The 57671-nt window shown below is 43.1% G+C and carries 48 protein-coding genes and 1 pseudogene (1 of these 49 running past the window's edge); 27 read left to right on the top strand and 22 right to left on the bottom strand.

Translation table 11 applies throughout. The features are described from left to right. From ACT3QR_RS11620 to ACT3QR_RS11610, 3 genes are all read left to right on the top strand, one after another. On the top strand, positions 1–603 hold the 3' portion of the coding sequence (locus tag ACT3QR_RS11620) for an alpha-hydroxy acid oxidase (RefSeq protein WP_444521488.1). 597 nt of this gene lie to the left of the window's left edge; 603 of the gene's 1200 nt are visible here — the last part of the coding sequence; its start codon lies beyond the left edge, outside the window; it ends in the stop codon at positions 601–603. A 167-nt stretch (positions 604–770) separates the two neighbouring features. Beyond that, positions 771–1820 carry a rhomboid family intramembrane serine protease gene (locus ACT3QR_RS11615; RefSeq protein ID WP_444521487.1) on the top strand — a complete coding sequence of 350 codons (1050 nt, stop codon included), beginning with the start codon at positions 771–773 and terminating at the stop codon, positions 1818–1820. 147 nt (positions 1821–1967) lie between these two features. Then, the gene (locus ACT3QR_RS11610) at positions 1968–2780 is read left to right on the top strand and encodes a MipA/OmpV family protein (protein ID WP_444521486.1); all 813 of its coding nucleotides are present in this window, start codon (positions 1968–1970) and stop codon (positions 2778–2780) included. Positions 2781–2973: 193 nt separating this feature from the next. Here ACT3QR_RS11610 and ACT3QR_RS11605 read toward each other — a convergent pair whose 3' ends face one another. From ACT3QR_RS11605 to fumC, 3 genes are all read right to left on the bottom strand, one after another. Continuing rightward, positions 2974–4050, bottom strand: a complete 1077-nt coding sequence (locus ACT3QR_RS11605; RefSeq protein ID WP_444521485.1) for a DUF6602 domain-containing protein — start codon at positions 4048–4050, stop codon at positions 2974–2976. Between the two features lie 250 nt (positions 4051–4300). Further along, on the bottom strand, positions 4301–4828 hold the full coding sequence (locus tag ACT3QR_RS11600; protein WP_192518204.1) for a peroxiredoxin: 528 nt from the start codon (positions 4826–4828) through the stop codon (positions 4301–4303). 310 nt (positions 4829–5138) lie between these two features. After that, complete coding sequence (gene fumC / locus ACT3QR_RS11595; RefSeq protein ID WP_444521484.1) at positions 5139–6542, bottom strand: class II fumarate hydratase; 1404 nt, start codon at positions 6540–6542, stop codon at positions 5139–5141. A gap of 158 nt (positions 6543–6700) precedes the next feature. Here fumC and ACT3QR_RS11590 point away from each other — a divergent pair, with 158 nt between their 5' ends. Further along, complete coding sequence (locus ACT3QR_RS11590; RefSeq protein WP_444521483.1) at positions 6701–7465, top strand: 5-formyltetrahydrofolate cyclo-ligase; 765 nt, start codon at positions 6701–6703, stop codon at positions 7463–7465. Further along, on the top strand, positions 7465–7725 hold the full coding sequence (locus ACT3QR_RS11585; protein ID WP_444521482.1) for a hypothetical protein: 261 nt from the start codon (positions 7465–7467) through the stop codon (positions 7723–7725). Before ACT3QR_RS11590 ends, ACT3QR_RS11585 begins: the two co-directional genes overlap by 1 nt. 638 nt (positions 7726–8363) lie before the next feature. Here the strand turns inward: ACT3QR_RS11585 and ACT3QR_RS11580 are convergent. Then, positions 8364–9725: a Na+/H+ antiporter family protein gene (locus tag ACT3QR_RS11580; protein WP_444521481.1), complete on the bottom strand. Its 1362-nt coding sequence runs from the start codon at positions 9723–9725 to the stop codon at positions 8364–8366. A gap of 589 nt (positions 9726–10314) precedes the next feature. Here ACT3QR_RS11580 and lon point away from each other — a divergent pair. Continuing rightward, entirely contained in the window at positions 10315–12714 is a 2400-nt protein-coding gene (lon, locus tag ACT3QR_RS11575) for an endopeptidase La (RefSeq protein WP_444521495.1), read from the top strand. A gap of 360 nt (positions 12715–13074) precedes the next feature. Further along, complete coding sequence (locus ACT3QR_RS11570; RefSeq protein ID WP_444521480.1) at positions 13075–13632, top strand: superoxide dismutase family protein; 558 nt, start codon at positions 13075–13077, stop codon at positions 13630–13632. Between the two features lie 131 nt (positions 13633–13763). Here the strand turns inward: ACT3QR_RS11570 and topA are convergent, their stop codons facing one another. Together topA and ACT3QR_RS11560 are read right to left on the bottom strand one after the other, a co-directional pair. After that, positions 13764–16418: a type I DNA topoisomerase gene (topA, locus tag ACT3QR_RS11565; protein ID WP_444521479.1), complete on the bottom strand. Its 2655-nt coding sequence runs from the start codon at positions 16416–16418 to the stop codon at positions 13764–13766. Positions 16419–16707: 289 nt separating this feature from the next. After that, entirely contained in the window at positions 16708–17298 is a 591-nt protein-coding gene (locus tag ACT3QR_RS11560; protein ID WP_444521478.1) for a hypothetical protein, read from the bottom strand. A 356-nt stretch (positions 17299–17654) separates the two neighbouring features. Here ACT3QR_RS11560 and ACT3QR_RS11555 point away from each other — a divergent pair, with 356 nt between their 5' ends. Then, a complete protein-coding gene (locus tag ACT3QR_RS11555; protein ID WP_444521477.1) occupies positions 17655–18194 on the top strand; it encodes a DUF2799 domain-containing protein in 540 nt (179 codons plus the stop codon). Positions 18195–18395: 201 nt separating this feature from the next. On the opposite strand, the gene ACT3QR_RS11550 is transcribed toward ACT3QR_RS11555, so the two are convergent. The 3 genes from ACT3QR_RS11550 to ACT3QR_RS11540 form a co-directional block, all read right to left on the bottom strand. After that, positions 18396–18797 carry an ExbD/TolR family protein gene (locus ACT3QR_RS11550; protein WP_444521476.1) on the bottom strand — a complete coding sequence of 134 codons (402 nt, stop codon included), beginning with the start codon at positions 18795–18797 and terminating at the stop codon, positions 18396–18398. A gap of 115 nt (positions 18798–18912) precedes the next feature. After that, the gene (locus tag ACT3QR_RS11545; RefSeq protein WP_444521475.1) at positions 18913–19602 is read right to left on the bottom strand and encodes a MotA/TolQ/ExbB proton channel family protein; all 690 of its coding nucleotides are present in this window, start codon (positions 19600–19602) and stop codon (positions 18913–18915) included. 108 nt (positions 19603–19710) lie between these two features. After that, the gene (locus tag ACT3QR_RS11540) at positions 19711–20649 is read right to left on the bottom strand and encodes an energy transducer TonB (protein ID WP_444521474.1); all 939 of its coding nucleotides are present in this window, start codon (positions 20647–20649) and stop codon (positions 19711–19713) included. A gap of 485 nt (positions 20650–21134) precedes the next feature. Between ACT3QR_RS11540 and ACT3QR_RS11535 the strand changes: the two genes are divergently transcribed. The 4 genes from ACT3QR_RS11535 to ACT3QR_RS11520 all read left to right on the top strand — a co-directional run bounded on the left by ACT3QR_RS11535 (position 21135) and on the right by ACT3QR_RS11520 (position 25339). After that, positions 21135–22187, top strand: a complete 1053-nt coding sequence (locus tag ACT3QR_RS11535) for a siderophore ABC transporter substrate-binding protein (protein WP_444521473.1) — start codon at positions 21135–21137, stop codon at positions 22185–22187. Positions 22188–22268: 81 nt separating this feature from the next. After that, complete coding sequence (locus tag ACT3QR_RS11530) at positions 22269–23324, top strand: ABC transporter permease (RefSeq protein WP_444521472.1); 1056 nt, start codon at positions 22269–22271, stop codon at positions 23322–23324. A 94-nt stretch (positions 23325–23418) separates the two neighbouring features. Beyond that, the gene (locus tag ACT3QR_RS11525; RefSeq protein WP_444521471.1) at positions 23419–24504 is read left to right on the top strand and encodes an iron chelate uptake ABC transporter family permease subunit; all 1086 of its coding nucleotides are present in this window, start codon (positions 23419–23421) and stop codon (positions 24502–24504) included. Between the two features lie 76 nt (positions 24505–24580). Beyond that, the gene (locus ACT3QR_RS11520) at positions 24581–25339 is read left to right on the top strand and encodes an iron ABC transporter ATP-binding protein (protein ID WP_444521470.1); all 759 of its coding nucleotides are present in this window, start codon (positions 24581–24583) and stop codon (positions 25337–25339) included. Positions 25340–25458: 119 nt separating this feature from the next. On the opposite strand, the gene ACT3QR_RS11515 is transcribed toward ACT3QR_RS11520, so the two are convergent. From ACT3QR_RS11515 to ACT3QR_RS11505, 3 genes are all read right to left on the bottom strand, one after another. Then, complete coding sequence (locus ACT3QR_RS11515; RefSeq protein WP_444521469.1) at positions 25459–26781, bottom strand: PepSY-associated TM helix domain-containing protein; 1323 nt, start codon at positions 26779–26781, stop codon at positions 25459–25461. A gap of 180 nt (positions 26782–26961) precedes the next feature. Then, positions 26962–29259 (bottom strand): FepA family TonB-dependent siderophore receptor, encoded by a 2298-nt coding sequence (locus tag ACT3QR_RS11510; protein ID WP_444521468.1) that lies wholly within the window; start codon positions 29257–29259, stop codon positions 26962–26964. Positions 29260–29966: 707 nt separating this feature from the next. Continuing rightward, a complete protein-coding gene (locus tag ACT3QR_RS11505) occupies positions 29967–32018 on the bottom strand; it encodes a TonB-dependent receptor domain-containing protein (RefSeq protein WP_444521467.1) in 2052 nt (683 codons plus the stop codon). Between the two features lie 479 nt (positions 32019–32497). Here ACT3QR_RS11505 and ACT3QR_RS11500 point away from each other — a divergent pair, with 479 nt between their 5' ends. The 5 genes from ACT3QR_RS11500 to ACT3QR_RS11480 all read left to right on the top strand — a co-directional run bounded on the left by ACT3QR_RS11500 (position 32498) and on the right by ACT3QR_RS11480 (position 37002). After that, positions 32498–32773: a Trp family transcriptional regulator gene (locus tag ACT3QR_RS11500; RefSeq protein WP_444521466.1), complete on the top strand. Its 276-nt coding sequence runs from the start codon at positions 32498–32500 to the stop codon at positions 32771–32773. Positions 32774–32851: 78 nt separating this feature from the next. Beyond that, positions 32852–34270, top strand: a complete 1419-nt coding sequence (locus tag ACT3QR_RS11495) for an anthranilate synthase component I family protein (RefSeq protein ID WP_444521465.1) — start codon at positions 32852–32854, stop codon at positions 34268–34270. 72 nt (positions 34271–34342) lie between these two features. Next, the gene (locus ACT3QR_RS11490) at positions 34343–34990 is read left to right on the top strand and encodes an anthranilate synthase component II (protein WP_444521464.1); all 648 of its coding nucleotides are present in this window, start codon (positions 34343–34345) and stop codon (positions 34988–34990) included. A gap of 6 nt (positions 34991–34996) precedes the next feature. Then, positions 34997–35743 carry a lysozyme inhibitor LprI family protein gene (locus tag ACT3QR_RS11485; protein ID WP_444521463.1) on the top strand — a complete coding sequence of 249 codons (747 nt, stop codon included), beginning with the start codon at positions 34997–34999 and terminating at the stop codon, positions 35741–35743. A gap of 308 nt (positions 35744–36051) precedes the next feature. Beyond that, positions 36052–37002, top strand: a complete 951-nt coding sequence (locus tag ACT3QR_RS11480; RefSeq protein ID WP_444521462.1) for a DMT family transporter — start codon at positions 36052–36054, stop codon at positions 37000–37002. A gap of 114 nt (positions 37003–37116) precedes the next feature. Here the strand turns inward: ACT3QR_RS11480 and ACT3QR_RS11475 are convergent, their stop codons facing one another. From ACT3QR_RS11475 to ACT3QR_RS11460, 4 genes are all read right to left on the bottom strand, one after another. Then, positions 37117–37860: an amino acid ABC transporter ATP-binding protein gene (locus ACT3QR_RS11475; RefSeq protein WP_444521461.1), complete on the bottom strand. Its 744-nt coding sequence runs from the start codon at positions 37858–37860 to the stop codon at positions 37117–37119. A 111-nt stretch (positions 37861–37971) separates the two neighbouring features. Continuing rightward, the gene (locus ACT3QR_RS11470; RefSeq protein ID WP_444521460.1) at positions 37972–38715 is read right to left on the bottom strand and encodes an amino acid ABC transporter permease; all 744 of its coding nucleotides are present in this window, start codon (positions 38713–38715) and stop codon (positions 37972–37974) included. Between the two features lie 14 nt (positions 38716–38729). Further along, entirely contained in the window at positions 38730–39566 is an 837-nt protein-coding gene (locus tag ACT3QR_RS11465) for a transporter substrate-binding domain-containing protein (protein ID WP_444521459.1), read from the bottom strand. Between the two features lie 378 nt (positions 39567–39944). Next, positions 39945–40700 (bottom strand): UTRA domain-containing protein, encoded by a 756-nt coding sequence (locus tag ACT3QR_RS11460; RefSeq protein WP_444521458.1) that lies wholly within the window; start codon positions 40698–40700, stop codon positions 39945–39947. A gap of 315 nt (positions 40701–41015) precedes the next feature. Here ACT3QR_RS11460 and hutU point away from each other — a divergent pair, with 315 nt between their 5' ends. The 5 genes from hutU to hutI all read left to right on the top strand — a co-directional run bounded on the left by hutU (position 41016) and on the right by hutI (position 48313). Next, positions 41016–42734 carry a urocanate hydratase gene (gene hutU, locus ACT3QR_RS11455; protein WP_444521457.1) on the top strand — a complete coding sequence of 573 codons (1719 nt, stop codon included), beginning with the start codon at positions 41016–41018 and terminating at the stop codon, positions 42732–42734. Positions 42735–42804: 70 nt separating this feature from the next. Further along, positions 42805–44169 (top strand): YjiH family protein, encoded by a 1365-nt coding sequence (locus ACT3QR_RS11450; RefSeq protein ID WP_444521456.1) that lies wholly within the window; start codon positions 42805–42807, stop codon positions 44167–44169. Between the two features lie 111 nt (positions 44170–44280). After that, the gene (gene hutH, locus ACT3QR_RS11445; RefSeq protein WP_444521455.1) at positions 44281–45843 is read left to right on the top strand and encodes a histidine ammonia-lyase; all 1563 of its coding nucleotides are present in this window, start codon (positions 44281–44283) and stop codon (positions 45841–45843) included. A gap of 23 nt (positions 45844–45866) precedes the next feature. After that, positions 45867–46925 carry a formimidoylglutamase gene (hutG, locus tag ACT3QR_RS11440; RefSeq protein ID WP_444521454.1) on the top strand — a complete coding sequence of 353 codons (1059 nt, stop codon included), beginning with the start codon at positions 45867–45869 and terminating at the stop codon, positions 46923–46925. A gap of 47 nt (positions 46926–46972) precedes the next feature. After that, on the top strand, positions 46973–48313 hold the full coding sequence (gene hutI, locus ACT3QR_RS11435) for an imidazolonepropionase (protein ID WP_444521453.1): 1341 nt from the start codon (positions 46973–46975) through the stop codon (positions 48311–48313). An 87-nt stretch (positions 48314–48400) separates the two neighbouring features. Here hutI and ACT3QR_RS11430 read toward each other — a convergent pair whose 3' ends face one another. Both ACT3QR_RS11430 and gdhA read right to left on the bottom strand, forming a co-directional pair. Next, a complete protein-coding gene (locus ACT3QR_RS11430; RefSeq protein WP_444521452.1) occupies positions 48401–48982 on the bottom strand; it encodes a PepSY domain-containing protein in 582 nt (193 codons plus the stop codon). A gap of 311 nt (positions 48983–49293) precedes the next feature. Then, on the bottom strand, positions 49294–50640 hold the full coding sequence (gene gdhA / locus ACT3QR_RS11425; protein WP_444521451.1) for an NADP-specific glutamate dehydrogenase: 1347 nt from the start codon (positions 50638–50640) through the stop codon (positions 49294–49296). A 632-nt stretch (positions 50641–51272) separates the two neighbouring features. On the opposite strand from gdhA, the gene ACT3QR_RS11420 reads away from it, so the two are divergent. From ACT3QR_RS11420 to ACT3QR_RS11400, 5 genes are all read left to right on the top strand, one after another. Beyond that, positions 51273–51635 carry a roadblock/LC7 domain-containing protein gene (locus ACT3QR_RS11420; protein WP_010201036.1) on the top strand — a complete coding sequence of 121 codons (363 nt, stop codon included), beginning with the start codon at positions 51273–51275 and terminating at the stop codon, positions 51633–51635. Positions 51636–51747: 112 nt separating this feature from the next. Beyond that, positions 51748–52242 (top strand): PAS domain-containing protein, encoded by a 495-nt coding sequence (locus tag ACT3QR_RS11415; protein WP_444521450.1) that lies wholly within the window; start codon positions 51748–51750, stop codon positions 52240–52242. A 3-nt stretch (positions 52243–52245) separates the two neighbouring features. Further along, positions 52246–52995, top strand: coding sequence for a PhnD/SsuA/transferrin family substrate-binding protein (locus ACT3QR_RS11410; RefSeq protein ID WP_444521449.1), 750 nt, complete (start codon positions 52246–52248; stop codon positions 52993–52995). A 124-nt stretch (positions 52996–53119) separates the two neighbouring features. Further along, on the top strand, positions 53120–53749 hold the full coding sequence (locus ACT3QR_RS11405; RefSeq protein ID WP_444521448.1) for a hypothetical protein: 630 nt from the start codon (positions 53120–53122) through the stop codon (positions 53747–53749). A 63-nt stretch (positions 53750–53812) separates the two neighbouring features. Then, positions 53813–54427, top strand: a complete 615-nt coding sequence (locus tag ACT3QR_RS11400) for a hypothetical protein (protein WP_444521447.1) — start codon at positions 53813–53815, stop codon at positions 54425–54427. A gap of 180 nt (positions 54428–54607) precedes the next feature. On the opposite strand, the gene ACT3QR_RS11395 is transcribed toward ACT3QR_RS11400, so the two are convergent. The 4 genes and pseudogenes from ACT3QR_RS11395 to ACT3QR_RS11380 form a co-directional block, all read right to left on the bottom strand. Continuing rightward, positions 54608–55174, bottom strand: coding sequence for a GNAT family N-acetyltransferase (locus ACT3QR_RS11395; protein ID WP_444521446.1), 567 nt, complete (start codon positions 55172–55174; stop codon positions 54608–54610). 72 nt (positions 55175–55246) lie between these two features. Next, a complete protein-coding gene (locus tag ACT3QR_RS11390; protein ID WP_444521445.1) occupies positions 55247–55969 on the bottom strand; it encodes a nucleotidyltransferase family protein in 723 nt (240 codons plus the stop codon). Then, positions 55966–57303: an XdhC family protein gene (locus tag ACT3QR_RS11385; protein ID WP_444521444.1), complete on the bottom strand. Its 1338-nt coding sequence runs from the start codon at positions 57301–57303 to the stop codon at positions 55966–55968. The genes ACT3QR_RS11390 and ACT3QR_RS11385 overlap by 4 nt, the downstream gene beginning before the upstream one ends. Positions 57304–57410: 107 nt before the next feature. After that, positions 57411–57671: pseudogene (locus ACT3QR_RS11380) on the bottom strand (xanthine dehydrogenase family protein molybdopterin-binding subunit); the annotation flags it as partial.

Genomic DNA, 57671 nt, shown 5'->3' with positions numbered 1-57671 from the left:
TGGTGTATGAACATGCTAGGCACCAAACGCCATACCTTTGGCAATATCGTAGGTCATGCGAAAGGTGTTGATGACTTGTCCTCTCTAACTGCTTGGACAGAAGAGCAGTTTGATCCGCGTTTGAGCTGGGATGACGTAGCCCGTATCAAAGACATGTGGGGCGGCAAACTCATCATCAAAGGTATCATGGAACCTGAAGATGCCATTATGGCTACTCGTAGCGGTGCCGATGCGCTGGTCGTCTCAAACCATGGTGGTCGTCAATTGGATGGCGCATTGTCTTCTATTGCTGCGCTGTCCGATATTGTACAAGCTGTCCATGCTGAAGATAGCGATATCGAGGTGTGGCTAGACAGTGGCATTCGCTCTGGTCAAGATGTGCTAAAAGCTATTTCATTGGGCGCGAAAGGCACGATGATTGGGCGCGCTTTCCTCTATGGATTGGGCGCTTACGGTGAAGATGGTGTACGCCGCGCGCTTGAAATTATCTATAAAGAGTGTGATCTATCAATGGCGTTCTGCGGTCATACCGACATCAATAAAGTCACGGATGATATCTTGGTCAAAGGTACTTATGAGAACCTTAAAATTGGTAGGTTTTAGAACTAGCCGTTTTTAAGAACTTTCGATTTCTAAGAGCTAGCTAGCTTTAAAAGCTATCAGTCATCAAGGCTATCAGAACTTGTACCATGATGACCTGCGGATACATAACATTATCTGATCATACCCTTTATACTATATATACAACATTTTGATGATATCTCGCTTTTATGACCATTCAACAATTACTAAAAACCGCACCTGTCACTACGCTGTTATTAGCCAGTTTTATCGGGCTATTTATTATGCAGATATTGACAGGTGTCGATGCCAATAACCCCTCTACAGAGGCACTGCTCAAATGGGGTGCCAATGCATTACCTTTTACCATGAATGATGATCCATGGCGATTAGTCAGTAGTGCGTTTTTGCACATTGGTCTGATGCATTTGTTGTTTAATGGGTTTGCCATGTACTTCTTTGGGCAGATTGCCGAGCCGATGTTTGGCTCAGCCAAGTTTTTGGCTTTATTTTTACTGGCGGCAGTCGGTGGTAATTTACTCAACAGCTATGTCACATGGCAAAGTATTTTGGATGGTACAGGACAGCCTGGCCTATCAGCTGGCGCCTCGGGCGGTATCATGGGTATTGGTGCGGCATTACTGATCGCGGCATTATTTAAAATATCGATCAATGGCATGATACTCAACCTCAAAAGTCTCATATTTATTATGGGCATCAACCTCATCTATGGGTTTGCCGTACCAGGTATTGATAATGCAGGACATATCGGTGGCGCAATCACAGGACTGGTGATCGCGTTGGCTTTTGCCATTAGCTATCGTCAGCGCTTGGCTATCGATATACAAAATGCAGCTACTCAGCAAGCTCAACGTGTCCACGCTTATCAAACCACCTATCACTACGGTAACCAAGACGGCAATCAATACAAGAGTCAGTATAATGACCCACTCAATCACTCAGACCGTTATGGCAGTAGCTCCATCGATCAAGATGTCATTAATCAAAGTGCTGAGTTAGATAATTATGATACGGCTATGCCAAATGTACGCGGCAATGTAGACAACAGCACTGCTACCTATTCAGCATCGGATAATAGCGCAACTCATCGCATCGCCGAGCCCAAAGAACCTGTAAAACCCTCATTTATCTGGCAGCTGTTACCATGGTTTACGATGCTACTTATTAGCATTGGTTTTGTCTGGTGGTGGCAAGATATTCATCATCAATTGCTGCAAGTACTAAAAGCCATTGAGTAAATGCTCATACTTATCTATTATTGCTATATAGTTCCCAAAAACAGCATACTGACTAATATTACGGATTCGTTTTATTAACTGTCCTTTTGAATACGCATCGCCTAATCGCACCACTCAGTTATCTATACTCACTCATGAGACCCAATTATGTTAAAACTTGCAGCGCTACCTAATATCTCTACACGTACTATGTTTAGCGCGTTCACCGCTACTGCACTATTTAGTGTGGCTAGCATGTCTAACGCCGCACTTTTTAATGATAACTTGCCGACTGACAAAGACGCTGTCCTTAGCGTTGGGGTTAATGTCATGGCGGTCAACTCAGCCTATGATCTCGAAGACAATACTGAAGTGCGCGTGCTACCAGGTGCATTTTATGACAACAATAGAGTCTATGTACGCGGTGCACAAGCTGGTACGTATCTGATCAATGACGGCGTTAATCAGTTGTCGGCTTATGCAAAGCTTGCAGGTTCTGAGTTTGAACCTGATGATGCCAATGATGCACTTCAAGGTTTGGATAAGCGTAAACCCTCAGCAGAAGCAGGTCTAAGCTATCAACGTCGTATCGCTATCGGCGGCATCCGCGCGCAGTTCGGTACTGATGTGTTGGATCGTAGTGATGGTAATACAGCTCGCTTGACCTACCTTACGAGATTTAGCAAAAACAAGCTGACCGTCTATCCAAGCATTGGTTTTGAATATCATGATGCCGACTACAACGAATACTACTATGGCGTGAGTGATGAAGAGTCAGCAGAAACAGGCGTTGCTGCTTATAAGTCTAACTCTAGCTTGAACCCGTATATCAACATTAGCGCCAACTATGACTTCAATGAGCGCTTTGCAGGATTTGCCAATCAAAGCCTGAGCTATGTACCAAATGAGCAATACGATAGCCCAATGGTTGACTCACGTACGGAGTCAACAACGACGCTTGGTTTGCTATATAAGTTCTAATTAAGCCTAAATTGTCATAAAAAAAGACCTTACCGCGTAATGTGGTAAGGTCTTTTTTATTGAATAGCTCTAGATGCAAGGCGCGCCCAGAAAATATCTCATTTTTTTAATTTTCAATTGGTTTGTGAGTTTTCTGGCTAATTGCAGATATTCTTTTAAATAGAAATTTATGTAATGGATTCTATTTACAGTCTCAACTACCTTTGTTTCTATTGACTGTGAACACCATTCTATTAAAGTCACTACTACTTTCAAATTTAAAGGTTGCTCTATCAGTATCATATTTCAAGCCATCCTCATCAAAATCGTGAGCACTTAAATTTCCCCACATGTCTTCATAGCAAATGGAAAACACTTTATAGTCAAGCTCTTTACCACTGAGTAAATAATCTCCAAAGCTTTTCTGAGAAAGAGTATTAGATATTCCTGAAAAAAGAGATAGCATTACATCGTTATCACTAGTGGACTCAATACCATACCATCTATGAACTATAAATTTAATCTCACTATATTTAACTCCATTGATCGTAAGTTCGTTCTTATCTAGATTGTTTATATTATTATCCATCTGAATAAAGTTTTTAATGAAGGCAGCGAACTCTGCTCTACTCATTCTTGATAAAAGTTCATTGTTTGTAACCGATTCACGAAAAGCATCAAAGGCATCTTGAAGTGTGGAACCGTCTGATTTGTCCAATAGCTTAACAAAGTCGCTATTACTCATCTGATCTTTAAGATAATGTTCTGACTTATGTTTAAAGTAATAGCACTTGTCAGCAACACATAAAGCTATTAAGTTCGGTTTAGTATAAAAAGCACTTTCGTTTTTTTTATAGCGTACTAGTTCACTACCTTTAATATCGCTAGAGAATGAAAACAATACAGTAGGTGAAGTACCTCCAATTGATGCAAATCTTTCAAACTTATCAATAGTTGTTTTAAGTTCTTTAGAGTTCAACGTACTCTTAACTTCGAAAATATACTTCACAGCTTCTATAGGGACAAAAGTTAAATCCTCTTTTATATATGGAGGAAGTATTTCATCATTGTATATTAGAATATCACTTTCATTTGATTGATCACCTTTGGAATTTTCTGTAACGCCTTTAGTAAGCTTAAACTTCTGAGGAATTACATCTTTTATTAGTAATAATATGCCATTTTCATTCAATCCACCCTTTATTCCTTGATGTCTGACATTCTTATTTACCTCAAACTCACCTTTTAGGTTGTTTATTTTATTATTAAATGACTTAGAGATAATGCTCATACTGAAAGACCTTGAAAATGGATAATGCTGATGATTATTCTATAATATCACTGTTGATAATTATAATCTCCATTTACAATGCAGACATAAATACTAACTCTTCGTAACAAGACTTTTTAACTCTAATTAAAGATGTATCCTGCTAGTTTATATGAGCAAAAATTAGAATTAAGTCTAAGAATGTAATCAAAAAAAGACCTTGCCATATTACATGACAAGGTCTTTTTTATTTCTAACTTCTCAATGGAATCTAAGCATTACTTTTTAAATACGCTAACATAGTGTCCGCATCTGATACTTCAAATGGATCTATTGGACAGTTATCGCCAAAATCAGCTTCTTTAAAGACTTTTTTAACTTCTTTATTGTCGACAACCATCGAATAACGCCATGAGCGCATACCAAAGCCAACATTGCTTTTATCAACAAGCATGCCCATTTTACGAGTGAACTCACCATTACCATCAGGAAGTAAGAAAACGTTTTCACGGTTTTGCTTTAGACCCCATTGGTACATGACGAACGCATCATTGACAGAGATGCAAACTATTTCATCTACGCCCAATGCCTTGAACTCATTATAAAGCTCTTCATAACGAGGCAGATGGCTGGTTGAACAAGTTGGCGTAAAAGCACCTGGTAGAGAAAACACTACCACTTTTTTATTGGCAAATAACTCATCTGTGGTTAGGTCATACCATGTGAATGGGTTGTCACCGCCAATAGAGTCATCACGAACACGAGTTTTAAAAGTCATATCAGGAACATGGGTAATCATTATTTACTCCGATTTAGGTTATTGTCTTTTTTTCTAAAATCCTGCATATATATGATAATAGTTATACTGGTCCATAAGCAATCTTTGAGATTACATCCCCTATATAAAATATAAAGCTAGCTTGACAAGTATAGACCAAAAAAAAACCTTGCCATATTCTCTTATAACTCTTATAAGAAGTGACAAGGTCTTTTTATTTCTAAATTCTCAGTGAAACAAATATGACACTACCGGAAAGACGTATACAAATGGTACGGATCGTACATCAAGCAAATCTAACGCCGTAGCAGGTCCTTATTTGGTCTACTGCTTACTTAGGGTTCACCATATCAGCAGGAATAACCCACTCATCAAACTGAGCTTCAGTTAATAGCTCCAGCTCAACCGCAACTTGCTTCAAGGTTTTGTTTTCTTTATAAGCCGTCTTAGCGATTTTCGCTGCATTTTCATAACCAACATGACGGTTCAATGACGTTACTAGCATCAATGAATTGTGCAAGAAGTCATCAATTTTGTCTTTTACTGGCTCGATACCCACTGCACAGTTGTCGTTGAAGCTATTGCACGCATCGCCAAGCAGTTTAATAGACTGTAACAAGTTAAACGCGATCACTGGCTTATAAACGTTTAGCTCAAAGTTACCTGATGCACCAGCCATGCTGATAGTCGTGTCGTTACCCATGACCTGAGCGACAGCCATGGTCATTGCTTCTGACTGAGTTGGGTTCACTTTGCCTGGCATGATAGAAGAGCCTGGCTCATTTTCAGGAATCGTCAACTCGCCCAGACCACAGCGAGGACCTGATGCTAACCAACGTACATCGTTAGCGATTTTGTTTAAGCTCGCTGCTAGCGTTTTTAGGGCGCCTGATACAAATACTTCAGCATCACGAGCGGCTAATGCTTCAAACTTGTTCGGTGAGGTAACGAATGGCAAGCCAGTCAAGGTTGATAACTGCTCAGCCGCTGTTACTGCATAATCAGGATGGGCGTTTAGACCAGTACCAACCGCAGTACCGCCTAATGGCAATTCATACAGGCCTTGTAGCGCGTTATCGATACGAGTCAATGCATGGTCAAGTTGGCTCACATAGCCGCTGAACTCTTGGCCTAGGGTCAAAGGCGTCGCGTCTTGCAAATGCGTACGACCGATTTTTACGATGCTATCGAATTCTTTGGCTTTTGCCGCTAATGTATCGCGTAGTGCTGTTACCGCTGGAATCAGCAAGCTATTGATCTGACGAGCAGCCGCCACACGGATTGCTGTTGGGAAGCTGTCGTTGGTAGACTGTGCATGGTTTACATGGTCATTTGGGTGAATTGGCGTGTAGCTGCCACGCTCAGAACCAGCGATCTCGTTAGCACGGTTGGCAAGTACTTCGTTCATGTTCATGTTTGACTGTGTGCCAGAACCTGTCTGCCATACGACCAACGGGAATTGATCAGTTAAACCACCATTGATGATTTCGTCAGCGGCTTGTACGATTAGATCACGCTTGTCGCCTTCGATACGCTCTAGGCTTGCATTGGTAATCGCAGCGGCTTTTTTGACCATTGCCATCGCTTCAATCATTGGACGCGGCAAAGTCTCGCCACCGATTTTGAAGTTTTGACGGCTACGCTGCGTTTGCGCACCCCAATAAGCATCAACTGGGACTTCCACATTTCCCATAGTGTCTTTTTCGGTACGAGTTGCCTGATTCTGTGTCGACATAACTACCCTCTTTGCTGGTTTGTTGTTAGATAATTGAACGATAAAAAGTGCAACAGCTGCTGCACACAAACGGAAATACGATGTAAAGTGGCGTTATGATAGCATGACTAAGGCGTGTTGAATATTCACAAATCGCCTTGAGCGATACCCAAAAACGAATGTCTAAAAACGCCTGTCAGCACCAATCTGACATTTCATTGGATAAGATACCTATGCACCTTGAAACCACTTACCCTAAATCAATACTACCTGAGCAAAATAGTCTTGATTCAAAAAATTTTGATTTAAAGAATACTGAGTCATCCAAACCTATAATTAGTAATCCACCTAGACGGCAATTTACTCGCCAGCGTCGCCAGTTAAATGACGGTGAACGTAGACAATACGCTCTGTCTGCAAGCTTGCATCTGTCTAAGTTACAGCAGAGACTACCAAAAAACGCACGTATTGGATTGTATTACGATGGCTTTGGTGAGTTACCTACCCAGCCACTGCTAGATTGGTGCAGACGCTTAGGCTATCTACCTTATTTACCAGTGGTCGGCTCACTCGGTCGTACTAGCAATGGCAATGATGATAAACGCCTGCGCTTTGTGCCTATTTATCACACAAAATTACTCAATGTACCGACGCGCATTCATCAATTAGGCATGAAACAAAACCACAGTCGTGCCCTGCTATGGGCGTCAGAACTAGACGTGATTATTTGTCCACTAGTGGCGGTAGACGTAAACGGCAACCGTATGGGTATGGGTGGCGGCTTTTACGATACGACGCTTGGTAACAGCTATCGCTCAGGGGCAAAAAAACCGTTAAAAATTGGCTGGTGCTATGATTTTCAGATGGTTGAGCAATTAGCGCGTCAACCGTGGGATGTGCCGTTAGATGGCTTAATTACCCCAAGCGGCATGAGGTGGTTTTAATGAAAGATGATAAACAATTTAAAAAAGAAGACTCTAGCGCTGCTGATTCTAGTGCAGATAGTGTGGATGAATATTTGCAGACATTAGGCAATGAAGACGCTAGAGAGCGACGTTACTACAGTCAAGAGCAGCCCTTTAGCTCTGAAGATATGACAAGGCTCATCAACGAAGAGCGTCTAAATACGCTACTGGCGCAAAGTGATGAATTTTTGAGTAGTTTAAATAGTGAGATAGAGGATTTTGATGACAATAGTAATTGATATTTATTTTTAATTAAACAGAACTATTGTTTAAATTAAGAGTATATCCTACTATAGATAATAATGATTATTATTACCGAATAGGATAGCAACTCTAGTGACAACCCTCTCTGTTAAGAAGTCTAGATCGTTTTATGTACTGACAGCTGCCCTGTTTTTTTGGATAGGAGTAACGATATTCGGTATTTACTTTTGGGAGTATGATGATTCTGAAAGCTTAATATCATTCCTTTACTTTCTCTCCGCTGGTATTTTACTTATTCTCGTTAGCTATAGAGAAAGACAGTTAGAAAAAAAGCGTATATATGATAATAATTTGTTATCCGTTAATAGCTTTTCAACGCAACTGAATGCAGAAAATGAGCATCTAATTCTGGTTTCCAATAAAAAATTTTTAAAGTTATCAACTTTCATTTTTTACGCTATATTAATCCTACTAATACTTTCCGTAGGTTTGATTCTATACGGTTATATAAATGGCAATATAGAGTATAGAGTCTTTGTCTTTATTTATCTTGAACTCTTCTTTATGCACTCTATTCATAAAAACAGTAAACAAATAAAGCAGCGTATCTACGATAAAAAAATATCGTAGATACGTAGAAATCGATCAACTCGCTATGCATATACGCTACCAATTACAACACCATTGACGCAATCCAACCAAAGGCCAGTAGCGGAATGTTGTAATGCAAAAATGTCGGTACCACACTGTCTTTAATATGGTCATGTTGACCGTCGATGTTTAAACCAGAGGTCGGCCCCAACGTCGAGTCTGACGCAGGCGAACCAGCATCGCCGAGCGCGCCAGCCGTACCGATAATCGCAACCGTTGCCAATGGCGAAAATCCTAACGAGATACACAGCGGTACATAAATCGCGGCCAAAATCGGAATCGTCGAGAACGACGAGCCAATACCCATGGTCACAATTAGGCCAACCAGTAGCATAATAAATGCAGCAATCGCTTTATTGCCAGCAAACAATGATGCCGCCCCATCGACCAATGGCTGAATCTGATCAGTCGCTTTCATGACTTCAGCAAACCCTTGTGCCGTAATCATAATAAAGCCAATCATCGCCATTAGCTTAATACCATCATTAAAGACTGAATCAGCCTCACGCCATTTAACGACACCAGTGGCCATAAATACACCAAAGCCAAACATTGAGCCAAGTAGTAACGAATCAGTATATAGTTGAACAACGAACGCAGTAACGATTGCAGCTAAGGCAACCAGTGTCTTAAGCGTACTTTGAGACTTTGCATCAGCTGCTGTTTTACTTAAAGCATCACCCTCTAAAGCTGCATCATGCGCCTCTTTATCAACGGCAACTTGTTGATATTCACGTGGCTTACGATAACTGATAAACATAGCCGTCAACAAGCCGACAAACATACCCAATGCTGGAATTGCCATTGCCTTAGTGACGGAGATATTGCTCACATCAATACCTGCTTCACCCACGTTTTTTAGCATGATTTGATTAAGGTAGATATCACCAAAGCCATAAGGAATAAACATATAGGTAGTGACCAACCCAAAAGTAATCAGACAAGCAATCAGACGTCTATCAATTTTCATACGATTAAATGCTAGTAGCAACGGTGGCACTAGCAACGGAATAAAGGCGATATGAATAGGAATTAAGTTTTGGCTAAAGCAGCTCATCACAATCAAACCTGCAAATAGCATGTACTTAATCATGCCACCAGTACCGCCAGCATCGATACGCTTGATGACCGATCCTGCCAGTGATTGCGGCAAGCCCGAGTGCGCAATCGCGACTGCAAACGCACCTAGTAATGCATACGACAGTGCAATTTCTGCTCCGTTACGAATGCCTGACTGAAAGGCTTCTAGAGTCTCAGTGATACCAAGACCCGCGATTAAGCCACCTGCGATTGCCCCTATTAATAAGCTAAGCACCACGTGTACTCGCGCCAGTGACAGCCCTAGCATGATCACTACCGCCAGTAATACTGCATTGATTGTCATGTGTGCCTCGTATTCTATTTACTTTGGTCTACTGTAATCTTATTAATATCTCATGATTTATAGATATCGCCATCGTCTCAAAAACGCTTTGTCTCAAAAACTCACCGTTTAAGACGCGCGATATTTTACCTTATTTTGCCTATAAAACCTATGCGCAGAACCCGCTAAATATAAGAGACCTATATATAAATGCTTGATGAAACCTAACTTTCGCTTATGACTTATAACCTTTTGCATAAAATAGATAGCAGTATAGGACGTAATACTTATACAGATATAGTCATTTAACAAAGATAAGCACGTGACTTGTTCAAAAAGCCTTGCAATTTTTTTCGTGAGCACCATTTATCTAACAATGAACCACGAACTTGACTTTACAAGTCTGGGGAACGAGGAAAAATATATGAGTGAACATAATATTGATAAAGACAACATCGACATCGATGTATCATCTGCCCTTAATACTGACACAACGCCTGACGCAAATACTGACACTGACGTGAACAATGAGACAGAAAGCTCATCTACAGATGAGTTAAATGCCTCGTCTGACGCTGTCAAAGACAATGAAGATGAAAGCTATCTACCACTGCTGGCATTACGCGACGTCGTCGTTTATCCGCACATGCAGATTGCATTGTTTGTGGGACGCGCGCCATCGGTAAAAGCAGTAGAGCTGGCACAGGCTGAGTACGGCAACAAAGTACTGGTAGTCGCACAAAAAGACTCACTAACCGAAGATATTGATCAAGGCAACTTGTATCAGTACGGTACAGTGTGCCGCATCGTCAGCACTATGCCACATGACAGCGATGAGAACTGCATTAAAGTATTGATTGAAGGTCAATACCGCGCTCGTGTCGATAATATAGAAGGCCATGACGACTTACTGATGGCAAGATTTGAGCGTGCTGACCTCGATGTCAGCATGGATGAGAGCCAACAGAAAAACACCATTCAAGCGTTAACTACATTATTTGAAAGCTATGCGGATGCACGACTTCGCAATGCACGTGAGCTAACCCGTGTTGCCAAACGTATTGATGACTTACTTGAGTTGGTTTATTTCATCTCAACTCGTGTGTCGATGGACCTCGATATCAAACAGTCTTTCCTAGAAGAAGACGATATCAAAACACATATCAATACTTTGACTGAGTATCTAGTAAAGCAAAGTGCTGAGCAAAACATCGAACAAGATATCCAAGATGCTGTCCGTCAGCAAATGGAAGACAATCAGCGCGAATATTTCTTAAATGAAAAAATGAAAGCTATCAAGAATGAGCTGTCAGATATGAATGACGGCGCGTTCGATGGTGAAGATGATGTGGCGGAGCTAGAGCAGCGTTTAGAAGATGCTGACCTACCAGACGATGTACGTAAAAAAGCGGAGCAAGAATTCAAAAAGCTCAAAATGATGCCACCTGCGTCAAGTGAATCGTCAGTGGTACGCAACTATATCGAGTGGATTTTGGATACGCCTTGGAATGCGACGACCAAAGTATCTATCAATTTAGACAAAGCCAAAACTGTATTAGACGAAGATCATTATGGTTTACAAGATGTGAAAGACCGCATCTTAGAGTACCTCGCCGTACAATCACGCGTGAAAAAACTTCGTGGTCCGATTCTATGTCTCGTCGGTCCTCCAGGTGTCGGTAAAACCTCATTGGGTGAGTCGATTGCCCGTGCCACTGGTCGTAAATTTGTGCGTATGGCGCTTGGTGGCGTACGTGATGAAGCAGAGATTCGTGGTCATCGCCGTACGTATATCGGTGCGATGCCGGGTAAAATCGTTCAGTCACTTGCCAAAGTAGAAGTCAAAAACCCGCTGTTCTTATTAGATGAAATCGATAAGATGGCACAAGACTTCCGCGGTGATCCAGCATCAGCGTTGCTGGAAGTATTGGATCCATCACAGAACGATACGTTTAACGACCATTATTTAGATATGGACTTAGACTTATCACAAGTGATGTTCATCTGTACTGCCAATAGCATGGATATTCCACCTGCGCTGCTTGACCGTATGGAAGTCATTCGCTTGCCGGGTTATACTGAAGAAGAAAAAGTCAATATCGCACAAAAATACCTAGTGCCAAAAGCCATCAAGCAAAATGGTCTCAAAGAAGGCGAGATTGAGATTGTTGAAGCGGCATTGCACAGTATCGTCCGTAGCTATACTCGTGAAGCAGGTGTGCGTAACCTTGAGCGTGAAGTGAACAAGATCTGCCGTAAAGTGGTTCGCGGTTCAGTTGAAACTCATGGTGCTCGTGCTCCGAAAAAAGCAGAACGTCAGCTAGTGACAGTCGATGACAAGAATATCGATGACTATCTAGGTGTACATCAGTATGACTACGGTCTGGCTGAAGAAGAGCCTGAAATTGGTCGTATTACTGGTCTTGCGTGGACACAAGTCGGTGGTGAGCTATTGACCATCGAAGCGGTCGGCATGAAAGGTAAAGGTGAGCTTAGCTTTACTGGTTCACTAGGCGATGTGATGAAAGAGTCTATTCGCGCAGCTATGAGTGTGGTTCGTGCTCGCGGTGATAGCTTGGGTATCGACTACGAGACGTTTAAAACAACCGACGTCCATGTACATATGCCAGAAGGTGCCACGCCAAAAGACGGCCCATCTGCTGGTGGTGCACTGACGACAGCATTGGTCTCTGCTCTAACTGGTATCGCAATCCGTCCAGATATTGCGATGACAGGTGAGATTACCTTGCGCGGTAAAATCCTACGTATTGGTGGCCTCAAAGAGAAGCTGCTTGCGGCGCATCGCGGCGGTATCAAGCACGTCTTGATCCCAGCGACCAATGAGCGTGATCTAGCTGATATCCCTGATAACGTAAAAGAAGGCTTAACCATTCAGCCAGTTGCTACGATTGAAGAGATTTTAAAGGTAGCTTTGGTCAATATGCCTACACCAATCAAACCTGCCAAAGTGACGGTTGATAAGACCTCTGGTAAAGCACTGCACAATTAATTGAACTTCTATTAGACTTATCCTATAGATTAAGAAGCCGCTTATCACAATGATGGGCGGCTTCTTTATGCCTATCTATTATTTACTACTAGTAATTTATACCTTCCTAAGTAGATTTCTTACAAATCTAAAGCTATTTAATTTCAAGAAGCACTTATGCTATCTCGTTTTGCAAACCCATACGTTACTTACATTTATTAACTGATTGTTGCGCATTTGATGAATAACTATAGCGTTAGCTTGGCTATACTGACTCCGATGTTAACGAATATTGACACCGATTTTTGTAGAAAAATAACGATAGATATTCGTATATATAACGAAAATTAAAAATAACGACTAAAACAATTGGAGATAATAATGAATAAGACATTACTTGCAAGTACTCTATTATGCGGTTCAGCTTTAGCAATGACTGGTTGTCAAACAGTAGAAAGCCAACTGCAAACAGGCAACCCTTTAGCACAGCCAACGCTGAAATCAACCATCCATACAGTAGATGGCGAGAAAAAAGAAGTTGGTCAAATTTTCTTACGTCCAGTTGATGAGGGTGTCCAAGTTTACGGTAAGCTGATGAATCTACAGCCAGGACAAACGGTGGCACTACATATCCATGAAACAGGAAGCTGCGCTGATATGGGCAAAGCAGCAGGTGGGCACTTTAATCCAGACAACAAGCCACACTCTAACCCAGACGATATGAACGGCCATGCAGGTGATTTGCCAAACTTAACTGCCAATGAAAATGGCGTTGCTACTGTTAATTATGTAAATAAGAAAATTGCAGCAACTGAAGCAGGTAAATATAGCGTAAACCGTTTAGCATTTATCGTACATGGTGGTACGGATGATTATACTAGCCAGCCAGCAGGCAATGCTGGTGACCGTGTCGCTTGCGGTATTATCGAAACAATGTAATAACCCGCTAATAATATTGAGAGCTAAATCTTATTGAAGCTGAATATGATTAGTGATATAAAAAAACCTCTTAGATAATCTAAGAGGTTTTTTTATGGTTTAACACTATTTATGACAAAGGTAAAAGAGGTTTACTCTTCTACCCACTCACCTTTACGCCAGTACACACCCCAACGCGTGGCTTTGCCGTTTTTCTCAGAGCCGATATATTGCTCTTTTTTCTTACGTGACCAACGCAAGATGGTTGGGTTACCATCAGGATCTTCATCTGGCCCTTCAAATAGATATTGAAATTTGTCTTCCATTTTATCTTTGATGTCTCTTAGCTCAGCCAGCTTTGGTGCTCGCGTCTCACGCACTTTAGGAAACTTAGAGGCTGCTAAGAACATCCCAGCTGCACCTTCACGCAAAATGAAATAATCATCATGCTTGGTCGATTTTAGCTCAGGTAGATGGATTGGATCCATACGCGGCGGTGCTGCTTCACCTGTTTTTAGAACCTTGCGTGTGTTGTCACAATTCTGGCAAGCAAAGTACGGACCGAAACGTCCAGTTTTCAGCTCCATCTGCCCATCGCACTTATTGCAGTCAATAGTTGGGGCATCTGAGCCTGGTACTTCAAACTTACCTTCTTCTAGAACATAACCATCACAATCAGGGTTATTACCGCAAATGTGTAGCTTGAGACCACCATCAACGATATAGCCATTCATCGCTGTACCGCATTTTGGACAGCGTTTTTTCTCCATCAAATCTTTGACTTCAGCCGCTTCGTCATCACCTTCCGCATCGTCTAGATTGGCGAATGCTTCGACTGGCATGAGATTTTTGGTGCCTTTACAGCGCTCTTTTGGTGGTAAATTATAACCCGTACAACCTAAGAACACGCCTGTTGAGCCCGTACGGAGCTGCATTGGACGATCGCAAATATCACAATGGACATCTGGTACGTCAGTCGGATCATTGGGACGCATGCCGTCTTTTTCTTTGGCACGCTCTAGAGTGGTTTTAAACTCGCCATAGAAATTATCAAGTACATCTTTCCAATCTTGATCACCCTCTGCCACATGATCGAGCTTATCTTCAAGTGCAGCGGTAAAGGTATAATCCATCAAATCTGGGAAACTAGCCGTCAATCTATCAGTGACGATATCACCCATTTTTTCGGCAAACAGACGCTTGTTTTCAAGCTTTACATAACCACGATCTTGAATGGTCGAGATAATTGAGGCATAAGTCGATGGACGGCCGATGCCTTTTTTCTCAAGCTCTTTCACTAGACTGGCTTCAGTATAGCGAGGTGCGGGCTTAGTAAAATGCTGACTCGGATCTAGTTTGTCTAGATTTAACTTATCACCTTTTTTAACATCAGGCAGTAAGGTATCGTCAGTTTTTGCTGGTGGCATAACTCTTGTGTAACCATCAAACACCATGGTACGACCACGGGCTTTTAACTCGATATCATTTGCGCTTACAAACAGGTTCACTGACAGATATTTGGCAGGTAACATCTGACATGCCACAAACTGGCGCCAGATTAGCTCATATAGTCGTATCGCATCACGCTCAACGCCTTTGAGCTGCGTTGATTTCATGTTGACGTTAGAAGGACGAATCGCTTCATGCGCTTCTTGTGCCCCTTGCTTGTTGCCATAGAAGTTCGGCTTTTCTGGTACATATTTTGCGCCATAGCTGTCTTCGATATGACCACGAACAGCAGCAAGTGCATCGCCCGATAAGAACGTCGAATCGGTACGCATATAAGTGATATGACCTGCTTCGTATAGACGCTGCGCCAAAATCATGGTTTTCTTAACAGAGAAGCCTAAGCGCGTACTAGCAGCCTGTTGTAAGGTCGAAGTAATAAATGGTGCACTTGGACGCGATTGCGTTGGTTTCTCTTCGCGTTCTTTAATGATAAAGTCATTGGTTTTTAGAACTTCTAATACTTTATCGGTCTGCTCTTTATTAGCAAGCTTAAGTGTTTTACCACCTTTCTTAGTTGCTTCTAAGCGAATACCGATTTGCTCAGCGTCTTTCTTATTATTGGCAACGTGCGTATCTGCATGAATCTGCCAGTACTCTTCTGGGATGAACGCGCGGATCTCATGCTCACGCTCAACGACCAAGCGCATAGCAACTGACTGTACACGGCCTGCCGATAGCCCGCGGGCAATCTTCTGCCATAACAGTGGCGACACCATAAAGCCAACAACACGGTCCAAGAACCGACGAGCTTGCTGCGCGTTCACGCGGTCAATATCTAACTTCGAAGGCTGCTTAAACGCGTTTTGAATAGCTGATTTGGTAATCTCATTAAAGACCACACGTTGATACTTGCTATCAGGTCCACCGATGACTTCTTTTAGATGCCAAGCAATCGCTTCCCCTTCTCTATCCATATCCGTTGCGAGATAGATTTTATCAGCGTCTTTGGCTAGTGCCTTGAGCTCTTTAATGACCTTAGTTTTGTTTGGCAATACTTCATAAACTGCTGCCCAGTCATGCTCTGGATCTATACCCATGCGGCGTACCAGCGCTTGCTGTGCTTTTTCTTCTTTGGTCAGACTGTCATCTTTTTTAGCAGTCGTCGCTTTCTTTGCGCTCTTACTTGCACTGACCGGCAAATCACGGACGTGACCGATACTTGAGCGTACGATAAAGTCATCACCAAGGTATTTATTAATCGTTTTTGCCTTGGCTGGTGATTCTACAATCACCAAAGACTTACCCTTTGGGCTATCAGCAGCTGGTGCTGGACTTTTTTTAGTTGTGGTTTTTGCCATGTTTGACGACACCATAATATAAGTAAATTAGAAGTAAGATTAAATTCAGCAGCACAGCAATTTATGGAAGCTAATACTCATGGTTTGGCCATGGTTTAGCTATTTATAGTAATAATAGCTACTGACAAAAAAGGTTATTAAACAAATAATAACCATAAAATAAAGATATAGTTATAAAGACGTTACACTGCTAAGCGTTAAACTGTCAACTTTAAATAATTTGAATATGAAAAACCGCTTATATATTGCCCTTTAATGGAGACGAAAAAAAGCTTTACTAGGTTTATGCTTATTTTTGCATCTGTAGCGCCCATTTCTCAAGGTTTTCTTTGAGCACTAATAAATCTGCTTCAATCCGTTTTTGATGGTACGTTGGGTTAGATGCTGGACGTACATAAGCAATATCTTCCCAGTAGATAATAATGCTATTTGCCTTGGTCAATAGACCTTTAACAAACGGCTCGATACTTACTGGCAAATCTAACGGCACTTGATCCAAGCTAAAATCCGTTTTTTTAACCGTTGGATTATTGCTAATTTGACTAGAACGAATCGCACTTGGAATAGTAAGTGTCTTATCGTCTATACTGGTATCGACAAAACTGCTGTCTGGTCGCCACTGTCCATCAATCACTTGATAACGGGTATGTGGCAATTTAGTGTCTTCGAATATCAGGCAGTACTGTCCAAGCATACCGCGACCATACTCATTATCACGGCCTTTGATCCAATCAGGGCACGAAACGAGCTTTGGATTGAGCTGTAAACGACGCGCGGTCATACGCAGCTTATCCAAACGCTGATCGATACCGTTCGGTTTGAGCGCCATCATACTCCCTAATACGAATAGTACAATGATAACGCCAATCAATATTCCCATGATGGTCTAGCCTTTTGACTAAATGAAAAAAATACTAAAAGATATACAGGTAAATATCGCTAATGAACCACTATTTATAAATAGTACGTACAAATTACGGTTAGCGCGATAATAAACAACTATATATAAAGGCTTATAATGAGCACGAACCGTTAAAAATCAAGCGTTGTCGTCCAATCGCGGTGCAGAAAGTGCTTTTAAAATATATGACAACTTAGCAACTTACACTATAAAATCAGCTATTTAGCGTATATAAACTTACCGAACACAGCACGCTATAAAAACCAGAGACAAAAAATGGACTGCTCAAAAAAGTGCTATGATAAACCATAATTTTAAACGCGCGCAGGTTTATTATGAATTATCTTATTGAGTCAAACTCATCAAGCGCTTATCACGCTCGCAAGCTAACGTATAAAGTCATTAGCAAAACAAGCATGAGCCTATCGCTACTTGGTGCGGTAGTACTGACATTATCAGGTTGTGCCACGACTCAGGGTCTAACGCCGCAGCAATGTCAAAGCAGCAACTGGCAAGAAGTTGGTTACGCTGATGGCTCGCAAGGACGTTCAGGTGCCTACTTTGGTCACTATACCAATAGCTGCGCCAGTGCTGGCGGTGCTAGCCCTAACCGTATCCAATGGGAGCAAGGACGTCAGCAAGGTCTCAAAAACTACTGTACTGAGCTGAACGCTTATAAGCTCGGTCGCGAGGGCTATGACTGGCAACCTGTTTGCCCGCTAGAAGGTATTGAGACGTTAGAAGAAGCTTACTCTCAAGGGCGCTACTATTATATTCGTCAGCGCGATCTTGACTACTTACGCTCGCCTTACCCACTTGGCTATAGACATGTAGGTTTCGGTTACGGCTATCGTCCATTTGGTTATGGCTGGTAAAAAAAGAAAACCTCACCAATGACTTAATTTGAGGTTTAAGTCGTTAATGAGGTTGGAGATAATTTTATTATTTTAATTGTTTTTATTATAGCGGTGCTGGTTGTCTTACTGGTTGGGCTATTGATTTATCTAGCCAGTTTTCTAATGTAGAGCCAAAGCTACTAACACTGACTCACTGTGCTTAAGCTACTAAATATTTATCTATTCATTCACAAATGCGATTTTGGTCAGTCCAGCATTACTTGCCGCTGCCAGTACTTGAGCGACCATATCGTACTTGCCTTCTTTATCCGCACGTAACTGGACCGCTGGATTCTTACCAGTCTCGCCTTGTTGCTGCAAGCGTGTCTCTAACTCTTCCATGCTGATTGGATCACTGTCCCAGAATATTCCCGCGTCTTTATCAATGCTGACCTGAATCGCTTCTGGTGGCGTTTCATTAAGCGCTGCACTAGTCTCTGGCAAATCTAAAGGTACCGTCGGATTTAACACGGTCGCTGTCAATAAAAATATAATCATCAATACCAGCATGATATCGATAAGCGGAATAAGGTTCATTTCATCCATGCTTCGTACGTCATCATCACCCAATTGAAATGCCATAGTTACTCTCAATGCTTTTGGTTATTTTCACACAGCCAAGCCGTTTTTCGACTTGTCATTTTAGCCTTTATAGACTTAGCGCTTGTAGCCTTAATACTTGTAACGTCAACACTATTTATAGCTGCTTTGGCACAGAATTACTGTAGTTATTGCTATGCTGAGTCTCTCTCGTAGTTGTACGACTGCTTGATGCAGCGTGCACTGGTGAGGCACTAGCAGGATTGCTCGCGTTTACCTTTGTAGTGTCCACAAGACCCGTTGATTGCGCCAATAAATCATGCGCTCTATCATTGGCTTGATACATTATGCGACGATTGATACGTACTGCAAGGTTGTAAAACACCACAGCTGGAATCGCGACCGCAATACCCAGACCTGTCATGATTAGTGCCTCACCGACTGGCCCTGCAACCTGTCCCAACCCTGCCTGACCGCTCATACCAATATTGTGCAAGGCATGGAAAATACCCCATACAGTACCAAACAAACCAATAAATGGTGCAATCGCTGCTGTCGTACCAAGAATCGGCAAACCGCGCTCACTAGCAAAACGATAGCGACCAATATGCTTCAGTAGAGTCTGTTCAGTCACCAAGCGACGAGTGGCAGCATCAGAATTGACCAAGTCAGACTGTTTGGCTTGTAATTGCTGACTCAAATCATCTGCTACATTGGTCGCCAGTTTACGGCTTTGCAATACGCGGACGATACCTGTCACCCAAGAGAGAATAGATAACGCAAGCAACAAAAAGAACAACGTTTTTGTCACCATATCGCTGATTTGCCAATATTGCATAAAGTCCATGTCAGACTCCTTAATGTGTAATGCCATTACATGATGCTGAGGTAAATATCATGTTTAGTTTGATTATGAAAGATTATCAATAAATACGTTGTTATAAAATATGAGCTATCAAGGAACAGCGTAACTGATCGGTAGGGTCACATCACCTACTACGGGTACACCATTCTTAGTAAAAGGTTTGAATCTGCCAGACCGTACTTGACGTCTGGCCTCTTTATCTAATAGCGGATTACCTGATGATTGAGCAATTCGTACGTTATCAATACCACCTTGCTTGTTGACTCGTAATACTAAGACCACGTTAAGCGTATCACCAGAACGGGCTCTACGTGCCGCTCGCTCAGGGAAACTAAAGTTTGGTGCAGATGCCCAGTTAGCTGAGCTAGCAGTAAAGCTCACTGGCTCATTACTCTGTGCTAAAGCAGCTGCTGCTTCTGCCTCAGCTCTTGCTTGTGCAGCGGCCTCTGCGGCAGCTTTGGCATCAGCAACTCTTTTGGCTTCTTGCTCTGCCCTAGCCTGTGCCTCTTGCTCTGCCTTTCTAGCTTGTCGCTCTGATTCAGCTTGGGCAGCTGCTTTGCGCTGTGCTTCAGCCGCTGAATTATCAACCTTCGGTTTCGGTAGTGGCTCTTTTGGGGCGACCTTTTGACTGGTATCAGGACGAGGCTTTTCTGACGCTATAACAGGCGTCACTCTCGGCTCTGTATTTTTTACCACAGGCTCTTTTGGTTTCGCTGGTGTCTCTACTGGTTGTCTAACAGGTTCTTTAGGCTTTGGTTCAGGTTGCGGCGCTGGCTGAACTGGTACCTCAGGCTGTACTTCTTTTTTAGCTGTGACTGTTTGCTTTTCGACCTCAGTTAAGACCGTTTCAGCCGGTAACGACACAAACTTTATCTCAAGCGGGGACATCTCTTTTTTTGGCTCAGGTTTGAGTTCAGGTGTTTTTATTGCCACTAATGCAATTGCGGCAAGCACATGGAGTCCTATGACTGCGACAATGGCTAGCAATAGCGATTTAAGTGGTGGCGCGTCTAAATCCGTTGAACTCATAACAGCCTAATGTTTATTACTCGAAATATAATGACGTAGATAATAATGCAAACGATAATTATTATCAATAATAATTTAGGATATTTCTTCTATTTAATACATTTCTAACACGTAATGTTGCTTAATAGTTTTACCTATCGGAACTATCGCTTTTGTGAACATTATCTATTTCTAACACCTACTATCTTAAAGCTTATTTCTCATCAAATTATATATTAGTTTAATATAGCAAGTACCGTTAATAAAAACCATTATCATTTATATTGATAATGAGTCTCAATTACTTTAGTATAACGCCTATATTGCTTACTCATACTATTTTAGTCAAAACGATTCTTATAGAAATTTAGTTGGTTGGTACCAAGTAAATTATTTATTTTGTACTTTTTATCTCAAGCATTTTTCAGACTTAATATTTTTAATATCATTCATTTGCAATTACTTTAGACGATTGCTTAAACATTTTTTGATAGACCGAGTTCATTATGCCTACTACCTTATTATCTAGCAGATCTACCGCATCTTTTTTCAAACGTCCATTATTGACTGCTGCTATGACAGCATTGTTAGCTACTGTCGTGGCAGGATGTAGCTCGACTGAAACCAATGATTCTGAGCCAGCAGACGCAAAAACTGAAAACCCAACGGCTGATGAGTCACTGAACGTTGCTAATAACGATAATGTATCTGCTGAGAAAATTACGGTAAACACCGTAAAAGGTGATATTGAGCTTGCCATGAACCCATCACCACTTGTCGTTTACGATATGACGTTGATGCAAAACTTAGCTGCATTAGATGTGGCAGTTGATGGTGCGCCTGGCGGTCTATTACTAGAAAATCTACACTCAGAAACACAGCCTGATCCAAAAGCGGTAGGTACGGTATTTGAGCCAGATCTTGAAGCGCTAAACGCGATGCAACCACAAGCTATCTTGGTCGGTTCACGCATGGCAGAAAAATACGACGAGCTATCAAGCATCGCACCGACATTGGACATGAGTATTGATACAGCCAATATTTATGAGTCAAGCAAGCAGCGACTACATGATCTAGGCGCGTTGTTTGGTAAAAGTGATCAAGCAGCTAAGCTCCAACAGAACATCGATGGCCTCATCACTGAGACCAAGAGTCTGACAGAAGAAAATAAAGGGACTGGCCTAGTAGTCATGGTCAATGGCAACAAAATGTCAACCTATGGGGAAAAGTCTCGCTATGGTTTTATCCATACTGTGTTAGGTGTACCAATGTCAGATGACCAAGTTACCGATGCGCCTCACGGTCAGCCGATATCGTTTGAATACATTCAAAAAGCCAATCCAGATTGGTTATTTGTTGTCGATCGTAGTGCCGCGATTGGTGAAGACGGTATTGGTGCCAAGGCCGTATTAGACAACCCCTTGGTTGCCCAAACCAACGCATGGAGCAAACAGCAGGTGGTTTATTTGAGCCCAGACTCGTACTTAGCATTTGGCGGCTACTATCAATGGATGCAGGATCTAACAACGATTAAAGATGCTTTTGCTAGTGCTAAATAACGTTGTTTTCTATGCAAACGATTGTTACACCAGTAAATATTATTACCGTTAACACTGTTCATTTTTAAGCCAGTAGAGATTATGTCGTTATTTTCACACCGTGCTCATGCTGGGATCAATCCCAGCAAGTCTCTAGACCATAAATATCGACGTACCGTCATACCACCATGGTTCATCAATACAGCAAGCCTCATTCTTATGGGGCTTTTAGTGTTATTGAGCGTATCTATTGGTGTGGCTGACTTTTCGTGGTCAGGTATCTTACAGAGTCTTTTGACTCAGAGTGCCAATTCCGACAGCTCATTACTATTGGTTAGCCGCATACCGCGTACCATCGCGATTATTTTGACTGGTATTTCGATGGCAGTGGCTGGAATGATTATTCAGGTGGTGCTAAAAAACCGCTTTGTAGAACCCTCCATGGTTGGTGCGACGCAAAGTGCTGCACTTGGTTTGCTGGTAGTCAGTTTACTGTTTCCTGCCAGCGCCCTCATCGTCAAAATGGGCGTGGCGACCATCGCTGCCGTCTTTGGCATGATGCTATTTATGCTATTAATTCATCGTATTCCGCCCACTGATTTTTTGATGATTCCGCTGATTGGCATCGTTTTTGGCGGTATCATTGAAGCAGTCACCACTTTTATCGCCTATCAAACTGAATCACTACAGATGCTAAGTGTATGGCAATTTGGTGATTTTTCGGGTGTGCTAGCAGGACGCTATGAGCTGTTGTGGCTCACAGGAGGTCTATGCGTGTTGGCTTATATCATTGCTGACAAGCTGACCATCGTCGGCTTGGGTGACAATATCGCATTGAATTTAGGTATTAGTAAGCGTCAGGTCACTTGGATTGGCGTCGGTATGGTCGCCATGATGAGTGCTGTTGTCGTTGTCACCGTTGGAATGATTCCTTTTATTGGGCTGGTCGTGCCAAACATTGTGAGCCGACTTATGGGAGATAAGCTGCGTCGCAGTTTGCCAGCCGTTGCCCTGCTTGGTGCTTCAGCTGTATTGCTGTGCGACATTATCGGGCGCTCTATTCGTTATCCATTTGAAGTGCCCGTCGCCACTGTATTCGGTGTGGTTGGTACGGTACTGTTTTTATGGCTGTTATTGCGTGCTCCAGCTGAACAGTAGCATTATGTTTACTAACTTGTATTCATTTTCAGCACTCATTTACCGTCGTTTGTTTTTGCTTTATTAGCTAGGCTTGGCACCATAGGGGTTTTATATGTTCTCATCAACTAAGCTTGCTTCTACAAAGGTTGGTGCTACCAAAACCAGCACAACGATAGATAACTCATCTTCAGCAGATAATCAGTATTCAACCGCTGCCCAAAGTCAGTTAGCAAAATTTTGGGCATTCATAGCTGCACATCCAAAATCCATAGCAGCTATCATTCTACTTATCTCGATGACTTTATTTCTGACCCTCAATGTCAATGGCTATTGGGATTTTGCGCTGCCACTACGCGGCAAAAAACTACTGGCATTAATGGTGGTTGGCTATGCGATTGGCGTATCGACGTTACTGTTCCAGACATTGACCCATAACCCCATTCTAACGCCTTCCCTACTCGGGTTCGATTCGCTCTATGTTCTGTTGCAAAGCTTGCTGGTTTTCTTTTTAGGTGCAATTAGCTTTACCAGTCTCGATCCTATTGCCAAATTCACATTAGAGATTGTCTTAATGTTTGGCGCGTCGTTATTATTGTTTAAGCTACTATTTTCTAAGAGCAATCAGGATTTGACGCGCTTGATATTGGTGGGTGTGATTTTTGGTGTGTTGTTTCGCAGTTTATCAGCACTCATTGCACGGCTAATCAATCCTGATGATTTTGTGGTCGTGCAGTCTGCCAGTTATGCTCAGTTCAATACGGTCAACCCTCAACTATTGGGTATCAGCTTATTTATCTGTGCTATCACGGCGATATTCGTGTGGCGCTGGCGTTACCAGTGTGATGTGTTGATGCTTGGTAAATCCCAAGCCGTCAACCTTGGTATCAACTATCAACGCTTAGCATTTGGATTATTAACTGTCATCGCTGTACTGGTTGCCACAGCCACGGCATTAGTGGGCCCTGTGACGTTCTTTGGTCTATTGGTGTGTGCATTAACCAATCGTATTGCCCGTCATATGTATCACAGTGAGCGGCTGATATTGGTCAGTTTGGTCGCTATGATTTGCTTGGTGCTGGGGCAGACTATCTTTGAGCAAGTGCTAGACATGGCAGGCGTACTATCCGTGGTAATAGAGCTAGCGGGCGGATTGATGTTTTTGGCATTGATATTTATGTCTCAACGTCGTTCTTTATGACTATTTAGCTGACATTATTCATTTAGCCAATACGGTTCATCAAGAAACCCCTAAGATTTTTTAAAATAAGACGATTATGATTAAACTGAATAATATCTCTCACCATATCGGTAAACAACAGATCTTGCATGACATTACGTTGACCTTACCAACAGCACAGGTGATTGCTCTGATTGGGCCTAATGGCGCTGGGAAGTCTACGTTGTTTTCTGTCATGGCCCGCTTGCAGCCGCTACAATCTGGTCAAGTGAGCTTCGGTGAACATAATATTGTCAGCTGTCAAGCACGGACACTTGCCAAGACTGTCGCTATGCTCGGGCAAGACAATCATGTACAAGGACGCCTGCGCGTACATGAGCTGCTGATGTTTGGGCGCTATCCATATCATCAAGGACAACCCACCGTAGATGATCAGCAAAAAGTGCAAGAAATTCTCGAACGCTTTGAGCTTGAGCCACTTGCCGAGCGCTTCTTGTCAACGCTGTCAGGTGGGCAGCGTCAGCGCGTACTTATCGCTATGATTGTCTGCCAAGATACGCCCTATCTGCTGCTCGATGAGCCATTAAACAACTTGGATATGTATCATTCGGGCCGCCTCATGCGTGAGCTGCGTCAGCTTAGCCACAGTCAGCAAAAGACCGTGGTAATTGTCCTGCATGATATCAATCAAGCCACACAATTCGCTGACACCGTAGTCACCATGAAAGAAGGCCAAGTGATGGCGGTTGGTCAGCCTGTCGATGTCATCACGCAAGAAACGATGAAAGAGTTATACAACGTCGATGTGACTGTGCTAAATCATCAAGGCCGACCAGTGATTGTTGATACGGTTTAGTGTCTTGTATTATACGTAATAAAAAACTCAGTACATTGCCAGTACGAATGCCATCGCCTTCGCACCAACACTATATTGAGCGTATTGATTTTATGTCCTAATATCTTATGTCTTAGTATCTATCTGAGCTTTTGTGCCGCTTTCAGTCGTTGTTGTCGACCTTTCCACCACAGATAAACGCCTGTAATGGACAACACTGTCACAGCCAAACCGACCAACGCCAAAAATATTTGATACAGCAAATGGCCGATACCGTGACTAATATGTCCCATATGTAAGGTCAATAACCAATGATTTGTTTTACTGCCAAATGATGAGTTTTGATAACCAAAGTTCACGCGCTCAACGCTACCTGTCTTTGCATTGACCGTGATAGATGACGCACCGCCTTTTTTACCAATATCTTTATCCGTCTTAAAGCGTAGTTGCCATTGACTGTCATCCGCAATCCAACGTATACCTAATAACTGCTGTACGCTCATGCCCTGACGTTGAGCGGCGATGTCTGCCTGCTCGCTTAAATAAGCAATGCTGTTGGTTTTATTGACCACATCAACAGTATCCAAAGCACTGATGTCAGTGGCTTCAGTGCCAGCTTCGACACTAGGTGCCTTTCTCATTTTTTCATGTGGTTTTTTTGACCTCTCTTGTCTTTCTTCTCGACCCTCTAATCCAATGACTGCCTGCATCACGGGTCGATAGACTTGCTGTAAATTAAAACCAACACTCGACCAAGCGATGACAAATAAAATACCCCAAAGCCATAACCCAAAAGCATGATGCAAATCATAATTGAGTTTAAACAGGTTACTCTTGGTACGGATTTTCCATGCGGGTAACCAACGCTTTAGAAATGACGCGCGTTTTTTAGCGGATTGTTTTTTCTGTGATTTTTTCTTTTTAGCGGCTCTAGGAAAAGTCAAATAAAAGCCAATAAAGCAATTGATTGTCCAAACGAGCGAGACAATACCTAATATCAGCTTGCCAATATCATCAAGCAACAAATCACGATGTAGCCAAAACACTTTCCACATGGTGTTACGCCATGCCCACTCATCCCTATCACGAGTACCGATGATATCGCCTGTATAGGGGTGAACATAAACTTCTTGAAACGGTGCTTTTGGTTGATTTTGGGCAGCCTTACCTCGGACTCGATCTACCGAAAACACCGCAGCCCGATCAGCTTCTATTGAGGTTGGCATACTAGAAAAAGTATGCTGCGGATATGTACTGATGACCCTATCATGAAGCGTGGCAATAGGCAGTTGCGGTGTTTCTTGGACATCAACCTGAGCCAGTTCATGATTGAAGACATCATCCAACTCCTCATGGAATGCCAATAGCGTGCCAGTAATACCAGCGATAATTAAAAAAGCGGCCATGGCAAGACCAGTATAACGGTGAATCCAAAGGCAGCTATAGCGAAGATTAAATGACATAAATGAATCTGCTGTTATATTATGATAGTTATTGATTAAAAAATTAAAAAAGCTTCTGTAAAAGGCCTATTGAAAGAGGTTCACTTAAAGAAAGCCATTTAAAAAAAATTACTGACAGCACAAAAGGTCTGAACCAATAGCTCAGACCTTTTGTGATTGAACAAACCTTGTGCCTACCGATTAGAAGTCAACGCTAACGTCGAACACATAAGTACGACCTGGCTCATTAAACGTACGTGCACCAGCATTCGTAGCAGTACCTTCACGATAAACACCTGTATCAAATAAGTTTTTGACACCAGCCCCAACGGTTATACCACTAGTCAAATCATAGCGAGTGCCAATATTAGCAATGGCATACGGCTCGCGATCGAGCAACGGGTCACCATTATCTTCTCCTGTCGTCACTGAAATCGTAGGGGCTTCAATCGTGCCGTAATAGCTCACATCAAAGTCGGCATTCCAGCGCGGCGTAATATCCCAATCGACACCCGTGTTCACAGTAAATTTAGGAATGAGTGATAATGGCTCGCCATTGTCTTTTCGCTCTGAGCGGATGTTGCCAGTGATGTTAGAAGACCATGAAACATTGTCAGTGACTGGTACTTGTACAAAACCTTCTAAACCTTCGACAATTGCCTCGCCTTGGTTGTCCCATACGAAGATCGAGCGGCCTGTCGCTGTATCTAGCGCCACACGATCCGTACCAGCGCCAATGCGGTTATCATAGGCATTATGGTAATAAGTCAAGCCAGCATTCAATCCAGTGCCATCATCATAGGTAAAGGTCAGCTCTTTGTTCCAAGAAGTTTCGTTTTCTAGGTCAGGGTTACCCAATACATGACAACCCTTTTCATCATCAGGCACCCAAGATGGGCAACCATTACCACCAGTATAATAAATATAGTTTGGGTCAAGCTGGTATAGCGATGGTGCTTTAAATGCTCGACTGACACCCGCCTTCATTGACCAATCAGGGCTAAAGTGCCATGTGGTATTGATACTAGGCGACCAGTTGCTGCCAGCTTCGCTATGATAATCAAAGCGTAAGCCTGGCGTGATATACCAATCAGGCGTAATCTCATAGTTGTCTTCTAAGTAAGCACCGATGAGATAAGCATCTGAGGTTGGATCACGCTTTTTAGGGTCGGTCTCTACATCACCAAAATCAAAACCATCTGCAAATGACAAATCAGATACCACAGGGTTATCCAGCTTTTCACCGCGGAACTCAGCACCAGCAGTCAAGGTATGACGATCAAAATAAACATCCCACTCTGACTTAGCATTTAGCGTGTCGTAAGTCGCTTCTGTCCACTCAAAATCCTCGCCGTCGTCAGGTAGCTGAATTTGACCTTCACCACCGCCCGCACTACCTTCACCCAAGCGCTCATTAATGGTCCGAGTGTACTCTATAAAACTGTTACTACTAGCGTTATCGTACTCACCGCGATGGGTGATCGCCGCGCCATAGCGTTGCATCTTATTGGTTGTTTCACCATCTAACTCATCTAACAAATTTTCGTTCACGGTTTGGAATAATGAATCACCTGCCCAGCGATTCTCTTGACGGCTATAATTGACCTCAACACCGACCGTATTCATCGCATTCATTGCGTATTCAAACAACTGACGCACATCGATATTTTCGACACCTTCCGTACCTGCTGCTACTGAGTCATCTAGCGCTTCTGCCGCATTGATATAAGGATCGTCCCCTTCGCTATCGTGGTAACCAAGGGTAGTACGTGAGGACAGCTTATCAGTCAAAGGACCAGACATATTGACGTTAGTACGCCAGCTGCTGCCTTCTAAATCGCTCTCTGGTGCCTCATAGTGACCAGTCACAGAAAACTCTGACTCAGTCGGGCGCTTGGTAATGATATTTACCACACCGCCCATACTTCCAGAGCCATAGCGAGCAGCTGCTGGACCCCGCAATACTTCGATGCTCTCGATAGCGCCTGGTGGTACCCACTGCGAGTCACCACGCGTGTCTTGCTCACTACCACGACTAGGTCGTGAGGAATTACGAGAAGTGACAGGACGACCATCAATTAAGATAAGCGTGTTGTTTGGCCCCATACCACGCAAGTCAATCTGACGTTGGTTACCACGTTGACCTGACGTCGACGATCCTGACAAATTCACACCTGGCATCTTACGGACAATCTCCGAGATATCATTAGAAACGGATGCTTTTTCGATGGCTTCTTTACTAATGACAGACAGCCCTGCCGCCTGCTCTAACTCCTCTCTTGCCGCTCGTACCACAATGGTATCTAGTGTCGTCGTAGGCATCGCTTCTTGCTCGGTCACTCCTTGAACTGATACCTCGTCACTCTCCGCAGCAACAGCCGTGCTACTAAGAATAGATGCCACAGCGATACTTAGCAAAAGCTTACCCGTCACGACGCGTTGAAAGTTTTTTGAAGAAGTGATGACTGAAGAATCAGAGCAACCTGATTGGTTTGACATAAATAATATTCCTTGAAGCGCTCAGTTTCCTTAATACCTATTTGTCTCACCGTCAGTGAACGGTTTTAGCCACTTTCTATGCAATGCTATTGATGCTTTCTCGGTGCAAGCACACATAAGTAGACGTATTCGCAAATACGTGTGTTACTAAAACATAGCTAAATATCGCCAAGAGGCTCAAATATGAATATAAGGCAAATGAATAAAGGCATGTACTGAGTAGGGTTAAAAGTTTGATGACGCTATAACTAGCATTGGCCAACGAATTAAATAATTATCGCAATAAAGTCTCTATAAACAGAATATAGCGAAGAGCTATTAACTGTTCTGTAATGAACGAAACACACTTTAGCAAGATAAATATAAGAATGCAAACATTAATGATAATAATTATCATTAATGTTTGCATTCTTATATTTTGAGTTTATTAGTTGTGTAATTAATGCTCAATACATCTATAGAAATGTCTAATAACTTGAGATATATAAATGAGCTTCGATGATATCTCGCCGTGGTTTAGAATATTGGCGTAACGCTCGCATACGATTTAACTTATATACTATCTATACGGTACTCATCTTCTAGCGAGCGACTTAACATCTACTCTTAGGTAAACCGCACTTTCAAAAATCTCGTAAAAAAAGCCAGCTACCATGTAAGACAGCTGGCTTTATAAGTACGATTAGACTTAATTTAGATAAGCTAAATTAGAACTGATACGTTAAAGAAGCTTTTACGTTTCTTCCCATCGCATAATCCGTATAGTCCGAATCGTCTGAGTAGCGCGATGAGTGATTTGCATAAGTCTCGTCAAACATATTGTACACACCTAGCGTCGCTTTCACGCCCGCTAACTGCTGAGGCGTATAGGTCATGAATATATCATGTACATCATAGCCTTCTTTTTCGGTATCTGTATCATCACCTGTATTAGGATTGATAGAGGTCACGTACGTACTGCGCCAGCCTAAATCAAGCGTATCAGTTGGTGCATATCCCAAGTTAACCATATACTTATCACCAGAGTCGTTTTCATCACCAGTGCCTTGAGACAAACTATAGCCAGTCTCTTTGCCTTCGCTACGCGCTCGTGCATAGCTCAAGCCCATATTGAAGTTATTGGTACGGTAATCAGCTGAGAGCTCTACCCCTTTGACTTCATAATCTTCATCTGCATTAAATGAGCCTGCGCATGTACCAGTATCAGAGGCCAGCCCTGTATTACAATCAATACCGCTCTCGTACGTAATCCAGTTTTCTAAATCTGTCACAAAGTACTTACCAGAGAGCTGTAACGAATCGTCTTCAGTGGTTAAGCCACGGAAAATAGTTGATACGCCAACCTCAGAGTTACTACCAGTTTCAGGCTCTAAATCAGAAGAAATATATTTATCTTCACCATCTGTATTACGGATGGCTTCCTGTAAATCAGGACCATTGAACAACTGGGTATAACTTGCAAATATATTGGTGCTTGGCAACACTTGATAACTGGCGGCAAAAGCGCCAACTACATTGTCATACGTTTCACCATTTGCTACATCTTTTGGTGCTTCGTAATGATCATAACGAACACCAGGTGTTAGCGTTAATTTACCCATCTGCCATTGGTCTTCTAAATATACAGACGTATTTTTTGCCTCATCACTTCCGCCAAGGACACCTAGACGAGTTACCTCTGACTCTTTTGTGTAATATTCAACGCCAGTAATCAGCTTATGCGATCCCACCTGACTGTCTATTAGGCTGGTGTTCTCGATTTTGCCGCCTTTTGTGATCAAGTCAACTGCAATAGATCCATTATCTTTATCAAGCTCTGTTTCAGATTGATAAATATTGGCTTTGACATCCACTAAGTTACTGGCTGGGTTGTAGCCATACTCTAGCGTATAGGTATCACGGCTTTGTTTCCAAGGTACGACAGGGTTCCAACCGTTTTCATCAGTCAATGGAAAATCTGCTCGGTTTGGGTACATACCATCATTTTCAGTACGGCTAAAACTACCACTGACATGATGGCTGTCACCTAAATAGGTGCCTGCTTTTAACAAAATACTCTCTGTATCACCATCTGACGTTTGAATATCACGACCAGCACCATCTTCACCTGCTTCAGATGAGCGTTTGCCATAATAAGCCAATAAATCAACTTTTTCTGTCGGTGCAGCAAATACGGTCGCTGAGGTTAACAGCTCATCATTGTTACTGCCGTAGCCTGTATGGATTTTTGCGCCTATCTTTTGATCGACATCAAGCAAGTCTGCAGCATCGACTGTCTCAAAAGCAACCGCACCACCAATTGCATCATTACCTAGAGTAACTGAATTATTACCCACTGAAACTTCAGAGCGCTTCAACAAGTCTGGGTCAATGACTAAATCTCCAGCATGGTGGAATGCATAGCCTTCTTGACGAGCACCATCAACAGTCACTTTTAAATTCGTATCATCAAACCCACGGATACGTACACGTTGATTAACTGCCGTTGTACCGCCTACTGAAGCGCCTGGTACGCCGTCTAAAAAGTCATTCAAAAGACTCGCTTGCCCTGCAGGTATATACTGGGTCGAATCAACAGAATCCGTTTGCGCGTTATCGCGTACTGAGCTATTCGCTGTTACAGTGATAGTCTGTAACGTTGTATTTGGCACGTCTGATGCCGTTGCGGCACTAGCAGCCTGTGTCCACAATACAGCAGCAACACCTATAGACAATACTGTCAATTGACTAGATAGCTTTGACAACTTCACTTCGCGCATAACAAACTCACTTTATTTACTATAAGAAATTAGAATTATTTTTAAAAGTTACTGTCAAACAACTTTTTAAATAGTGCCTACCGAAATACTCGAAACCTCAAAAACACTTATATACGAATAACATTATAAATATTAATGATAATGATTAGCATTTAAATAATGAAAAGCATAATAACTAAGTATTAACAATTTGGCAATAATTAATGTTAGAAATTTCTATCGTGAATATTATTGATGGGTAAAATGCACAAAACGATACTAGAGCACTGGTGCATACCACCTTTGATACTCTGCTAGTTACCGCTATAGACTGCAAACGTGTCAAGTCTGCCTTTATTTTTCAAGTAAGTTACCAACGATTTTGCCTATCACTTGTTTTTCTTGTACTGCTGTACTAGAATACTGAAACAAGATAGTCCTTTGGAGGACATTCGCTCAGTAAGCGACCTATCTACTTTCTTTGGCTAAGACTACTTATTATGACTACCGATCCTTATCAGAGCTTAGTAAAACATTTGACAAACTGTACTGATAGCACAGATATCGAAGCACTACTCAGTGCACTGCTAACTGATAAAGAACAGCACGATATCGCCAACCGTATACGTATTTTTGACTTGCTGGATCGCGGTATCACCCAACGTGATATCTCCGAGCAATTAGGGGTTGGTATCGCCACTGTCTCTCGCGGTGCAAAGGCCAAACAGAGCCACGATGTCAGCGCATTACTGACTACTCATAGAGACTGCTCTTAAGCACTCTGATGATACTATTTAGCTTTTTACTCTCACATTTATCAATCGACACATATTTGAATTTTTTCGGACTTTGTTATGACCTCTATTACACGCATACAGACTAAACCTGCACCTATCGATATCCCAAGCAAGCCCCAGCGTATCAAGCTGACGCAAGATATCGATTTTTTTGCACTATTCAAGCGTATCGAAAGTGCTTTTGATACCTGCTATTTGCTCGAATCATTAGGCGAAGACAGCCATATATCGCGCCATCATGCGATTGGTTTTGACCCTGTTACGACTATTGCTGCACTAGATCGCAACACGCTTGCGATTATCGATAACCAAACTGCTGAGACAAGTTATTATCAAACCGACAACCCTTATCAACTGCTACGCGATATAACGCCGCAACATGTCATCGCTCGTGATCAAAGTGGTGGTCTGGTCGGTTATTTAGGTTATGACTGCGTGAACTTTTTTGAACCAAGTCTTAATGCGAAGGCCAGTGAAGACTTTGAACCATTCAAGTTTGGCGTCTATCTAGATGGATTGACGCTAGATAAAATGACTGGGGAAATCTTCTATTTTTATTACCCGACCGATCAACAAGAAAGCCGCATCGAGCAAATCAAAGCCCTACTCGATGAACCAACGCCTAGCTATGATGCACCTAAAATTGAGTTCTTAGGTGATGGTATGAGCCAAGAGGAGCATGCCAATGTGGTTATGCAAGTCAAAGAAGACATCATCTCTGGTCGTATCTTTCAGTGCGAAGTCGGCTTCAAATCCAAGTATCGTATCGTTGGTGACAAAATGCCGATTTACGAAAAACTTCGTGCCGTCAATCCATCGCCGCACATGTATTTTATGAAATTTGCTCAACAGTGCATCATTGGTGCTTCACCTGAACTACTGTTCCGCTTGCGTCAGGGTGAAATGGAAACCTATCCGCTCGCAGGAACTGCCAAGCGCGGCGCTGATGTGATCGAAGATCGTAAGCTTGCTCGCGCATTGCTCAACGATGACAAAGAAATTGCCGAGCACAATATGTTGGTCGATTTACATCGTAACGATATTGGCCGTGTGGCACGATTTGGGACGGTAAAAGTACGTAGCTTGATGGATATCAAACGCTTCTCCCACGTGCAGCATATATCGTCTGAAATCGTTGGTATTTTGCACCCGAACGAAGATATGTTCAGTGCCCTTGCCAGCAACTTCCCTGCTGGTACCTTGTCAGGTGCACCTAAAGTGGAAGCTATCAAAGTAATTAACGAGCTAGAGCCAGATGGTCGCGGTGCTTACGGCGGTGCATTAGGATCGTTTAATTTCAACGGTGACTGTATCTTCGCCATTCCTATTCGTAGTCTCTTCGTTAGTGGCGAGTCTGCCTATGCACAAACTTGCGGTGGCAACGTTTATGACTCAAATCCAGCCGATGAGTACCTAGAGATTCAGCGCAAACTGTCTGCAATGAAAGTCGTATTAGACAGCTTTATGCAGCCATAATTAGCATCAACTGTAATTCGTATCTTGACTATATTTTACCTAGCTATATTTTTACAAAAGAGTTTATGACCCATGAATGTTTTAATTATCGATAACTACGATTCGTTTACCTTTAATCTCTACCAGTACGTGGGCGAGATTTTACAGACTTTAGGCAGTGATAAAGAAGCCAGCGTCATCGTTAAACGCAATAACGAAATCACCTTAGCAGATGTGCAAGCGATGAACCTTAACAGAATTATTATCTCACCTGGCCCTGGCTCCCCTGATGATCCAGCGTACTTTGGTATATGTAGCGAGGTCATTGAGACACTAGGTAAGACTGTGCCGTTACTAGGTGTCTGCCTAGGTATGCAAGGCATCGCTCACGTATTCGGTGGTGACGTCATACGTGCCAGTGTACCGATGCATGGTAAGGTTTCATCGATTCGCCATGATGGTGCTGGTATATATCAAGGCTTACCACAAGAGCTTGAGATCATGCGCTATCACTCGCTAGTGGTTAAAGCCGACACTATCCCAAGTTGCCTGACGATCACTTCAGTGGTCGCCAATGACAGCCGTGCTGAACTGAGCTTTGCCGAATCAGCATTGACTGGTGATGAGGTTATGGGATTGGCTCACAAGGACTATCCTATCCAGGGTGTACAGTTTCACCCTGAGTCATTTGCTACTGAAGGCGCTAAGCGATTACTAAGTAACTTCTTGCTACAGGTATAGATCTGTATGACTACTCCTATGTCTGTTTCAGGCCTAAATAAGTCCAACTTACTCGGACGTACTACGTTGCTCTTGAGCGTAATATTGTCTACTTCTGTCAGCTCAGCGGTAGAACCTGTACAGGCAAACTTTACATTAGGAATGGACATCCAAGGTCAACGTCTCAACCTCTATGAGAGCTGTGCAGAAGGGAGCGTGACTTGCAACAGTATGCTGCTAGTCGCTCCCGATTTAGGACGGCTATTGCAGACAACACAAGAACCTAGCAAATCACCCTATGCTGTTAAGTACTACTCTGCGCAAACCAAACATAGCTTATGTAAAGATGGCGTGACCCCTTGTGGATTTCAGGGTTATACCTTTGAGGGCGAAGATTTTGATGGGTTTATAGATACATCGAACCATAAAATATCTATAAGAAGTAAATGGACAGTCGATACCTATAGTGCCACCTATAAAGAAAATGCAACTTATCTGCCATTAGCCTCACAACCTACTCTAGTTGACCAGATATATAATACGTCTGATAAAGTATTGAATGAAAGTTACAGAGTAACGCGAAATGAAGTCAGACGCTTGTACGGTAGAGATATGGCGGCTGATCTTAAAAAAGAGCAGACTCAGTGGGTAAAACAGCGATCAAAAAACTGTGGGGCTAATACGGATCACTTACCAAGAACCCAAGTGGAAAAAGCGTGCTTTATTCAGCGAAATGCTCTCCGAGAGCAAACATTCTTTTTATGGATTGATTAACAGAGACTATAGAAATAAGAAATGATGCGAACAGGAATGGAATATTCGTCAATGATTCGGTATTTTTTAGATGGTTTAGCATTTTTTTAGCAAGTGCCAGCTACTTTTGCTTCTTTTAGATGACTATTGATTGAATTTAAGACACGCCCTAATAGCTACTTATTCTCTTTTAGTGATAAACTGAAGAAACAAACAAAAGACAGCCTTTAATCAGGTTGTCTTTTCTTATTTCAGTATTGCTTGGAGAGCTTGTATCAACAGCAATCTTACAAAACCTTATGTCACTTAGCTCCTAAGAAGGAAATAGTATGGCAAACATCGATAGCGGAACGACCCATTCCCATCAATCATGGCTAGGCACCATTCAAATCATTACGGCTGCTATTTGCTGGGGCACATTAGGTATATTCTCAACTTACCTAAATCAAATTGGATTTAGCGGTTGGCAAGTAACGATATTACGTATCGTCACGGCGGCCTTTATCGTTTTAGCCATGCTACCAAAACTGTGGCCGCATCTCATCAAATTACAGCCAAAACAGTGGATTGGTTTGGCGATGCAGTCTTTGATAGGCGTACTTGGTATGTCTGTCTGCTATTTTTTTGCGGTCAGTTACGTTGGTGCTGGCCCTGCCGTTGCCTTGCTCTATACCGCACCTGTGTTTAGTTTATTGTTTTCGAAATTCTTACTGAGTGAGTCCATTACTCGAAAATCAGTGTTGCTAGCACTCATGGCAGTGTTAGGTGTGGGCTTAACGATGTTAGGCGAGCAAGCAAAAGTTAACTGGGGTATTCTACTCGGCCTGTCAGCAGGAATGTGTTATTCGCTATATGGCGTATTGGGCAAGCGCGCGATGCATTACGCTCACCCCGCTCCCTTGGTATTTTTCACCTCTATTATCATTAGTGCTGGCGTATTACTATTCTTGCCTGAGACTTACAACACTTATGATCAGCTAGTAAGCCTTCCCTTAATGACTTGGGGTTACGTTTTAGGATTGTCATTGTTAGGAACGGTTGTGCCATTTGGTCTATATATGAAAGCATTGGAAAAACTGCCTGCCACTCGTGCCTCGGTGTTTACGATTTTTGAGCCATTGACTGCGATTGCACTTGCTATGCTGTTACTACATCAGTCTTTATCTTGGATTCAGTATCTAGGCGTGGCGCTTATTTTACTAGCAGCTTTATTAAATGCTGTGTTAAATGGTACTGCTCCTCGCGTCCCTCGTTGGTTAAAACAACGACAAAAGGTATAGTGTTACTGGCTGCCTATACAGAATATATTTGACCTACTTTGACAAAAGAAAGCCCCAACCATGGCATCATGATTGGGGCTTCTTGTTTTATTACATACGCAAAAACAAACGTTTTTACTGCTCAATACGTTGCAAAAATGCCTGCGTACGAGGGTGCGTTGAGTCTTCAAACAGCTGTTTGGCACTGCCTTCTTCGACCACATGACCGTCCTCAATCAGTACCACATGATCCGCCACATCGCGGGCAAAGTTGATTTCGTGCGTCACCACGACCATCGTCCAACCTTCAGACGCTAACTGTTTCATGGTCTCAAGAACATCTTGTACCAATTCTGGATCAAGCGCAGAGGTTGGCTCATCAAACAGTAGTAAGGACGGCTCAATAGCAAGCGCACGAGCAATACCAATACGCTGCTGCTGACCACCAGATAACTGGAACGGATAAAGATCCGCCTTGTCTGACAGCCCAACTTTCTCTAATAGTACGAGAGCTTGCTCACGGGCCTGTGCTTTAGTTTGTCCTTGTACTACTGTCGGCCCAAGCATTAGGTTTTCAACCGCTGTCTTATGTGGGAACAAATTATAAGACTGAAACACCATACCTGACTTACGCTGTAGGGCTAGTAGTGATTTTTTGCTTGGCTTAGTCGCAAAGTCGACGCTCAAACTATCGTCATCAAAAGCAATCACACCTTGATCAGGAATCTCTAGCGCATTTAAACAACGCAAAAAGGTGGTTTTACCCGATCCTGAAGGCCCTAATATTACGACTACCTTGCCTTTGTTTATGGTCAAGTCGATGCCTTTTAGCACCTGATTGCCACCGAAGGCTTTATGAATATTAGTGACTTTGATCATAAAAATTCCTGTTGTACTGGTCTCTATTTGTGACTTGTTTATTCGTGAGCACTTGTATAACTAATAATTCTGCAGCTAATGAAATATGGCTAATAACTATTCAACCATCAATTATTTTGCCACATAACGATCTAGCCTAGTTTCAAGCTTGCCTTGGATAAAAGTCAAGAATAGACAGATACCCCAGTAGATAATCGCTGCTTCTGTATAGACCAACATAAACTCATAGTTACGAGCCGTGATAATCTGCGCTTGTTTGAATAGCTCAGTGACCAACACCAGTGACGCCAGTGAGGTATCTTTTACCAAACTGATAAAGGTATTAGACAACGGCGGCACCGACACTCTAAGTGCCTGCGGTAAAATCACGTGACGAAAATTCTGTAGATACGTCAAGCCAACCGTCGATCCTGCTTCCCACTGCCCTTTTGGTATCGATAAGATCGAAGCACGCACTGTCTCCGACGCGTACGCACCGATGTTCAAAGAGAACGCAATAATTGCAGAAGGAAAAGGATCAAGTTTTACCCCGACACTTGGCAGACCATAGAAAATAATAAACAACTGAACCAGCATCGGCGTACCGCGAATTGCGGACACATAGATACGGGCAAGCCGATAAATGACTTCATGGAACCAACTTGCGCGCGGAACGATACGAATCAATGCTACTGTCAGTGCAATGGCTATACCAATCGCAAACGATATCAATGCCAGCGGTATCGAATAATAAATACCGCCTTTGAGCATTGGCCAAAACGACGAGATGACAATCTGCGCTCGATCAGGACTCATAAATGGCAATACTGCCAATAAGTCCGCGAACCATGATGTAGACATTACAGAAGCTGACATGATAGAAACTGACATTATTTTTGTTGACTTATATCAGCACCAAAGAACTCTTCACTAAGCTTAGTGAGTGTGCCTTCATCAGCCAATTCAGCCATTGCTCCATTCAGTTTTTCTACGACTTCATCGTCCCCTTTAATAAGCACTAGACCTGAACCACGTAACTCACTAGCAGGTGCCGTCAGTTTGATCTCAAGATTTGCATCTGGGAATTTTTTGAGATAATCCAATACTGCTAGATTGTCGTTCATTGTAAAGTCAGCACGATCTTGCTTTACTAATTGAATCGCTTGCGCCATACCATCAACAGGAACGATCTCTGTGCCATAACGTTCTGCAAGTTCACCATAGTTACTGCTAAGTGATTGCGCAGTACTTAGACCTTTTAGACCTTCCCACGAGCTATAACGATTGTCATCAGTAGGTGCCAATACTACCGCACCTGACCAGCTATAAGCCGTTGCTTTGTCATACTTTGCTTTACGCTCAGGCGTGGTCAAACTAACTTGGTTAGCCACCATATCGAAACGTCCTGAATCCAAACCCGCCAACATCGCATCCCATTGGGTTTCTTTGAACTCAACGTCGACGCCTAGTTTATCAGCGACTGCACGTGTGACTTCAACATCATAACCCGTTAGTTTGCCACTCTCATCATGGTACGTGAATGGAGGGTAAGTACCCTCTGTACCGACGTTGATAGTGCCGCCATTATTAATACGTTGTAGCAAATCAGAACCGCCTGTAGCAGTGCTGTCAGTCGCACTGGTATCGGCTTCATTGGTAGTAGATTGACCACAAGCAGCAAGGAACATGGTGCTAGCAGCAAGGGCTAAGAGAGTACGACATTTCATAAGACGTCCTTATAAGAGTGAATAAATAAAGTGAAAACGCAAAATGCTAATAAGACACACAGCGCTAATAAAATGTACGATGCTAATAAATAGGGCAAGCCGATACAAGAGAACAATATAAACTCCCCTGCAATGTTCGGCTTTGGCTGCCCGATTTGAGGCTATTCGGGCTATTTTTCAATACTATTTCTATATTATATTTCAATTTTTAACGATTGTTCAAATATTATAGCTACTCTAGTAAATAGCCACTTCAATAAACAGCTACTTCGGCAAACAGTCATTTAGATAAATAGCAGCTTATGAATATAGTAACTTACTTTGAGCATGACAACGTACAAAATTATTGAGCAAGCACTTGACCACAACTAACTATAGTTATAGCTCGCCTGAAAACTGATAACGATCACCAGCATGCCACATTTTTACAAAGGTAACGACCTGACCTGCTGAGTAAGTTTGCCGGCGCAACACAAGCGTTGGTGACTGCGGCGCAATTTGCAAAAATTCAGCGATATCATCAGGAGCTGCTAATGCTCGAATAGTGTAGCTACCGCTCTCTAGAGGGCTTTTGGCAATTAAGTAATCACTGGTATTGACCACACTAAAATCTTGATCGATAAACTGTGGCACTTTTTTTGCATCGACCCAGCGTTCCTCAAATTGTATGGGCTGACCATCGGCAAAGTGAATGATTTTTACTTCATATAGTACAGGTGTATCGCTAGCGTTCGTATGAGTACTTGTATTAAAAAGTGCGGTTGTTTCATCGATGCCAAATTTGCGACGCAACTCATTATCAAGCATATCAGCGGTAATGGCACGCTTACTCACGACCTTTGCTTCATAGTCACGATTGGCAGATTTTAAGTCTTCAGCAATATTGCGCACTTCTACAAATGTATGATTAAACTGCTGCTGCGCGACAAACGTCCCCGATCCCTGCCGGCGCTCTAGCACCCTCTCCTCGCTCAACTCTTTTAACGCGCGATTGACCGTCATTCGAGACACACCAAACTCTTCAGCCAGTGCCATCTCTGTCGAAATCGCGTTCCCTGCTTGCCACTTACCAGAATGAATGTTGTCTAGTATGGCATTTTTGATGCGTTGATACGCTGGAATCGTCTTTGTCATATCCGCCTTTAACTGTAAGTTGTACTAATCACAATGGCCACATGATATCACGAGACTAGAGTACAAGCCTTAGTCAAAATGTCTAAGCGTTTAGTCTTAACCGAGTTAATCACAAAAATAATGTGGCTATCCATAAAAAAAACCTTGCATGAAAAAAGCATCTTTGATAATTTGTATATACAACTTTACGGCAGTACTAGAAAATCTGTTCTATTAATTCGATATTTATATGAATTCACGTAGAAAACTAGCCTGACTGTAAAACACTTACTCTGATTACTTTATCGCCCTATTCGCTATCACAAGGATATGATCATGACTACTGAACATGGAACCAACACAGAAACTAAGCTGACTCGCCGTGATGAGAGTCGCGAAATCGCCGCGCCCACTGGCAGCACGCTACATTGCAAAAGCTGGCTGACAGAAGCGCCGTATCGCATGCTACAAAATAACTTGCATCCTGATGTGGCCGAGAACCCAAAAAGCCTAGTCGTCTACGGTGGTATCGGACGCGCAGCCCGTAACTGGGAAAGCTATGACCAAATCTTAGAATCACTAAAAAAGTTAGAAGATGATGAAACGCTGCTAGTGCAATCTGGTAAACCAGTCGGCGTATTTCAAACACATGAGAATGCACCGCGTGTCTTAATTGCCAACTCAAACCTTGTGCCACGCTGGGCAACATGGGAGCACTTTAACGAGCTGGATCGTAAAGATCTATTTATGTACGGTCAGATGACTGCGGGTAGTTGGATTTATATCGGTACACAAGGCATCGTCCAAGGTACATATGAGACATTTGTGGAAGCTGGTCGTCAACATTATGACGGTAGCTGGGCGGGTCGTTGGATTTTGACTGCGGGTCTTGGTGGCATGGGCGGCGCGCAGCCACTAGCTGCGACTTTTGCTGGCGCAACTTCGTTAAATATCGAGTGCCAACAGTCTAGTATCGACTTCCGCTTGCGTACTGGTTATGTCGACAAGCAAGCCGATGACCTTGACCACGCTTATGAGTTAATCAAGCAACATACCGATGCGGGTGAAGCTGTCTCTATCGCCCTACTTGGTAACGCTGCAGATATCTTGCCCGAAATGGTCAAGCGCGCTAATGCTGGTGGTATGAAGCCTGACTTGGTCACCGATCAGACCTCAGCGCATGACTTAATTAATGGTTACTTGCCAGCTGGCTGGACAGTAGAAGAATGGAAAACTGCCCAAGAAGATCCAACGCAGCATGCAACATTGACTAAAGCAGCGGCCCAGTCCTGTGCCGCACATGTACAAGCAATTTTGGACTTGCAAGCGATGAATATTCCAGCAACCGATTACGGTAATAATATCCGTCAGGTTGCGTTCGATGAAGGGGTCAAAGATGCCTTTAACTTCCCAGGCTTTGTCCCTGCTTATATTCGTCCACTATTTTGCCAAGGCAAAGGTCCATTCCGCTGGGTAGCGCTATCAGGCGATCCAGAAGATATCTATAAGACCGATCAAAAAATCAAAGAGCTATTCCCTGAAAACAAACATGTCCATCGCTGGTTAGATATGGCAAAAGAGCGAATTCAGTTCCAAGGCTTGCCTGCTCGTATCTGCTGGTTAGGACTTGGTGAACGTGATAAAGCAGGTTTGGCATTCAATGAAATGGTCAAAAACGGTGAGTTAAAAGGCCCGATTGTCATTGGTCGTGATCATTTAGACACAGGCTCTGTTGCCAGCCCAAACCGCGAGACAGAGAGCATGAAAGATGGCTCAGATGCGGTATCTGATTGGGCACTATTGAACGGCATGCTGAACGTGGCAGGCGGCGCAACTTGGGTATCACTACATCATGGCGGCGGCGTTGGCATGGGTTACTCGCAGCATTCAGGTATGGTCATTGTTGCAGATGGTACGGACGCTGCAGCCAAACGCTTGTCACGTGTATTAGTTAATGATTGCGGCTCAGGCGTCATGCGCCATGCTGATGCAGGTTATGAATTAGCGATTAAAACAGCGAAAGACTATGGTTTAAACCTGCCAATGATCAAATAGTTTGTCTCTTGTCCTTATACGCTGTAACTAGGTATAAGGGCATTATCGGCGTTTTATCAAGGAGGATAATATGATTGAGCAAAATACAGCACCTGATCTACACGATGAAAATGCCATGCCATCGTCAAACAAACTGCTATCACCTACTATTGCTCTCGTACGGCTTATCGTATTCAGTGCCATCGGTTTGGTAATGTTTTTTGTGCCATTTACCATTGGTGAGAAAAGCACGATTTTGTTCGATCATGGCGCGACCTATCTGGTTACGCAGCAGCATACCCTATCTGTGACATTATTATTTTTACTCATGCTCTATGGCGTGAGTAAGCCATTTATCGATGGCTCATGGCGTAAAAACATCACTCACATGATTATGACTGCCTTCAAAGCCATTGGTCTGATATTGGCAGTAATGTATGTGGCTGACATGGCACCTGCCTTTATGATGGAAAAGGACATGCTGCCATTTTTATTTGAAAAATTGGCTCTACCAGTCGGTATGATTGTACCGCTTGGGGCATTAATATTGGCATTCTTGGTTGGTTTTGGTTTATTAGAAATGGTTGGTGTGCTCATGCAGCCAATCATGAAACCTATTTGGAAAACCCCAGGTTCATCAGCGATTGATGCCGTGGCCTCCTTTGTTGGTAGCTACTCTATTGGTTTGCTCATTACCAATCGTGTGTATTTGCAAAAGCAATATTCAGCGCGTGAAGCCATTATCATTGCGACTGGGTTTTCGACTGTATCAGCGGCGTTTATGGTGATTGTTGCCAAAACGCTTGGCCTGATGGATTTCTGGAATGTGTTCTTTTGGTCTACGCTAGTGATTACTTTTATTGTTACTGCAATTACTGCTCGTATTCCGCCTATTAGCCTCTTTGATGATCATGTCGAACGCCCCGCTTTAGACCATAAACGTGGCACACGATTGGCTGCAGCGTTTGATTTGGGTTTATCCACTTCCCGCCATGCAACCGACCTCAAACAAATATTGTGGTCTAACTTTCGCGACGGTCTAACGATGGCAGCCGCTATCGTGCCCTCCATCATTGCTGTTGGCTTGACAGGCTTGCTATTAGCAAAATATACGCCTGTCTTTGACGCATTAGGCTTGCTTCTTTATCCATTCACATCGCTCGGCGGCTTACCAGAACCGCTAGTTGCAGCTAAAGGGATGTCAGCAGGATTGGCTGAAATGTTCCTGCCAGCATTATTACTGAGCAATGCTGACATATTAACGCGCTATGTGGCAGGGGTAATCTCCATCAGCAGTGTCCTGTTTTTTTCTGCCATGATTCCATGCGTGCTTGCTACCGAAATCCCTATCTCTGTTGGCAAAATGGTCATCATTTGGTTTGAGCGCGTGGTACTCAGTATTTTGTTGGCTGCGGCTTTTGGTCATTTAGCGATATATTTCAATTGGATTGGCTAAAAAATTCGAACCTGACAATCCTATCACGATCGCTAAAAACACTTAAAAAACGCCATTTTAGTAAAGATATGAATTAAAAATAATATAACTTATAACATTAGGATTACCCCTATGAACAACATCAAACCGTTAACCCTACACCCTCGCCAGCTCAGCTTTGCGATGCTGCGTGATATTTATAATCAGCCTGTCATATTGACACTGCCTGAGAGCGCTTATGAAGCGATAGATGCCTCGCACGAAGATGTACGAACCATCATTGCACGAGACAAAAGCGCTTATGGTATCAATACTGGTTTTGGCCTATTGGCAAAAACGCGTATCAGTGATGACCAACTTGAGCTACTTCAGCGCAATCTGATCATTTCTCACTCAGTAGGCACTGGTGAAGCACTACCAGACGGCGTGGTTCGATTGATTATGGTCATGAAAGTTGCTAGCTTGGCTCAAGGTGTCTCTGGCGTACGTCGCGAAGTGGTAGACGGCTTACTTGGGCTAATCAATAATCAAATCACCCCACATATCCCAGCCAAAGGATCTGTTGGCGCATCTGGTGACTTAGCGCCATTGTCGCACATGACGCTAGCGATGATGGGCGAAGGCCATGTCTATGTCGACGGTAAAAAAATACCTGCTGCTGACGCCCTAGCGCAGCATGGACTTGAGCCAATCACATTGGCAGCTAAAGAAGGCCTTGCACTTATTAATGGTACGCAAGTCTCAACCGCGCTCGCATTACGTGGTTATTTCTTAGCGCGTGATTTACTCGAAACCGCGACCATCGTTGGTTCATTATCAATTGATGCGGCAAAAGGATCAGACTCCCCATTTGATGCGCGTATTCATGAAGTGCGTGGCCATCATGGTCAAATCGAAATCGCCAAAGCACACCGTCAGCTAATCAAAGGCAGTGCCATTCGTGCCTCACACGACGGCGAGCAAGACGACAGGGTTCAAGATCCTTACTGCTTACGCTGTCAGCCGCAGGTCATGGGTGCCTGTCTTGATATCATCAACCAAGCAGGAAAAACTTTACTCATCGAATCCAACGCAGTGACTGACAACCCGCTTATCTTCAATAACGAAGACGGCCCAGTTGCCATATCAGGTGGTAACTTCCATGCTGAGCCAGTTGCCTTTGCTGCTGATATCTTGGCTCTGGCAATCGCCGAGATTGGTTCTATGTCTGAACGCCGTGTGGCCTTGCTTATCGATGCGACGCTATCGGGTGGATTACCGCCGTTCCTAGTGGATAACGCTGGGGTAAACTCAGGCTTTATGATTGCCCATGTGACCGCCGCCGCACTGGCCTCAGAAAACAAATCTATCGCCCATCCAGGTAGTGTCGATAGTATCCCAACTTCCGCTAACCAAGAAGACCACGTGTCTATGGCAACCTATAGCGCCCGTCGTCTACATGAGATGGCACAAAATACCGCGACCATCGTTGGTATTGAGCTATTGGCTGCTAGCCAAGGCATCGACTTCCATCGCGGATTAGATACCTCAGAGCCGTTGACTATCGCCCACCAAAAACTACGTGAGCAAGTGACTTTTTATGATAAAGATCGCTATCTAGCACCTGATATTGAAGCAGCCAAGCAGTTGGTATTAGACGGTACGCTTGCAGAACATTGGCAGTCACTACGCAGTGACTGGTATGAGTCTAAATAAAGATTGATTGACGGAGAGCAGCGATGACGACAGCGATAACCACAGCAACGACTACCACACGCATTAGCCACACAGCTGCTGATATGACTCAGTGGACAGGTCGTGCAGAGCCATTTGAGACTGTGCGCGCCCGCTATTGGTATCAGCTTGCTCAGCCCTATGAGAAACAACATATTGGGCTAATCGGCTTTGCTTGCGATCAAGGCGTCAGACGCAATCAAGGCCGCGTGGGTGCTAGACACGCCCCGCCATTAATTCGTCGAGCGTTTGCCACGCTGCCAGTCATCGCTGACTTGCAACAACGTTTTGATGGTCAAGTATTAACCTTATTGGGTGACGCTGGTGACATTCATTGTCACGACGATGATGATTTTGCCAACAGCACTCTTGAGCAGGCACAGGTTAAATATGCTGATGAAGTCAGCACTATCATTAAGCAAGGCGGCTTACCCATCGGCATTGGTGGTGGACATGCCATTGCTTATGGTAGCTTTTTGGGGTTATGGCAAGCCCTAGAACATACAAGCAAAGCGAATATCAGCACAAACACAGTGCCTACTATCGGAATTATTAATTTTGATGCTCATCTTGATATTCGTCAGTCGGATGTTGCCACTTCTGGGACACCGTTTCGCCAAATTGCCGAACATCTTGATACGTATGAACAGCCTTTTCATTACTGCTGCATAGGCGTGAGTCGGTTTTCCAACACAGCGGCGCTGTTTGATCGCGCTGAGCAATTGGGCGTACAAGTCATTAGCGATGAGGACTGTTATTATAAGCCTTGGGACGAACTTGCTGAACAGGTAAAAAGATTTATCGATCAGGTTGATGTGGTTTATCTGACCATTGATATGGATTGCTTGCCATCTAGTGTCGTTCCGGGGGTCAGCGCACCTGCCGCTTACGGCATTGAGATTGGGTTCGTTGAGCGCATGGTAAAAACTATCATGGCCACAGGTAAAGTAAAAATGTCTGACATTGCCGAGATTAATCCTACTTTTGACGTTGATGGTCGTAGCTGCAAGGTTGCTGCTCGACTGCTAGCCACTATTGTGGAGCAGCACTTGCTTGTCGCTTAGATTTTACCCACAACGATCACTGACTTTACAATAATCAGGAGCATATTATGCATCCATCAAAAAACTCTGCATTGAAAAATACTACAGAACAGACACTAGATGAGTCTACTATAACGTCTTTTGATCACATTATTATTAATGCCAATATCGCGACTTTTTCAGAGCAATATGGTTTCGATATTTATGCCAATAATCACGCTAATAGCATTCCATACGGTCAGCTACTTAACGCGGCTGTCGGTATCAGAAACAGTAAGATTGCTTGGATCGGTACACAGGATCAGGTCACTGCTCATTTGCCTAAATATCAAGATAGCCAAATCACAGATGTAGATGGTAAATGGATAACCCCAGGACTGATCGACTGCCATACGCATATTGTCTACGGTGGTAACCGTAGCAATGAATTTGAAGCGCGTCTGCAAGGCGCTAGCTATCAGGATATTGCAGCACAAGGTGGCGGTATTGTTGCGACAGTCGATGCTACACGCTCCGCTAGTATTGAATCGCTATTTGCACAGAGTGAGAAACGCTTAGTCGCGCTCATAAAAGAAGGTGTCACCAGTATCGAAATCAAGTCTGGTTATGGTTTGGACTTAGACACTGAACGCAAAATGCTCACAGTTGCCCGCCAGCTGGGAGAAAAATACGACATTCATGTGAACACCACTTATCTGGCTGCACATGCACTACCTCCCGAGTACAAGTCTCACGAGCAGGATCGCTCGGACGACTATATCGAGCAAGTCTGCGAGTGGCTGCCTATTTTGCATTCAGAAGGTTTGGTCGATGCGGTCGATGGTTTTTGTGAAAATATTGCCTTTAGTAGCGAGCAAATCAGACGAGTTTTTGAAGTGGCTCGCTCATTAGATCTACCAGTCAAACTACACTCTGAGCAATTATCCGATATAGGTGGTAGTGCTTTAGTTGCTGAATATAACGGACTATCAAGCGACCATCTGGAGCATTTATCAGAAGAAGATATCAAAAAAATGGCCACTAGTAATACCGTTGCCGTCATACTGCCAGGGGCGTTTTATACGCTACGTGATACTAAACTGCCTCCCATTGAGGCGCTACGTAAACACCAAGTACCCATGGCGCTTTCTACCGATTGTAATCCTGGCACTTCACCCCTCACCTCGCTTTTATTAACGATGAACATGGGCTGCACACTATTTTATTTGACCACTGAAGAGGTTTTAGCTGGGGTTACGGTTCATGCAGCCCAAGCACTGGGACTACTTAATAAAGGTAAAATAGAAGTCGGCTGTGATGCTGATTTAGTACTATGGGATATCGCTCGTCCTGCCGACTTGGCTTATCAGATGGGGCTAAACCCTATCCAAGGCGTTATGGTACAAGGCACATGGCGCAAGACAGTGTAATCTTCCCACCTTGACTTATTACTAAAAAAGCCACTAGCTGACATGTTCAGCTGGTGGCTTTTCGTTTGGTTTATCTAGAGATCTTTACTAGCTCTTATACTTGTTGGCAAACGTCTCGCCTGTATTGGCATCCACATTAATACCGACGATCTCATTGCCTTTTAATAAGTCAACTTTATAATACAGAGGATGACCATCATAGTCGCGATCTGCTTCAAATTCGACATCTAATATCATACCGCCTACGTCTTTTTCAGCGATACCTATCGCGCTCATCACATTTACTTTTGCACGGCTCTGTACGTTATAGTCGCTAATATCACCACGATCTAATTGCTCAGTATCCGTACTAACAACTGCTCCCGTAATAGCATCAACGATTACTTCGTAGCTATCGCTAGCCGTACTAAACTCTATTTCATATACGCCGTTTTCTGTGTCATCGTCGTCCTCATCATAATCGACACCGATGAGCATACCTGATGCATTTTCGGTTGCAATCGTAATCGCTTGCTTTAGACCAACCTTGTTATCTTTTGCTGATGTGACTTCGGTAGATAGGTTTGTTTGAGCGGCTATCACAGTCGTGCTCATAGTACCCACTGTCAGCGCAACGATCAAACTCGCACCTAAAGTGTTCAACTTCATATTTTTAGACAGTTTTTCCATTGTCTTATCTCCTGCATTTGTGACTTACTTTATTCACCAAGTTGTTACGTTTAATCCATTAGTAGACTTTGGCTTCGTTATTCGCAGATATATGTTAGCTAGGTTTTCTACTCACTGTAGAATGAAAAAGTATCAAAGTGTAGTTACTTTGTTTGAGTACCCAATCTAGGTGCATTGCCGATAAAAATATTTATTTCCGATTAGCAATGGCTATTGTTTCGACAAATGTTTCGACAAAAAAATGCTGCGTGTGCCTAAAGAAAGCAAACGCAGTATCGACTATTTCAATAACTAGATGGTTGTAAGGAATGCTAGTTTAAAATACCAAATGCGACCAACGCGTCAGCCACACGTTTAAAACCAACCATATTGGCACCAGCCATATAATCAACATAACCGTTGTCAGTTTGACCATACTCTGCTGAAGCGTTTGCAGCACTATCATGGATATCTTTCATGATACCTTTTAAGCGCTCATCAACTTGCTCAAAGGTTTGATATTGACGGACAGAATTTTGAGACATTTCAAGCGCCGATACCGATACCCCGCCAGCATTGGCCGCTTTACCAGGTGCATAATGAACGCGGTTCAGACGAATATAGTCAATCGCTTCTGCAGTAAGCGGCATATTAGCGCCTTCGACCACATATTTGATACCATTTTCAACTAATAGCTTAGCGTCTGCTTCATCAACTTCGTTTTGAGTAGCACATGGAATCGCAATATCTGCCTCAAACTGCCAAGGTTTTTGTTTGGCAAACCACTCACCACCGTAGATGTCGACATACTCTGCTAGTGGTTTATGCTGTTGTTTTTGTTTTTTTAGCCAAGTTATTTTTTCTTGATCAAAACCTTTTTCATCATGCAAGACCCCTTGTGAGTCAGAGACAGTTATTGCCATACCACCAAGAGCATTTACCTTTTCGGCGGCATGCAATGAAACATTACCTGCTCCTGATATCAGCACTTTTTTACCTTTAATAACGTCATTTTGGGCGATGAGCATATTTTCTAAGAAATAGACCGCACCGTAGCCAGTCGCTTCTGTACGCATCAAGCTACCACCAAAGCCCACGCCTTTTCCTGTGATAACACCTGTAGATTCACGCGTTAAGTTCTTATACATCGCAAACATATAGCTGACTTCTCGACCGCCGACGCCGATGTCACCAGCAGGCACATCCATATCCTTGCTAACATAATGATGTAGCTCACGCATGAAAGCGTAGCAAAAACGACGAATCTCGCTATCTGTTTTACCTTTAGGGTCAAAGTCTGACCCACCTTTGCCGCCACCAATAGGCAAACCAGTTAGGGCGTTTTTAAATATTTGCTCAAAACCTAAGAACTTCAATACAGACTGATTGACAGTAGGATGAAATCTAAGACCTCCCTTATAAGGCCCTAAAGCATTGCAGAACTGCACACGCCAGCCACGATTCACTTGTACCGTGCCCTGATCATCTTCCCAATTAATCCGAAAACCAAATACCCGATCGGGCTCTACCAAACGCTCAAACACCTTTAATGTACTATACTCAGGATGCGCATCGTATAAAGGCTGAATGGTAACCGCCACCTCTTTTACTGCTTGAATAAATTCTGGCTGATGGGCGTAACGTGCTTCGACTTTTTGGATGGCTTCACTGATGCTCATATGTCTCTTCCTTAGAATAAAAGTGGTGGTAGTAATTATTGATAGTAACTATTTACATCGACGCCATAACGTATGCGAGTAGATAAGAGGACTATAAACGTTGATGTAAAACTGAAAACGCCCCTATACAAGATATGCATAGAGACTAATGGGATTAGAGTAGCTGACTAAATTTGTCTTTTTATAGCGGATTTAGAGGTGACAACATTTTTTATCTCATAAATATATATCATCTTTAATGCTTATAAGTCTAGTAAATATCTTCGTCATAAGCATCTATAAGCAATTTTTGTTGGCTAAATTTTAGCAGTTCCGTTTAATAGCAAAGGCGGACATTAATTGATAGTTACAAAAAAGTTTTTATTCGAAAATACAAAGTACTTTGATAAATTTCTAACCGTTCATCAACCAAACATTATAAAAAAACGGTTACCTGCCTTAAAAAATACGGTTAAGAGGTGGTTATTTGATGATAAAAGGCAAAAAAGTCCGAAAAATTCACTTTTAATTGAGTAAGTATATATCAATATTATTGGTAAGGAATTATAATACCTTTCTTAAAACAAGGGTATTTTTGACTAACTTTGTTAGCTCATCAATAAAAAACCACACACCAGTACAGAGAAAGCGATATGCGTACAGATTCATTTCAGCAGATATTGGAAGACTTAAACAGTTCATCAGCAGATGTAGAAGCATCTGCCCTAATCTCTAACGATGGTCTTATGATTGCTTCAGCTCTACCAACCGGCGTGGATGAAGATCGCGTGGGTGCTATGTCAGCCGCATTACTGTCATTGGGCGACCGTGCAGGCCGCGAGTTGGCACGCGGTAGTATCGATCGCATTATGATTCAAGGCGAAAAAGGCTATGTCATTATGACCTCATCAGGCGATGAAGCCGTACTTACCATCATGGCAAAACCCAATGCCAAACTTGGCTTGATATTTCTAGATATTAAGCGCGCCTCAGAAGCGTTGGCAAAGCTCATTTGATTAGCGGTTAACGAGTGAATTTAGGCTTTTTGATAAGTACTATATCTATTTGCTTGTTAATCCTTATGAATATTAATCATTATAAATATAACGACCAACGAAGGAGATGACCATGGGTTCTCCAATCCCTGATGCACACAAGCCCGATATGCCTGCTGAGCAAATCACGATGACCTATCATGATGGCACCTCACGAACTGTCTATGATACTGGTATAGAACGTCCCTACCCAGATGGTAAACTGATTGTCTCGCGCACTGATTTAGACGGCATACTGACACATGCCAATGATGCTTTTGTCGAAATTAGTGGCTACACGATTGATGAGTTAATTGGTCAACAGCATTATATTTTGCGTCATCCTGATATGCCAAAGGCCGCCTATAAAGACTTATGGAGTACTGCCGAATCTGGACAAAAATGGCATGGCTATGTCAAGAACTTATGCAAGGACGGCAGTCATTATTGGGTCTATGCCACTGTAGTACCTAACGTGCGTCACGGCAAAACCGTTGGCTACACATCAGTACGCCGCAAACCATCACGCAGTAAGATTGAAGCAGCGATGACTCAATATGCTCAAATGAAACAAGATGAGGAAGGCTAAGTCATGACGACACACAATATGTTAATCGCCCCTGATTTTTCGCCTGACCGCTTTGCAGGCTGGCATATGTTCAATACCTTGATCCAAAAACGTGCCAATCTGAACATGCATCTCAATATTCCTGCCTCTCATGCTGAGCAAGAGCAGGTCATTGGTGCCGGTGACATTCAAATCATTTACGCCAACCCTTTTGATGCAGCCACTCTCATCCGAGAGCAAGGCTATCGAGCCATTGCCCGTCCTATCGGCAAATCTGATGAGATGGTCATTGCAGCAGCGGCCAACAGTGCTATTGACCGTCTAGAAAACGTTCAAACAGGGGCTACTGTCGTGATGGCTGACAACCGAGATGTCAAACTGATTGGTCTGCGTTTGCTAGAGGCCGTCGATATAGAAGCGTCTGATCTTAGCTGGGATGTGACCGAGACCTATCAAGCAGCTGCTCGCAAAGTCATCAAAGGTGAGGCTCAAGTTGCGTTTTTCTTAGCAGAGATTTTTCATAGCTTTTCACGCCTGACCAAAACTCAGCTATCAGTACTGATCGAAAGTGACTTGGCTGATATCAGTCACGTGCTCCTTATCAAAGAAGATTTTCCTGATGCAAAAATATTCTCAGAGGCCATCCTCAATTTGCATAACGATGATGATGGTAAAGAAGCATTGGCTGAGCTTGGTATGCCTCAGGGGTTTGAGCCGATGAGCGAAGAAGATGCCGAATTTATGATTGATCTGATGCAGACGTTATTGGACTAGTCGCTTCACGCTTATATTGATATCAAGCGCTATTTCTCTGGACTAAATTATCGTTTGTTATACGACGTCATTATCACTACAGCAAGCACCGTCGTAATAGTAACGATGACAGGAGGGTATTATTATGTCTGATTCAGACCTGATCAAAGAAAATGAAAGAGTCGCGCACCGAGTATTTCGGTTTTACTCACGTAAAGTGTTTTTGGCTCCCAATAACCGTCATTTTCATGAGCAGCGCATTAACGCCGCGTTGCTATTGACGGAAAAAGAACCTCTACAAGGTGCGGTGGCAGACTTTTTTTATGGTTGCTGGTTTGATATTCCATATGATGTAAACAACTTATTTACTCGTATCAAAGATCGTTTGTATCCTCATGTCCAGCAAGGCTTTCGTGATTGTATTGATAAAAAAAGATACATCCAGCGCAATAGTATGTTGGCCACTCGTTGGAGTGTGCTGATATCCCCTTCTCTCAATGAGCAAAAACAACGGCTACGTATCAGTAGTGACGATGCCCGAGAAATTGCTAAAGATATTACCACCGAGCTGATGCAAGCGCGTGATGACGAAGACTGGGGCACGATTGAACAAATCGAAAATGAATTTTTTGCCCATTGTACTTCGCGTAATGATCGTCTCGCCTTTTCGCTGGTATGGTTCCGCTTGGGTAAAAGTGATTGGCAGTTCGATGCGCGTTGGGATGACTGCCAACAACACCTTGACCAAACCACCAAACCTTCTGCTGAACTATAAATTTCCATTTGTTTATAAATTTCATCGCACTTTCATTACTTTTTGATCACTACGGTAGCCGCTATGTCCTCTTACTTAAACGCTGAAAAAACCTATCTTACCCTGACGCCAGCTGGTATTTTTGAGGCGTTTTCACAGAACGAGCCGACTGATGAGCAGCTGGCATTACAGGATCTGCTGTCTTATGATCAGACACTGCTCGCTGCTGACTGGCTTCAGCGTTATTCTGAACAATGGTTACAAAGCTTTATAGAACAAGGCTGGATTGAAAAACTGTCGCTGCTTTTACCAGCACCCAACTTGCCATTAGACCAATTTTTGCCTTACGTTGTGGCAAGCTTGTCTGGTAAACGTCGAGCCGCGATTGGCTCTGATGAGGGGTTTTGTTTGGCGCGAGTCGGCTATAGCCAAGAAGAAGCCGACATGCTTAGTGTCGCCGCTGCTGATTTCTCAGGGTTTATGCTTCGCCAAAAACAACGTGGTTGGGCGGTAGAAAGCCAAGCAATCTCGTTTTTTCAACAGGTTGACCTACTCATTCCTGAGACCAGCTTTGTGTTTCTATGGATAGATAATGCAGGCTACGTCCTCATCATCGATGGCGAACCCTTGACCAACAGTCGCGCCTTTGTAGAGCTGGTATGGGCACTCAAAACGTCTGGGCTCAAGTTTCTTAATTAACGAAGGGCGTTCTCACGTCTTAATATTGGTCAAGACAAATAAAGTTCTGAGCAATTTGTCGTAGGTTCCCTATATACCTTGTTATTACTAATAATAGTTGAATTCAAATAATTTCGATACAAGAAAACCGAGTGCAAGTTATACATAAGTATACTTAGCGAGGGTGACGATGTAGCGGATTTATATGGATTTGACTATACCTTGCCATTGCTGCCGAGTAATCTTATATAGCACATGATTAGCAAGCGGATGAGTGGGTTTGAGCGCAGGATGGTAGAAGTTATCTTGCGTGTCAGTCATACCAATACGCTGCATAATCAGTTGCGAGCGCTTATTAACGACTGCTGTAAATGAAACCACTTCTTCAAGCCCTAGCTCAGTAAAAGCAAAATCCAAAGACGCACGGGCGGCTTCGGTAGCATACCCTTGACCCCAATAGTCACTGTGCAATCGCCAAGCAATTTCAACTGCAGGGGCAAACGACATCTCTGCATGTGTCTCATTCAAGCCTACAAATCCGATAAAGTTTCCATTATTTTTTGGATGGTCTTTTAGGCTAATTGCCCAAAGTCCCCAGCCTTTATCTTGAATTAGCTGCTGGCACTTATTGGCGATTATATCGCTTACTTTTGGGGTCAGTAGATTAGGAAAGTATTTCATTACTTCAGGGTTAGCATTCATCTCAGCGAATGGCGCAAAGTCGCTCGCTTGCCACTGTCTAAGAAACAGACGTTCGGTTTCTATCATATTTATAATTTTATTCTCTCGCATTTCGTTATTAAAAATGAATACTGTTCAAAATAAATTAAGCTAATCAGGCTAGCTGTCAAGCCAACCCTGCCTTCTAGCAAATGCTAGCTGCTCAGGCGTATCAATATCATAGCTAAGCTGGTCATTATCGACCCTACCTATTTGTTCGACAGGCAACTCTCTGATGAGGTGACGAAGCCCTTTATCCCCTGTTAGTTCTACCTTCCATTGCTTAAGCAATTTATAGTTAATTGCTAAAGGTAAACCTATGATATCAGATACCGTGTCATCTCGACTTTGATGTTTTTCTAAGCATTGCCAATTGTGATAGCGACTGGCCACTACCGTCTGCTTGCCCTCTAGCAAAGCTGTTAGATGTGGCTTATCTAATAATACTTGATCGACTCCCATGATAAGCATTCGATCGATTGAAGTCGACTCAAAAGCAGCAACTGTTTCAATACCCAAACTCAAGCTATGCGCCATACCAGTATCAGCTCGTGAGTTCATCACTATTTGAACCGTTGGGTGTTGACTGGCTAACCCTGCAATAGTACTAGCAATCAAACGATAACTATCGGGAATGACAACGACAATAACTTTCGGATGGGTAGCTATTGCCAGTCGAGTCATAAAAGTGATTAACGGCTCACCACTCTTAACAAGTAGCTGCTTGGTTTGACCGAGACGCTGACTAAGGCCACTTGCTAAGATAATGACTGCATGATTTTGGCTCTGCTGTTCAGCACTTTCTGTATGTTCAATAGTTTTTGTAAACGTACTCTTGCTCATACGACACTCTGAACAATATCAGCATCTGTACCGCTACTCACCGCTGAAATGTTTGGAAAGTTGTTATGCAAGCCACTTACTGGAGCGTTTTGATTGTGCATGACTGCATTTATCTCTGCCATGATACCAAGCGCAAGTGCCTCAGGGCCATCTCCACCCAGCTTATAACCAATCGGATAATGCAACTTATGAATGCCAGCATCCAAAATAGTAGAACTGCTAAGGTTCATGCTGATTTCATTAATCAAGCGTTTGGTACGATAGCGTGGCCCTAACTGTCCTAAGTACTTATAATTGTCTGGATGCTTGAGCAGTATCGCTAGGCGAGCACGATCTTGACTCAAGCTGTGTGACATCAGCGCAACTGCTGCGTTGTTACTCAGCTTAAGCAAAGTCTCACTGTCTTCTAAGGATAGCGACATCACAGCATCTGCTTGAGGAAATCGCATACGCGTCGCATATTGCGCGCGACTGTCTACGACCGTCACATGCCAATCTTGCAATTTAGCCATGGTCACCAGTGGCATTACATCATTACCTGCGCCACAAATTAATAAACGTACTTGTGGTTGCAGGCGTTGCACGATCCACTCTGTTATTAACTCACCGCTTTCCACTGTTATGTATTTGGCATTTTTATCAGATAGATTGTATTGTGCCAATTCCTCTGCGGTATCGTAGAGTGTACTTGAAGGATTTATTTCCTCTTGTTCTGAAATATCTCCTATACTACGGTATTCATCTAAATTAATCCGCATACCGATTTGCACATCATCACTGCTTCGCGATACAACATCTTGATGCAGATAGTCTTTAGCACGAATTAAGGTCGCCACAGTGATCGACTGCTGAGTACGTCGAACGTTCTGGATTAACTCTAACAATGGCTCAGCCGTTGCTAGTCGCTCAAATAATACATGCACTCGTCCATTACAACCCAACCCAAAATTTAGCTCACCGAAGTCTGCGTCATCTAAATCATTGCCTAAACCATCATCTAAATCGCTATCTATCTCATCACGTATATCAGACTTAGTTTCGTTAGCGCCTGTTTGCGCTTGACCATCGTCAGCATATTCAATGTCATCACCCGTTTGATAGACTTGTACATTGGCACCATTACGAGTGAGCCAAAAGGCACGTTTGATAATATGCGGCTCCAAGCAACCACCACTAATCATCCCAACTGAGCGACCATCCTCACAGATGAGCATCATCGCACCAGCACGGCGATACGCTGAACCCTCGGTACGTACGACCGTTGCCAATACAGCATCAATACCTTGCTGCTGAGCTTTGCTTGCCAGCCTAAGAATGTCAGCGACCTGATTCATAACACCTCTTATTTGGTAATTACTTTCTTGATAATGACAGTACTTCTGATTAAGTTATAAAAACCCGCTCATTAAGCGGGTTCTTGTCGTACATATGGCTCAAAAAATTACTCTGGCATTTCGTAAAGCAGCTTATCAAGCGTAATCGGAAAATCATAAACACGTACGCCAACGGCATTGTATATAGCATTAGCAATCGCAGCAGCTGCACCAGCGATGGCAGTCTCACCAATACCTTTGATATGCATTGGGTTGGTATAAGGATCATCCTCTTCGACCAATATCACATCTAACTGCGGTACATCTGCATTGACTGGTACGTGGTACTCGGCAAGGTCATGGTTACACAGACGACCGTCACGTTTGTC

The sequence above is a fragment of the Psychrobacter sp. AOP7-B1-25 genome (assembly GCF_052376195.1).
Taxonomy (GTDB): domain Bacteria; phylum Pseudomonadota; class Gammaproteobacteria; order Pseudomonadales; family Moraxellaceae; genus Psychrobacter.
This window is presented reverse-complemented; position numbering and strand designations above follow the sequence as displayed.

Bases quoted from the DNA above. Each gene is read 5' to 3' on its own strand.
- ACT3QR_RS11615 (WP_444521487.1), top strand. From the start codon at position 771: ATGACCATTCAACAATTACTAAAAACCGCACCTGTCACTACGCTGTTA.
- ACT3QR_RS11610 (WP_444521486.1), top strand. From the start codon at position 1,968: ATGTTAAAACTTGCAGCGCTACCTAATATCTCTACACGTACTATGTTT.
- ACT3QR_RS11605 (WP_444521485.1), bottom strand. From the start codon at position 4,050: ATGAGCATTATCTCTAAGTCATTTAATAATAAAATAAACAACCTAAAA.
- ACT3QR_RS11600 (WP_192518204.1), bottom strand. From the start codon at position 4,828: ATGATTACCCATGTTCCTGATATGACTTTTAAAACTCGTGTTCGTGAT.
- fumC (WP_444521484.1), bottom strand. From the start codon at position 6,542: ATGTCGACACAGAATCAGGCAACTCGTACCGAAAAAGACACTATGGGA.
- ACT3QR_RS11590 (WP_444521483.1), top strand. From the start codon at position 6,701: ATGTCTAAAAACGCCTGTCAGCACCAATCTGACATTTCATTGGATAAG.
- ACT3QR_RS11585 (WP_444521482.1), top strand. From the start codon at position 7,465: ATGAAAGATGATAAACAATTTAAAAAAGAAGACTCTAGCGCTGCTGAT.
- ACT3QR_RS11580 (WP_444521481.1), bottom strand. From the start codon at position 9,725: ATGACAATCAATGCAGTATTACTGGCGGTAGTGATCATGCTAGGGCTG.
- ACT3QR_RS11570 (WP_444521480.1), top strand. From the start codon at position 13,075: ATGAATAAGACATTACTTGCAAGTACTCTATTATGCGGTTCAGCTTTA.
- topA (WP_444521479.1), bottom strand. From the start codon at position 16,418: ATGGCAAAAACCACAACTAAAAAAAGTCCAGCACCAGCTGCTGATAGC.
- ACT3QR_RS11560 (WP_444521478.1), bottom strand. From the start codon at position 17,298: ATGGGAATATTGATTGGCGTTATCATTGTACTATTCGTATTAGGGAGT.
- ACT3QR_RS11555 (WP_444521477.1), top strand. From the start codon at position 17,655: ATGAATTATCTTATTGAGTCAAACTCATCAAGCGCTTATCACGCTCGC.
- ACT3QR_RS11550 (WP_444521476.1), bottom strand. From the start codon at position 18,797: ATGGCATTTCAATTGGGTGATGATGACGTACGAAGCATGGATGAAATG.
- ACT3QR_RS11545 (WP_444521475.1), bottom strand. From the start codon at position 19,602: ATGGACTTTATGCAATATTGGCAAATCAGCGATATGGTGACAAAAACG.
- ACT3QR_RS11540 (WP_444521474.1), bottom strand. From the start codon at position 20,649: ATGAGTTCAACGGATTTAGACGCGCCACCACTTAAATCGCTATTGCTA.
- ACT3QR_RS11535 (WP_444521473.1), top strand. From the start codon at position 21,135: ATGCCTACTACCTTATTATCTAGCAGATCTACCGCATCTTTTTTCAAA.
- ACT3QR_RS11530 (WP_444521472.1), top strand. From the start codon at position 22,269: ATGTCGTTATTTTCACACCGTGCTCATGCTGGGATCAATCCCAGCAAG.
- ACT3QR_RS11525 (WP_444521471.1), top strand. From the start codon at position 23,419: ATGTTCTCATCAACTAAGCTTGCTTCTACAAAGGTTGGTGCTACCAAA.
- ACT3QR_RS11520 (WP_444521470.1), top strand. From the start codon at position 24,581: ATGATTAAACTGAATAATATCTCTCACCATATCGGTAAACAACAGATC.
- ACT3QR_RS11515 (WP_444521469.1), bottom strand. From the start codon at position 26,781: ATGTCATTTAATCTTCGCTATAGCTGCCTTTGGATTCACCGTTATACT.
- ACT3QR_RS11510 (WP_444521468.1), bottom strand. From the start codon at position 29,259: ATGTCAAACCAATCAGGTTGCTCTGATTCTTCAGTCATCACTTCTTCA.
- ACT3QR_RS11505 (WP_444521467.1), bottom strand. From the start codon at position 32,018: ATGCGCGAAGTGAAGTTGTCAAAGCTATCTAGTCAATTGACAGTATTG.
- ACT3QR_RS11500 (WP_444521466.1), top strand. From the start codon at position 32,498: ATGACTACCGATCCTTATCAGAGCTTAGTAAAACATTTGACAAACTGT.
- ACT3QR_RS11495 (WP_444521465.1), top strand. From the start codon at position 32,852: ATGACCTCTATTACACGCATACAGACTAAACCTGCACCTATCGATATC.
- ACT3QR_RS11490 (WP_444521464.1), top strand. From the start codon at position 34,343: ATGAATGTTTTAATTATCGATAACTACGATTCGTTTACCTTTAATCTC.
- ACT3QR_RS11485 (WP_444521463.1), top strand. From the start codon at position 34,997: ATGACTACTCCTATGTCTGTTTCAGGCCTAAATAAGTCCAACTTACTC.
- ACT3QR_RS11480 (WP_444521462.1), top strand. From the start codon at position 36,052: ATGGCAAACATCGATAGCGGAACGACCCATTCCCATCAATCATGGCTA.
- ACT3QR_RS11475 (WP_444521461.1), bottom strand. From the start codon at position 37,860: ATGATCAAAGTCACTAATATTCATAAAGCCTTCGGTGGCAATCAGGTG.
- ACT3QR_RS11470 (WP_444521460.1), bottom strand. From the start codon at position 38,715: ATGTCAGCTTCTGTAATGTCTACATCATGGTTCGCGGACTTATTGGCA.
- ACT3QR_RS11465 (WP_444521459.1), bottom strand. From the start codon at position 39,566: ATGAAATGTCGTACTCTCTTAGCCCTTGCTGCTAGCACCATGTTCCTT.
- ACT3QR_RS11460 (WP_444521458.1), bottom strand. From the start codon at position 40,700: ATGACAAAGACGATTCCAGCGTATCAACGCATCAAAAATGCCATACTA.
- hutU (WP_444521457.1), top strand. From the start codon at position 41,016: ATGACTACTGAACATGGAACCAACACAGAAACTAAGCTGACTCGCCGT.
- ACT3QR_RS11450 (WP_444521456.1), top strand. From the start codon at position 42,805: ATGATTGAGCAAAATACAGCACCTGATCTACACGATGAAAATGCCATG.
- hutH (WP_444521455.1), top strand. From the start codon at position 44,281: ATGAACAACATCAAACCGTTAACCCTACACCCTCGCCAGCTCAGCTTT.
- hutG (WP_444521454.1), top strand. From the start codon at position 45,867: ATGACGACAGCGATAACCACAGCAACGACTACCACACGCATTAGCCAC.
- hutI (WP_444521453.1), top strand. From the start codon at position 46,973: ATGCATCCATCAAAAAACTCTGCATTGAAAAATACTACAGAACAGACA.
- ACT3QR_RS11430 (WP_444521452.1), bottom strand. From the start codon at position 48,982: ATGGAAAAACTGTCTAAAAATATGAAGTTGAACACTTTAGGTGCGAGT.
- gdhA (WP_444521451.1), bottom strand. From the start codon at position 50,640: ATGAGCATCAGTGAAGCCATCCAAAAAGTCGAAGCACGTTACGCCCAT.
- ACT3QR_RS11420 (WP_010201036.1), top strand. From the start codon at position 51,273: ATGCGTACAGATTCATTTCAGCAGATATTGGAAGACTTAAACAGTTCA.
- ACT3QR_RS11415 (WP_444521450.1), top strand. From the start codon at position 51,748: ATGGGTTCTCCAATCCCTGATGCACACAAGCCCGATATGCCTGCTGAG.
- ACT3QR_RS11410 (WP_444521449.1), top strand. From the start codon at position 52,246: ATGACGACACACAATATGTTAATCGCCCCTGATTTTTCGCCTGACCGC.
- ACT3QR_RS11405 (WP_444521448.1), top strand. From the start codon at position 53,120: ATGTCTGATTCAGACCTGATCAAAGAAAATGAAAGAGTCGCGCACCGA.
- ACT3QR_RS11400 (WP_444521447.1), top strand. From the start codon at position 53,813: ATGTCCTCTTACTTAAACGCTGAAAAAACCTATCTTACCCTGACGCCA.
- ACT3QR_RS11395 (WP_444521446.1), bottom strand. From the start codon at position 55,174: ATGATAGAAACCGAACGTCTGTTTCTTAGACAGTGGCAAGCGAGCGAC.
- ACT3QR_RS11390 (WP_444521445.1), bottom strand. From the start codon at position 55,969: ATGAGCAAGAGTACGTTTACAAAAACTATTGAACATACAGAAAGTGCT.
- ACT3QR_RS11385 (WP_444521444.1), bottom strand. From the start codon at position 57,303: ATGAATCAGGTCGCTGACATTCTTAGGCTGGCAAGCAAAGCTCAGCAG.